Genomic DNA, 57,671 nt, shown 5'->3' on the forward strand with positions numbered 1-57,671 from the left:
TATGTAGAGTGTAATGGCTTGGTAATTTTTAATCCTGTAACCCCGGTTTCTTCTTCTACTTCTCGTAAAGCCGTTTCTTCGATAGACTCTTTTGGCTCGGCCTTTCCTTTAGGTAAATCCCATTTATCATTTCGGTATATAAATAAAATATTTCCATCTTTATTATATACTTTTCCGCCTCCAGCAACAACATTAGGCAACTTTTTCAGAAACTTTTTAAGCAGTTTATCTGGGTTTTTATGAATTAACCTCACCTCTTTTAAAGACGTATTATTCAAATCTTTAATAACTTTACCAATATGTACAGTATCTAGTAAATAATTCTTAAAATACGTTTCCTTTTCTACCTCTGTGGTTAAAACAATAGGCTTATCGTTGACAAAAATTTTATACATATTAAAAAATATCCTGTATTAATTGAGGTAAAAGTATCAATTTTTAAAGCAAACCTAATAACTTTAAAAAAATAATTTTAATCCTAACTAACTATTACATTAATTTAAATTTATGTGTAGTTTTGTAACTATGATTTTTAACAAACATACCGCTCGAAAAACTGCTGAAGTTTTATTGCAGGTAAATGCAATAAAACTTAGCCCTAGTGCTCCTTTTACGTGGGCCTCTGGATGGAAATCTCCTATTTACTGCGATAATAGGATTATACTATCGTTCCCTCCTATTAGAAACTATATACGTGAAACTATGGCCAAACATATTGAAAAACAATATGGAAAACCCGATGTTATAGCTGGGGTTGCCACAGGTGCCATAGGCATTGGTATGCTGGTAGCAGAATATTTAGGCGTACCTTTTATTTATGTAAGACCAGAAGCTAAAAGCCATGGTAGACAAAACCAAATAGAAGGCTTTGCTCAAAAAGGTCAGAATGTAGTTGTGGTTGAAGATTTAATTAGCACAGGAAAAAGCAGTCTAAATGCTGTTAAAGCGTTAAGAGAAGCACAACTGAATGTAAAAGGTATGATTGCCATTTTTTCTTACGGATTTAGTGTTGCCACAGAGAATTTTAAAAAGGAAAATGTTTCGCTACAAACCTTAAGTAATTACGAAAGTTTAATTGAACAAGCTGTAGAAACGAATTATATCTCGCAGTCTGAAGTAAAAACTTTAACAGATTGGAATGCTAACCCGAGTGAATGGAACGCTATTTGATTGGGTTATAATAAACACAATAAATCATGAATTTAGAATCTCCAAAAGTAAGTATAGGTAAATCACCTCAAGAGGTCTTCGATTTTCTTTCGGACATAAAAAATTTCGAAAAACTAATGCCAGATAATATAAGTAAGTTCGAAATTTTAGGTGACGACAAATTTCTTTTTGCTTTAAGTGGTATGCCAGAAATAGTCTTAAAAAAGAAAGAAGTGGTTCCACCTAATAAAATCGTTCTTGGCGCTGCAGGAGGAAAAATAGATTTCTCTTTAATAGGTCATATTAATGAAACGGAATCTGGAGAAAGCGACGTAAAACTTCAGTTTGAAGGCGATTTTAATCCTATGATGGCCATGATGATAAAAGGCCCTATTTCGAAATTTATCGAAACCTTAGTTACAAAAATGCCAGAATCGGTTTAATAAAGTAAGGTAACTTCTTTAAGTTCGAATTCCTTTATAATTTGGTCTTCTAAAAGCACTTTCAAGTTACCAAAATCTGTTACACCAATTATAAAACCCGCAAACATATGACCTTCAGCATCTAGAAATGTTGAAGGTTTATTTTTTTTAAACAAGGCACTTTCGTACTCACTTTTAATTTTATCGTATTGTTCACGTTCTAGCCAAGCAAAACATTCTTTTAACTCCATAAGAATATGGTGCAACACTTCATCTAAATGAAAAATTCGCCCCATTTTATTTACAATAGAAGACGCACGCGGAAGCCCGTTAAAATTTGTCTGGTTTACATTCACTCCTATACCTAAAATACTGTCTCGCAGTCCACCCTGTTTTACTATATTCTCAATTAAAACACCACAGATTTTTTTGTTTGCTGACAAAATGTCGTTAGGCCATTTTATTTGAACTTTTGGCAACATCAGTTTTTTCAGGGCTTTAAAAATGGCAATGGCGGTAACCATACTTATATAAAATTGCTTTTCTATTGGAACAAAAGTCACGTGTTTAAATACACTAAACATAAGGTTTTTAGCAGGTTCAGACTCCCAAACGGTTCCTATTTGGCCTCTGCCCATAGTTTGCTCTTTGGCAACAACCACTGTATAATCCTCCAATAATTCGCAAGTACTTAATTGTTTTAAAAAAGTATTTGTAGAATCGATGGCATCAAGTTTGATTATACGCATTTATATTATTTATATTAGCAGGATGAAAACTTCTGTAATTTTTAAAGTATAAAGAACTAAAAAATAATAACTTTGTACAAATTAAATCGAATTAATGGTTAAAGAAAACACAAATGCAGACCTGCTAATTTCTACTATACTAAGTGGAATTGAAGATGTTAAAGGGAAGGAAATAAATATTTTAGATTTACGTGAAATAGAAAATACGGTTTGCGACTATTTTATAGTGTGTGAAGGAAGTTCTAACACGCAAGTAAATGCCATAGTAAACGCTATTCAGAAAAAAGTTAGTAAAGAACTAAAAGATAAACCTTGGCATATTGAAGGGCAAGACAATGCCGAATGGGTATTAATGGACTACGTAAATGTTGTGGTTCATGTTTTTCAAAAGCACATCCGCGAATACTACGACATTGAGAGCCTTTGGGGCGACGCAAAAACAACTATAATTGAAACGAATTATTAGAATTTAATGGCAAACGAGAAGAAAACTCCCAATAAGAAACCAAAATTAAATCCGTATTGGATTTATGGAGCAATAATTTTAATTTTTATTGCAATGCAAGTTTTTAATAGCACAAGTCTACAAGATGCTAGCACTACAACGCCTTCAGAGTTTATGAATTATCTGAAAGCTGGTGATGTTGCCAGTGTAGAAATTGTAAATAAAAGAGAAGCCGAAGTCTTTTTAACAGATGAAGCTTTACAAAAAGAAGAGCATAAAAAATCGAAACCCTCTACCCTATTGCCAACGGCAACTAAATTACCAAACTACAGCTTTGAATTTGGTGATTTACAGAATTTCGAAAATCAATTAAGCTCTACTATTAAAGACTTAAATTTAAAAACTACTATAAATTATAAAACCGAACAAAACCTTTGGGGAGATTTCCTTATTGGCTTACTTCCATTTATACTATTAATAGGAGTGTGGATTTTCATTATGCGAAGAATGTCTGGAGGCGGCGGAGGCGGCGCTGGCGGACAAATTTTCAACATAGGAAAATCGAAAGCAAAGTTATTCGACCAAAATACCGATGTAAAAACATCATTTAAAGATGTAGCTGGTTTAGAAGGCGCAAAAGAAGAAATACAAGAAATTGTAGACTTCCTTAAAAACCCAGAAAAGTATACCTCTTTAGGTGGTAAAATCCCTAAAGGAGCCCTATTAGTAGGACCTCCAGGAACAGGTAAAACCTTATTAGCTAAAGCCGTTGCTGGTGAAGCTAAAGTTCCTTTTTTCTCTTTATCTGGTTCAGATTTCGTTGAAATGTTTGTGGGTGTAGGTGCTTCTCGTGTAAGAGATTTATTTAAACAAGCAAAAGAAAAGTCGCCAGCAATTATCTTTATTGATGAAATTGATGCGATTGGTCGTGCAAGAGGGAAAAGTAATTTCTCAGGATCTAACGATGAAAGAGAAAACACCTTAAACCAATTATTAACAGAAATGGATGGTTTTGGTACAAATACAAATGTAATTGTATTAGCCGCAACCAACAGAGCAGATGTTTTAGATAGCGCCTTAATGCGTGCTGGACGTTTTGACAGACAAATTTTTGTTGATTTACCAGACATTAGAGAACGTAAAGAAATTTTTGAAGTTCATTTAAGACCTATCAAAAAAGCCGAGAACTTAGATACCGATTTCTTAGCTAAACAAACTCCTGGATTCTCTGGTGCAGATATTGCAAATGTATGTAACGAAGCCGCTTTAATCGCTGCAAGGCAAGGTAAAAAAGCTGTAGATAAGCAAGATTTCCTTGATGCTGTAGACCGTATTGTTGGTGGATTAGAAAAGAAAAATAAAATTATTACCCCTAGCGAAAAGAAAGCTATTGCATTCCACGAAGCTGGTCATGCTACAGTTAGCTGGATGTTAGAGCACGCTGCTCCATTGGTAAAAGTTACTATTGTACCTCGTGGTCGCTCTTTAGGTGCTGCATGGTATTTACCAGAAGAACGCTTAATTGTTAGACCAGAACAAATGCTAGACGAAATGTGTGCTGCTTTAGGAGGTCGTGCTGCAGAACATGTTATTTTCAATAAAATATCTACTGGAGCTTTAAGTGACTTAGAAAAAGTAACAAAACAAGCAAGAGCAATGGTTACTGTTTATGGATTAAGTGATAAGGTTGGTAATTTAACCTATTACGATTCATCTAGCCAAAACGAATATGGATTTACAAAACCATATAGTGAAAAAACGGCAGAACTAATAGATTCTGAAATTTCAGAAATCATTGAAATTCAATATCAAAGAGCTATAAAACTTCTTGAAGAGAACAAAGACAAGCTTACCGAGTTAGCTGAAGTTCTTTTAGAGAAAGAAGTTATCTTTAAAGACAATCTAGAAAAGATTTTTGGTAAACGTCCGTTCGATCCAGAATTAAAACCACTTTTAGATAAATAATTTATTAAGTTGTTTATACTTAATAGCAGGAAAAATCTTAAATTAACCGTTGGGTTAATTTAAGATTTTTTATCTTTGGACAAACCCGATATAATACAGATTAATAGCGCGTGTCTTAATGAGTCTATTTAGAAAACTTTTTGGTTCCAAATCCAATAAATCAGAAGAAGAAATACAATCTGAGGACAGAGGTAAATATATGCCAGAAGTCAACTTACCTATTGACGAGAAGTTCACTATAAACTTTAAAGCCAATGGTGGTAAATTTTTGTATTGCGAGAATACCGACGAAGTATTCCAAACACTAGATTTTATAATAGAAGAGAATAGCTGGGAAGACAAAAAAATCCTAATTCTTGATAACGAATTAAAAAAGCGTTTCGCTTCTTCCAGTTTAAACATGGCTATGCCAAACGATACAGATGCCACATACTTTCTTACCAGTTGTGAAAATTTAATTGCAGACGATGGTTCTTTACTAATTACATCCAATCAAATTGCAGAAAAAAAACTTATAGATTTACCTAGTAATTTTATAGTCTTCGCCACTACAAGTCAAATTGTTGGAAGTATAGGCGAAGGACTTCGCGGTATAAAATCTAAAAACACACAAAGAATACCAACAAATATTACAACTATAAAACATTTTAAATCTGTTGAGGAAAAAAACTTCATGACTTACGGTAGTAATTCAAAAAACCTATATTTGCTGCTCTTAGAAGACCTCTAACATGAAAGAAATTGTTACCAGAGCATTTTTTGGTTTAATATACGTTGTATTACTCATTGGATCCCTTTTCAATGAACATGCATTAACCATTTTATTTTTTATTTTCGGAATAATTAGCATTGCTGAATTCAAAAAACTAATAGAGTTTAGAGCATTTTTACCGTATATAATTTTTATTCTTATCTATTTTGGATTTGGATATTGGCATATGTTATCTCCTAAATTACAAGGATTTAATGAAGCTACACAAATACTTCTTACACTTTCCATATTTGTAAACCTATTTTTAATTAAAGATTTATTCTCTAGAAAGGGTATTCCTTTATTTAAATTTAAACGCTTTTTATTAACCACCTTTTACCTATCTAGTGCATTTGTATTCTTCATGTTAATTGCACGATTCGATAATAAATACCACCCAGGTATTTTATTAGGTTCTTTTATTTTGGTTTGGGTTAACGATACATTTGCGTTTTTAGTAGGTAAAAATTTTGGTAGACAAAAGTTATTCGAAAAAATTTCGCCTAAAAAAACCGTTGAAGGTTTTATTGGAGGCTTATTTTTTTCGTGTATAGCTAGCTATTTTATTGCTACCTTTACGCACACATTAAACTTTTCTCAATGGCTTATTATGGCAATCATAATAAGTGTATTTGGAACGTTAGGAGATTTGGTTGAGTCTAAATTTAAACGTCAGGTTAATGCAAAAGATAGCGGAGTAATTATGCCTGGACATGGAGGTCTATTAGATCGTTTAGACAGTATTATATTCGCATCACCATTTATTTATTTGTTTTTAAGAATATTAGATTATGTTTCATAAAGAAGGTTTTAAAATTATTTTAATCACTTTTGTATTAGTAATTATTTCGTTTTTAGTTATTGATAATTACGTATCTATTTTATGGTTACGTTACCTTTTATTCTTTGTGCTTTTCGGATTTTTAATCCTGATATTACAATTCTTTAGAAATCCAAAACGTAAAGGTCTTCTTAATGACAGCCAGGTGCTATCTCCTGTAGATGGAAAGGTTGTAGTAATTGAAGAAGTTTTCGAAAAAGAATATTTTCAAGAGAAACGCCTACAAGTAAGCGTATTTATGTCGCCTATAAATGTACACGTAACCCGCTACCCTATTGGAGGTGAAGTGGTGTTTAGTAAATACCATCCTGGAAAGTTTTTAGTAGCATGGCACCCAAAAGCTAGTGAAGAAAACGAGCGCACAACTGTGGTTGTAGAAAACAAAACCTTTGGTAAAGTGTTACACCGACAAATAGCAGGAGCTTTAGCAAAACGTATCGTAAATTATGCTAAAGTTGGAGATACTGCTGTCCAAGCAGCAGATTCAGGTTTTATAAAATTTGGTTCAAGAGTCGATTTATTTTTACCTTTAGGAACCAAAATTAACGTCTCTCTTAATGAGAAGGTTAAAGGTGGTGAAAGTATTATAGCAGAATTATAATGACTTCTGAAGAATTAGATATTAATTTTAAAGATGCTGTAGAGCGTATAAATAATTTGCCGGGACCTTTTCCTGCAGATTTTCTTCTGCGCCTGTATGCTTACTACAAAAAAGCTACCAATGATTATGGGAGGCCAAGCAGTGGCAAACCTATTATTAATGCATTTAAAACAAATGCGCTATTTCAAGTTAAAGATATTTCTCAAGACGAGGCAAAACGCATTTACATCGATCTTGTAAACAATTATTTTTTATACAGAAAGTAGTTGTTGAAACTACCTCCTGTATAAAAATTTTTTAATTAAGATTCTCCTTTTATTCTAAAACGAATTCTAATGGCTGTCCTGTTGCACCATTTGGGAAACTAATACCTAACAAGCCAGAAATGGTTGGCGCGATATCTATAATTTCTGTTTTTTGCAAAGTACTTCCGTGTTTAATACCCTTTCCGAAAAATAGTAACGGTACATGGGTATCGTAATTTAAACCAGAACCATGGGTTGAACCTGTTTTGCTATAAGAAATTACCGCAGGATTGTACTCGAAAAGCACATCTCCAGAACGTTTTAAATTATAACCATTTTTAAACAAACTCTCTATGCCGTTTGTAAATGCTCCTTTTGCGATAGTTGAAGCTGTATAGGCGTAATAAATATTATCTAAAGTTATTAGTTCGTTGGCAATGGCTTGTTGTACATCTTCTAAATTAAGCCCTAAAACTTTTATTTTTTCACGATCTAAAAAGATTTGGTTGTTACTTATGTTTTCAATTAAATCTGAAGAACCAAATGTTTTTGTTGTAAAATCATTTAAGTTCGATTTAAATCCCTTCTTTTCAAAATAACCAGCAGGAACATTGTGCTCATGCAAATACGCAGGCACTTCAACAGCACCATGATCTGCTGTTAAAAAGACCGTGTACTCCCCTTTACCAACAGTTTTATCTAACATGTCGAAGAAACGTTCTAAGTCCTTATCTAATCTAATATAAGTATCTTCTACTTCTTTAGAACTTACCCCAAAATTATGACCAACATAATCTGTTGAAGAGAAACTTACAGTTAAAACATCGGTAATGTCGTCCTGCCCTAAATCCTCACCCTTAACAGCTGCCATTGCAAAATCTGCTACTATACTGTTTCCGTAAGGTGTCGATTTAATAATATCGAAACCACCATTCTCCTTACTTAGTTTCTTTAAATCGTAAGGGAAAGTAGCAGTTTCTTTACCTTTAAAACCACCTTCGAAGGCATTTAAATCGTCACCACTTTCAGTATACGTCTTAATATTATAAAGCGTATTCCAATCTTTTAAATACGATTTAGCAGTTTTAGAATCGTTAAACTTTTCTACCCATTTTGGTAATTTTTCTTGATAGTAAGTACTAGAAATAAAAACACCTTCGTCTTTTCCATGAAACCAATACGCGGCATTAGCTGTATGTCCCGCCGGTAAAATTGCACCACGGTCTTTTACAGAAACACCAATAGTTTTCCCCTGCATTTGTGTAAATAATCTATTTTCATCGGCAAAAGATGTGGTCATCATACGGTGTGGTGACATTTTTCCTGCTTTATCTGCAGTCCCTACAGAAGCTACGGTAGAATCTCCTGCACAATACACACTTGTTTTACTTTCCTTATCGTACCAATTATTACCAATAATACCATGATTCATAGGAGACGTTCCTGTATAAACAGAAGCATGTCCCGGTGCTGTATACGTAGGTATGTAATTAAAATGATTATTTTTACAATTAAAACCTTCATTCATCATACGTTTAAAGCCTCCTTCACCGTATTTATTATAAAATCGCGTTAAATAATCGTAGCGCATTTGGTCTACTACAATTCCAACCACTAACTTTGGTTTTACATAAATTTGAGACGCTTCATTGTCTTGTATTTTTTGGGCAAAACTTGACATACATAACAAGCTAGACACAAAAAATAATATTGATTTTTTCATAAATGATAAATTATATATAGAAATGCAAAAATAAGGTTTTTAAAATCTTTCTTAATTTAAATAATCATTAAATAAGTTCTAGTAATTTTTTACTTTAGCAATTACAAAATATTCTATGAGTTATCTGCACAGTATTGGCGCTTACGTCTTGATGATTATTGAGATTTTCAAAAAACCCACCAAATGGTCGGTTATGAAAAAACTCATCTTAAAAGATATAGACGATTTAATTATTGGTTCTTTAGGAATCGTTGCGTTTATTTCCTTTTTTGTTGGGGGTGTTGTTACCATTCAAACCGCCTTAAACATGGATAATCCATTAGTGCCAAAATCTTTAATTGGTTTTGCGACACGGCAATCGGTAATTTTAGAATTTGCGCCTACTTTCATCTCGGTAATTATGGCTGGTAAAGTAGGGTCCTTTATTACATCTAGTATCGGAACTATGCGGGTAACCGAGCAAATTGATGCCTTAGAAGTTATGGGTATTAATTCGCTTAACTATTTGGTGTTCCCAAAACTGGTAGCGCTTATGCTTTATCCGTTTCTTATTTCTATTTCTATGTTTTTAGGAATTATTGGAGGATTGGCCGCTTGTGCTTTTGGAGATTTTGCTACCATTAACGATTATATTGTAGGTTTACAAGACGAATTCATACCTTACCATATTGTGTATGCTTTTATAAAAACTATTGGTTTTGCTTTCCTTTTGGCGACCATACCATCCTTTCATGGGTATTATATGAAAGGTGGCGCCTTAGATGTTGGTAAAGCGAGTACGGTATCTTTTGTATGGACTAGTGTTGCCATTATTACATTGAATTTCATTCTAACCCAAATCCTTTTAAGCTAATGATTGAAGTTAAAGATTTACACAAATCCTTTGGAGATGCTCATATTTTAAAAGGTATTAGTACGACTTTTGAAAAAGGAAAGACCAATCTTATTATAGGCCAAAGTGGTTCTGGGAAGACCGTTTTCTTAAAATGTTTGTTAGGCTTATTCGATTATGAAGAGGGCAGTATCTCTTACGAAGGGAGAATTTTTTCACAATTGTCTGAAGATCAAAAACGGAATTTAAGATCTGAAATTGGAATGGTTTTTCAAGGCAGTGCCTTATTCGATTCTATGACTATTGCAGAAAACGTGATGTTCCCTTTACGTATGTTTACAAAGCAAAGTAAAAGTGAAATGAGCGACCGTGTAGACTTTGTATTAAAACGTGTTAATCTTGAGGACGCTCATAATAAATTACCTTCTGAAGCTTCTGGAGGAATGCAAAAACGTGTGGCTATAGCACGTGCTATAGTAAATAAACCTAAGTATTTATTTTGCGACGAACCAAACTCTGGTTTAGATCCTAAAACTGCAATTGTTATCGATAATCTTATTCAAGAAATCACTGACGAATACGATATCACGACGGTAATAAATACTCACGATATGAATTCTGTAATGGAAATAGGTGAAAAAATTGTGTTTTTAAAGGATGGTTTAAAAGCTTGGGAAGGCTCTAACCAAACCATTTTTAAAACCGACAACGAAGTTGTAACCGACTTTGTATATTCTTCAGAATTGTTTAAAAAGGTGCGTAAAATGTATATCGAAGAAAACCTTTAGTGTTTAATTCGTTTAACTGTTAAGGTATCCAAATCTAATTTCAATTTCAACCAGCGTTCTAATTTATCTTGCTCTTTCTCAATAACATCTTCATTTAATTTTTTGTCCTTTTTCCAACGTACTGCGAATACAGGAAGGGTATCAATCTTATCGAAATTCGAGGTTATGACAGTAGAATAACTAAACATGTCTAGGTTTTCGTAATTAATATGAACCTCCTTCATTACTTCTTGAAATGGAATAGTTCTATCTTCTAGATATTGTAACTGACTCACTTTTTTCTCTAAGAACACGATTTTCTGACTTTGTGAAAGTAAATCTAAAGAATCGCGATATCGCAATTGCTCCATATATTTTACATTATCTAAGTTAGATCTGTTCTGATTAAAATTAAAATGAGCATTTCTAAGCGCTGGATAATCTGCTAATCTTGCTTTTAGAAGCTCTATCGTTTCCGTTGGTATATAACCTAAACCATAGGTGTTAAATTCGATACTAGAGCCTTCTTTCCCATTAGAATATTTATAAACCACATTTTTCTTTACGTATTCATACTGTGGTAAACCCTTAAGTTCACGATCTAAGTACAATTGGGCTTCTCTTTTAAAGTTACTTTCTTTTAAAACATCTATAAATGTCCAAATTGCAGGAATCATAGCTACAACGGCTAGAACGGACGCAAATTGAGAAATACGTTTTCTTTTCTGAGAATTCACGTATTTAATCATTGGGAACCTTAAAATTTTAAGCGCAATAAAAGTGGCCAATGCAATAAATATGGTGTTAATCATGAACAGGTAAAATGCACCCGAAGCATAACCAATTCCTTTAGAAAAATCATCGAAAGCCACAGCCAAACCATAACCTACTGTACATAACGGAGGCATTAAAGCTGTTGCAATAGCAACCCCAAAAATAACAGAAGCGATAGTACCCTTTTTAGTTCTCGCAATAATTAATGCGGCACCACCAAAAAATGCAATTAAAACATCTCTAATATCAGGTTTCGTACGTGCTAAAAGCTCTAAAGACTCCTCTTGTAATGGGAAAAATTTATAGAATAGGAAGGCTGTTAATACACTTAAGAAAATCATAACTCCAAAGTTAATTATGGATTTTCTCAGCGTGTCAATATCATTAATGGCAACCGATAGACCAATACCTAGAATAGGTCCCATTAACGGCGAAATTAACATGGCACCAATAACAACAGCAGTAGAATTAGCGTTTAATCCGACAGAAGCCACAAAGATAGAACAAATCAAAATCCAAGCTGTAGCACCTTTAAAAGGAATATCTCCCTTAATGGCATCAATAGTGGCTTGCTGATCTGTATCTTGTCTAAAATCTAAAAGCTCTGATAAGAAATTTTTAATATTCCCAAGTAAACCAATAGCATCTTTTTTAATGGCTTGCTTAGAATCTTTTACAGCGGCATCTTGTGCGGCCTCTTTTTCTTTATCGGCTTCCTCTTCAGAAAAGTTAAACTTATTCTCGCTCATATATTAACAGTAGTTTTCACCAAACTCATCTTTAACCGTATTACGAACCTCCTTAATTCCTTGTTCTTTTTCTTTAGGATAGATTAGTAAAACGTCGTCTTTATCAATTATAATATAGTCATTTAAACCTTCTATAACAACAATTTTATCATTTTGGGTTCTAATCATATTACCACTTGCATCCTGAACTAAAGTTCTTGCATTTACTACGGCGTTATTATTAGAATCTTTATCTAATTTATCGTATAAACTTCCCCAGGTACCAAGATCGTTCCAATCGAATTGTGCCGATAATACATACACATTTTTCGATGGTTCCATAATGGCATAATCCACAGAAATATTTTCCGCTTTTATATAATTTTCATTTATAAATTCGGTTTCAGTATCTGTATTATAAGCCGACATTCCGTTTTTAAATAATTGAAATAATGTTGGCTGATTGATTTCAAATGCTTTTAAAACACTTTCAACACTCCACATAAAAATACCTGCATTCCAAACAAAATTCCCTTGTTTTATAAACGATTTAGCCGTATCGTAATCTGGTTTTTCTCTGAATTGTTTAACGGGTTTTACCACATTTTCCGTTTCTGTATCAAATTCAATATATCCATATCCTGTATTTGGAAAGGTTGGTTCGATACCTAAAGTCATTAAAGCATCATTTTCCTTACAAAAATCGAAAGCGGTTAACACATTTCTTGAAAAAGCATCTTCATCTTCAATCCAATGGTCGCTGGGTGCTACCAACATGAGCGCATCTGGATTTTCTTTCTGAATTTTTAAAGCGGCATACAAAATACAAGGTCCTGTATTTTTCATTGCTGGCTCTAGAACCACTTGTTGTTGTGTTACCTCTGGTAGTTGTTCTAGAACAAGATCGTTATAAGCTTCATTGGTTAAAATATAAATGTTTTCTTTCGGAATAAAACGAGATAAACGTTGAAACGTCTTTTGAATTAACGTGTCTCCGGTGCCTAACATATCATGAAATTGTTTAGGAAAACTATTCATACTTACTGGCCAAAATCTAGACCCTACTCCTCCTGCCATAATAATGGCGTAATTATTCTTGTTCATTTATTTTTTCTTAAATAACTTCTATTTCTACGTTCGGGTTAAACAAATATATTTTACCCGTTTTAATCTCTATACATTCAAAACGCTTTACACGTCTATTTCCCTTTTTAAATTGCCTCCCATTATGGATTTTAAAAACACTTCCTTCTGGAACCTCAAAAATATATGTTTTATTTGAATTTTCATCAAATTGTTTTAAGGCTAATGCTAAGATGTGGTCGGTATCGCTTGTCGCTTTAGGATTTCTAAAATGTCTTGCTAATAAAGGTAATAACTCTTCAGGAAATACTTGGGGATTTAAAAACGGCAACATTAAATATTGAAAAGTTTGCTTCCATTCCTTCCCGTGTGGTTTTATCATTCTACCATAAGCCTGAAAAGCCTCGAAATGTGCAATTTCGTGAATTAAAGTAATTAAAAACCGATATGGATTTAAATTGGAATTTACTGTTATTAAATGTCTGCCGTTAGTCAACTTCCTATAATCGCCATGTCTTGTTTTGCGTTCTTTTTTAACTACAAAATCGAGCTTATCGTTAGCCAATAGTTCCATTACTTTAGGAACTGCATATTGAGGAATATAGCGTTGAAGTGTATTCTGCATTGTGCTACAAATGTACGCGAAAGTAAATTAATTTCAACATTATTATACCTTTAAGCTTTATGAAAACAAGCTTGAGATTAATCTCTAATTAAAGGCATTGTAGAACAGCGTAATAAGCCCTCTTGTTTAGATATTTCGGCATAAGGCACTTCTTCTACAGTAAAACCACAAGCTCTTAACCAGGTGTTTAATCTTGTGAAATTTTGTTCAGAAATCACCACATTTTCAGCAATAGAAAACACATTACTATTCATATTGTACATTTCATCTCTTGTAATATGAAATAAGTTTTCTTCTCCAAACAAATTAACTAAATACTGATAATCGGACGCTTCTTTAAAACCGTCTCTAAAAATAATCCCCTTGTTTTTCCCTACCGGTTGAAAACAACAATCTAAATGCAATGCATTATCTCGAGGATCTGTTTTCGATTTTACCAAATCGAATTCTTTTACAGTTTTATTAGGGAAAAGATTTTTTATAAAATTTACGCCCTCCATATTCGTTCTAGCCGTAATATGATTTGGATAATCGCTCCCTTTATAGGTTCCGATAAAAATATGATCGTTCCACAACATGACATCGCCCCCTTCAATATGAACTTCCTCTGGCGGTTTAATAATGTTTTCGGGTTTAATTAATTGGATAACGTGTTGTATAGCTTCTACTTCTTGTTCTCTATCCGGAAGAATATTAGCTTTTATTAATTTATCGTCGATTACAAAGGCTATATCACGAGCAAAAATCTGGTTGTAATGTTCTATTACTTTAGGCCGAAAAACTGTAACATTATACTTTTCAAAAACCTTAGCTACGGCTTCCATTTCTTTCACCATATCTTCCTCGATAGGATAGGTGCCTGCTTTTATATGTTCGATAGATTTTGGGTCGTAAGCATCTTCAATAGCAGGAACAGCTCCATTACTAATTGCTGTTCCTAACACTACTGCACGTAGTCTAGACGTTTCGTTTGAGACATTTAATGATAACATAAATATGAAATAAAAATGTCATTTTGAAAATTTTAAAACAATAAAATGCTTTAGAATCATCCAAAATGACATTAGATTTTTAATATATAAAACTTCTTAACGTTTATCTACGTCTACAAAAGGTCTTAAAGTTTCCCCAATGTATAACTGACGAGGACGTCCGATTGGTTCTTTTCTTAAACGCATTTCTCTCCATTGTGCAATCCATCCTGGTAAACGACCAATTGCAAACATTACAGTAAACATTTCTGTTGGAATATTCATGGCTCTATAAATAATTCCTGAGTAAAAGTCTACGTTTGGATATAATTTTCTATCTACAAAGTATGGATCTTCTAGAGCTTCTTTTTCTAAACCTTTAGCAATATCTAAGATAGGATCTTCTATACCTAAAGCATTTAATACTTCGTCTGCAGCTTTCTTAATTATTTTAGCACGAGGATCGAAGTTTTTATACACTCTGTGTCCGAATCCCATTAATCTAAATGGATCATTTTTATCTTTAGCCTTAGCCATATACTTTTTAGTGTCTCCACCATCAGCTTCTATAGCTTGAAGCATTTCTAATACCGCTTGGTTAGCACCTCCATGAAGTGGTCCCCATAGTGCAGAAATACCAGCAGAAATTGATGCAAATAACCCTGCATGTGAAGATCCTACGATACGTACTGTTGATGTTGAACAATTTTGTTCGTGGTCTGCATGTAAGATTAATAATTTATCTAAAGCATCTACTAAAACTTGGTTTTGCTCATAGGCACGGTTAGGTTTAGAGAACATCATTTTAAGGATATTTTCAACATATCCTAAAGATTCATCTCCATAATCAAGAGGTAAACCTTGCTTTTTACGCATAGTCCAAGCAACTAAAACAGGCATTTTACCTAAAATCTTAACAATGGCTCTATACATTTCCGCTTCAGAATTTACATTTACCGAAGTTGGATTAAATGCTGTTAAGGCACTTGTTAAAGATGAGATAATTCCCATCGGGTGTGCCGATTTAGGGAATGCTTCTAAAATTTTCTTTATATCCTCATCTACTGCAGATTCAGCTTTAATATCAGCGTGGAATTTATCATTTTGTTCTTTCGTAGGTAATTCTCCAAAAATTAGAAGATAAGCAACTTCTAGGAAGTCTACTTTTTCAGCAATTTCTTCTATTGAATATCCTCGATATCTTAAAATTCCTTTTTCTCCATCTAAAAATGTTATTGCACTTTCGCAAGAACCTGTGTTTTTAAATCCTGGGTCTATTGTTATTACACCTTCTGTAGCCGTTCTTAGTGTACTTATATCTATTGCAACTTCATTTTCGGTTCCTGTAACTAAAGGAAATTCATATTTTTTCCCATCGATTTCAATTGTGGCTGTATTTGACATATTAATTTACTTGTGTTATTCTAATTTTATTGGTTCCGGCTAAAATACGAAATCTATCACGATTTATTAATATAATAAATGAACCATTTAAATAAAGATTAGATAAAAATTCGCATAAAAAAAAGCGATTATTTCAAAAAATAATCGCTTTCCAAATATGTTTAAAGATTTACTAGAATTTAAACGCTTTTCCTTGAGGATAATAAGCTACTTCTCCTAATTCTTCTTCGATACGTAATAACTGATTGTATTTCGCCATACGGTCACTTCTAGAAGCTGAACCTGTTTTAATTTGACCACAGTTTAACGCCACGGCTAAATCTGCAATAGTATTATCTTCAGTTTCACCAGACCGGTGAGACATTACTGATGTATACCCCGCATTCTTAGCCATATTTACAGCTGCTATTGTTTCTGTTAAAGAACCAATTTGGTTTACTTTAATAAGGATAGAGTTAGCGATACCTTCGTCAATCCCACGAGATAAACGTTCTACGTTTGTAACAAATAAATCATCTCCTACCAATTGTACTTTATCACCAATTTTGTCTGTAAGTAGTTTCCATCCTTCCCAGTCATTTTCATCCATTCCATCTTCAATTGAGATAATTGGATATTTAGCTGATAATTCTGCTAAGTATTCTGCTTGCTCTTCACTAGTTCTGATTTTTCCAGCTGAACCTTCAAATTTAGTATAATCGTATTTACCATCTACATAAAATTCTGCAGCAGCACAATCTAAAGCAATCATAACTTCGTCACCGAAAGAATATCCAGCCTTTTCAACAGCTACTTTAATAGAATCTAAAGCATCTTCTGTTCCGCCTTCTAAAGTTGGTGCAAAACCTCCTTCATCACCTACAGCAGTGCTTAAACCTCTATCGTGTAATACTTTTTTAAGGTTATGGAAAATTTCTGTTCCCATTTGCATAGCGTGTGTAAAGTTTTTGGCTTTTACAGGCATAATCATAAATTCTTGGAATGCAATAGGCGCATCACTATGAGAACCACCATTAATAATGTTCATCATAGGAACTGGCAACGTGTTAGCAGATACACCACCTACATAACGGTATAACGGAACACCTAATTCGAAAGCGGCAGCTTTAGCAACTGCTAAAGACACACCTAAAATAGCATTTGCTCCTAATTTAGATTTATTTGGAGTCCCATCTAAATCAATCATTATTTGATCAATCTGATTTTGTTCGAAAACAGACATACCTAATAATTCTTCAGCAATAATAGTATTTACATTCTCTACAGCTTTAGAAACACCTTTGCCCATGTATGCTTTACCACCATCTCTTAATTCTACTGCTTCATGTTCACCGGTTGATGCTCCTGAAGGAACAGCCGCTCGTCCAAACGCGCCATTTTCTGTAACTACATCTACTTCTACTGTTGGATTTCCACGAGAATCTAAAATTTGTCTTGCATGAATATTAATAATTATGCTCATCGTATTGTTATTTAAAAGGTTATTTTATTGTTTTTAAAGCACTAATTTACGAAAATGTTAAACTAAATTTTAACAAAAAATGTTATATTTATGCTATATTATTACTACAATGATTTCGTAACAAAAAAACCTCAAATAAAGCAAGCTTTAATTGAGGTTTTTTAGACGTGAACTCTTAATTATTTCTTAATATTTTCGATGAATTGATCGAACAAATATTCAGCATCGTTTGGTCCAGGACTCGCTTCTGGATGATATTGTACAGAAAAACAGTTTTTATTTTTCATTCGTAATCCTGCAACCGTATTGTCGTTTAAGTGAACATGTGTAACTTCAAGATCTGGATGTACTTCTACCTCTTCACGATTTACAGCAAAACCATGATTTTGAGATGTAATTTCTCCCTTTCCAGTGATTAAGTTTTTAACAGGGTGATTAATACCACGATGTCCATTATGCATTTTATAAGTAGACACCCCATTTGCTAAAGCGATTACTTGGTGCCCTAAACAAATACCGAATACTGGTAAATCTCTTTTAATAATTTCTTTTGCTACGTTTTGAGCAGATATTAATGGCTCTGGATCTCCAGGACCATTAGATAAGAAATACCCATCTGGATTAAAAGCACTTAAATCCTCGAAAGTAGAATCGAAAGGAAATACTTTTATATATGCCCCGCGTTTAGCAAGGTTACGTAAAATATTCTTTTTTATACCTAAATCTAAGGCGGCGATTTTAATGGATGCATTTTCGTCTCCAACAAAATATGGTTCTTTGGTAGAAACACTAGAAGCCAACTCTAGACCATTCATATCTGGAATGTCCTTTAATTGTTCTTTTAAGCCTTCAATATTGTCTACATCTGTAGAAATTAATGCATTCATGGCTCCATTATCTCTAATGTAACTAACAAGAGCTCGAGTATCTACATCGGAAACCGCTAATAAATTGTTATCATTTAAAAACGATTCTAAACTTGCATCTGCCGAATCCCGAGAAAACTCATAACTAAAGTTCTTACAAATTAAACCTGATATTTTAATACTATCAGATTCTACTTCAGATTTTTCTGTACCATAGTTTCCTATATGTGCATTGGTAGCAACCATTAATTGCCCAAAATATGAAGGGTCTGTAAATATTTCTTGGTACCCTGTCATACCCGTATTAAAACAAACTTCTCCAAACGCAGTTCCTTCTCTATTACCTACAACTTTACCATGAAAAATGGTACCATCCGCTAATAATACAACTGCCTTATTTCTTTTTGATATTTCATTTTTAAAATGCGTTACAAAATTGATGTAGTTATTAATAACTTGTAAAATGTAGAGTTTCTATAAAATGTGATCAATTTATAAATTAAATAGAATCAATCGTTATAAACTTTGAACAGAAACTAAACTTCACAAAAATATATTTAGTTTTTTAAAATAATTTCGTGCAAATATAAAAAAAAAGGCCACCCTTAATTAGGGTAGCCTCTTTTTATTTATAATATGCGTATAACATTTATTCTTCTTCGTTAGAAGCTTTAGTGTCATCAACTTTTGGAGCAGCTGGAGCAGCAGCTTTCGAGCCACCTCTTCTACTTCTACGAGTTGTTTTCTTTTCAGCTTTACCAGCATTATAGATTTCGTTGTAATCAACTAATTCTATCATTGCCATATCAGCGTTATCTCCTAAACGATTACCAAGTTTAATAATACGAGTGTATCCTCCTGGTCTATCACCTACTTTAGTAGCAACTTCTCTGAATAATTCAGTTACAGCTTCTTTTTGTCTTAATTTACTAAATACAATACGTCTGTTGTGTGTTGTATCTGCTTTAGACTTAGTTACTAAAGGCTCTACAAATTGTTTTAAAGCTTTCGCTTTAGCAACTGTAGTATTAATACGTTTGTGTTCTATTAAAGAACAAGCCATATTAGCAAGCATTGCCTTTCTATGCGCTGTTTGCCTACCTAAGTGGTTTACTTTTTTTCCGTGTCTCATGACATTTGTGTTATCATCTTGCTACTAAACTCGAGATCGAGGAGCAAAATATGATTAATTAATCTTTATCTAATTTGTATTTTGATAAATCCATTCCGAAATTTAAACCCTTTACGTTTACAAGCTCTTCAAGCTCTGTTAAAGATTTTTTACCGAAGTTACGGAACTTCATTAAATCATTTTTGTTGAATGATACTAAGTCACCTAATGTATCCACTTCTGCAGCTTTTAAACAATTAAGCGCACGAACCGAAAGATCCATATCAACTAATTTTGTTTTAAGCAACTGTCTCATATGAAGAGATTCTTCATCGTAAGTTTCAGTTTGTGCAATCTCATCTGCTTCTAATGTAATACGCTCATCAGAGAATAACATGAAGTGGTGGATTAATGTTTTTGCTGCTTCAGTTAAAGCATCTTGAGGCGTAATAGAACCGTCTGACTGAATTTCGAAAATTAACTTTTCGTAATCTGTTTTTTGTTCTACACGGTAGTTCTCAATGCTATACTTTACATTTTTTATTGGTGTATAAATAGAATCTGTAAAAATAGTTCCTATTGGAGCAGTAGCTTTTTTATTTTCTTCTGCAGGCACATATCCTCTACCTTTTTCAATAGAAATTTCCATGTTTACACTTACTTTAGGATCTAAGTTACAGATTACTAAATCTGAATTTAAAACTTGGAAACCTGAAATAAATTTTTGGAAATCTCCTGCTGTGATTTGATTTTGTCCAGAAACAGAAATAGAAACAGATTCGTTATCTACATCTTCAATTTGTCTTTTAAAACGAACTTGTTTTAAATTTAAAATAATTTCTGTAACATCTTCTACAACACCAGGTATTGTTGAGAATTCATGATCTACACCTTCAATTCTAACCGATGTAATTGCGAAACCTTCTAAAGAAGAAAGTAAAACTCTTCTTAAAGCGTTTCCAACTGTTAAACCATAACCAGGTTCTAGAGGTCTGAATTCGAATTTACCTTCGAAATCAGTAGAATCGATCATGATTACTTTATCGGGCTTCTGAAAATTAAATACTGCCATATTTTTCTTCGTTTTAATTGTTATTTAGTTGCGCGGTTAATAAGTTTGAAGAAATACAAATTAACCCTTTGGCTAAATACCAATGTGTTTATTTATTATTTAGAATATAATTCGACGATGAACTGCTCGTTGATGTTTTCTGGAATTTGAATTCTAGCAGGTACAGATACATAAGTTCCTTGCTTAGTTTCAGAATTCCAAGTAATCCATTCGTATACTTGACTTGAATTTGATAAAGATCTATCAATAGCTTCAAGTGATTTAGATTTTTCTCTAACAGCTACTACATCTCCAGCTTTTAATTGGTAAGAAGGAATGTTTACAATTTCTCCGTTAACCGTAATGTGTCTGTGAGAAACTAATTGTCTAGCACCACTTCTAGAAGGAGATAATCCCATTCTAAATACCACATTGTCTAATCTAGACTCACATAATTGTAATAACACCTCACCAGTAATACCTTGTGCAGCTGTTGCTTTTTTGAATAAACCTCTAAATTGACGCTCTAATATACCGTAAGTATATTTCGCTTTTTGCTTCTCCATTAATTGGATTGCGTATTCAGATTTTTTTCCACGACGCTTGTTCGCTCCGTGTTGACCTGGAGGGTAATTTCTTTTCTCGAAAGATTTATCATCTCCAAAAATAGCTTCACCAAATTTACGAGCTATTTTAGTTTTAGGACCAGTATATCTTGCCATTTCTAATTGTTTTTAAGAGTGATTATGAATTAAGGTCTTAATCTTATCCTTCGATAATCGTTAATCTCTTGTTTATACTTGTTAAATTATTTTTTTAAGACTGCAAATTTACACATAAAAAAATTAATACCAACTGTATATGAAGCTGATATTAATTTTTTTTATATTTAAACGTAAATTATACTCTTCTACGTTTTGGAGGACGACATCCATTATGTGGTAATGGAGTAACATCGATAATTTCCGTTACTTCAATTCCTGCATTATGAATAGAACGGATAGCAGATTCTCTACCATTTCCTGGACCTTTAACGTAAACCTTTACTTTCTTTAAACCAGCTTCTTGTGCAACCGCAGCAGCATCTTCAGCAGCTAATTGAGCAGCGTAAGGTGTGTTTTTCTTAGATCCTCTAAATCCCATTTTACCAGCAGAAGACCAAGAAATTACGTCTCCTTTTTTGTTGGTAAGTGAAATAATGATGTTGTTAAAAGAAGCAGTAACGTGAGCTTCTCCTACAGAGTCTACTATAACTTTACGTTTTTTAGTACTCTTTGTATTTGACTTTGCCATATTATTTTAGTTTCTAGTTGTTAGTTGTTAGTGATAGAATCCTAAACTTTTCAATTTCAAACAGATTCATCTAACGACTAAATACCAATGACTTTTAATTATTTAGTTGCCTTCTTTTTGTTAGCAACAGTTTTTCTTCTACCTTTTCTAGTTCTAGAGTTGTTTTTAGTACGTTGTCCTCTTAATGGAAGACCTGCTCTATGACGAATACCTCTATAACATCCAATATCCATTAATCGCTTAATGCTTAATTGTGTTTCAGAACGTAACTCACCTTCAATAGTATAAGTTGCAACAGCTTCACGAATATTTCCTATTTGATCGTCTGTCCAGTCTTGAACTTTAGTGTTTTCGTCAACTTTAGCAGCTGCTAAAATTTCTTTTGCTCTACTTGTACCTACTCCGTAGATATAAGTTAAAGAGACTACTCCTCTTTTCTGTTTTGGTATGTCTACACCTGCAATTCTTGCCATAACTACCCTTGTCTTTGTTTGAATCTAGGATTCTTTTTGTTAATTACGTAAAGTCTACCTTTTCTACGCACGATTTTACAATCTGCACTTCTTTTTTTAACTGATGCTCTTACTTTCATCGTATTAGTATCTATAAGTTATTCTAGCCTTAGTTAAATCGTAAGGACTCATTTCTAATTTTACTTTATCTCCTGGTAACAATTTAATGTAATGCATACGCATTTTACCAGATATGTGTGCAGTCACAATGTGACCATTCTCTAACTCAACACGAAACATAGCATTAGATAATGCTTCTATAATTGTTCCGTCTTGTTCTATTGCTGCTTGTTTTGCCATTGTATAATATATTAAGCTACTGCTTTTCTATTTTTACCAGTTTTCATCAAGCCATCATAGTGTCTATTCAACAAGTAAGAATTTACCTGTTGCATCGTATCAATTGCAACTCCCACTAAAATTAATAGTGAAGTACCTCCAAAAAATAAGGCCCATCCTGATTGTACGTTCATTAACTTTACAACAACTGCAGGAAACACAGCTATTAAGGCTAAGAAAATAGATCCTGGTAATGTTATTTGAGACATAATTTTATCTAAATATTCTGATGTTTCAGATCCTGGACGAATACCAGGAATAAATCCACCACTACGTTTTAAATCGTCTGCCATTTTGTTCGTAGGAACTGTAATTGCAGTATAGAAATACGTAAATATGATAATTAAAAATGCGAATAATAAATTATACCAAAATCCGAATATATCAGAAAATTGTGATTGTAACCATTGTCCAGCAGAAGTGTCTTTCATAAAGGCAGTTCCACCAATTAAACCTGGTACAAACATAATAGCTTGAGCAAAAATGATTGGCATTACTCCAGAAGCGTTAAGTTTTAAAGGGATGTATTGTCTAGATCCCATTATGTTTTTCTCGTATCCTCCAGAGGCAGTACGTCTTGCATATTGTACAGCAATTTTTCTTACTGCCATAATAAGCATGATTGAAGCAAAGATAATTACAAACCACAGCACCAATTCTATAAGTATTAACATTACGTTATTACCTTCTAAACGTGACGCCGCGTTTTGGAAGAACGATAATGGTAAACGTGCAATAATACCCACCATAATTAATAGTGAAATACCATTTCCAATACCTTTATCTGTAATCTTCTCTCCTAACCACATAGCAAAGATACAACCTGTAACTAAGATGATTATAGAAGACGAATAGAATAAACCTCCTTGTCCTAATAAGAACGCACTTTGAGGAATTCCTAAACTAGGTAAACTAGCTAAATATCCAGGTGCTTGCACCAAACATATTGCGATAGTTAACCAACGCGTGATTTGATTAATTTTCTTTTGCCCACTTGCACCCTCTTTTTGTAATTTTTGCAAGTAAGGAATTGCAATTCCCATTAACTGCACTACAATAGAAGCAGAAATGTAAGGCATAATACCTAAGGCGAATATAGATGCATTAGCAAAAGCTCCACCGGTAAATGCATTTAACAAACCTAATAATCCAGAATCTGTATTATCTTGTAAGGTTTCCAATTGTGCTGCATCAATACCTGGTAAAACTACTTGAGCACCAAATCGATAAACTAATAATAGACCAACTGTAAGGATGATTCTATTTCTTAACTCCTCAATTTTCCAAACATTCTTTAACGTTTCTATAAATTTCATGCGCTATTACGTGATTATAAAGTTACAGCTTCTCCTCCTGCAGCTTCAATAGCAGCTTTTGCTGAAGCAGTAAATTTATGAGCAGTTACTTTTAATTTTGCTTTTAGTTCTCCTCTACCTAAGATTTTAACTAGATCATTTTTTCCAGTTACACCTAAAGATAATAAAGTGTCTAAATCTACCGTGTCTTTAATTTTCTTATCATCAACCAATTGTTGTAAAGAATCTAGGTTTACACCTTGGTATTCTACACGGTTAATGTTAGTAAAACCAAATTTAGGAACACGACGTTGAAGTGGCATTTGCCCTCCTTCAAAACCAATCTTCTTAGAATAACCAGAACGAGACTTGGCTCCTTTGTGACCACGAGTTGCAGTACCACCTTTACCAGATCCTTGTCCACGACCTATTCTTTTCCTTGATTTTTAACTGAACCTTGTGCAGGTTTTAAATTACTTAAATCCATTTCTCAGTTTATTATTAAGCTTCTTCTACAGAAACTAAGTGTTCTACTTTAGCAACCATACCAAGAATATTTGGTGTGTTTTCATGCTCTACGACTTGCCCAATACGTTTAAGACCAAGAGCCTCTAAAGTTCTCTTTTGTCTTTGTGTACGTTTAATTGCGCTTTTAACTTTCGTTACTTTAATCTTTGCCATTTCTATCGCTATTAACCTTTAAAAACTTTTTCTAATGAAACGCCTCTATCTTTAGCAATTGAATCTGCACTTCTTAATTGTAATAATGCGTCAAAAGTTGCCTTAACAACGTTATGAGGGTTTGATGAACCTTGAGACTTAGATAATACATCATGTACACCTACTGCTTCTAAAACTGTTCTTACAGCTCCACCAGCAATAACCCCTGTACCAGGAGCTGCAGGAATAATGTTTACTCTTGCTCCACCAAATTTTCCTTTTTGTTCATGTGGTAATGTACGTTTTACGATAGGAATACGCACTAAATTTTTCTTTGCATCTTCTACTGCTTTAGCAATAGCACTTGCAACATCTTTAGACTTTCCTAAACCGTGACCTACTACACCTGCTTCATCACCAACCACTACGATTGCTGAAAAACCAAATGCTCTACCACCTTTAGTTACTTTTGTAACTCTCTGCACACCAACTAAACGATCTTTAAGATCTAATCCACTTGGTTTTACTAGCTCTGCGCTTTTGTATTTTTGATACATAATTTCTTAGAATTTAAGTCCTGCTTCTCTAGCTCCTTCAGCTAATGATTTTACTCTACCATGGTATAAATATCCACCTCTATCAAAAGAAATAGTTTCTACACCTGCTTTTAAAGCTTTCTCAGCTACAGACTTTCCTACTAAAGTAGCAACTTCTGTTTTCGTTCCTTTTGCAGCACTAATATCTTTATCTCTTGAAGATGCTGCACTGATAGTTTTACCAGTTACATCATCTACTATCTGAGCATAAATTTCTTTATTACTTCTAAAAACAGATAATCTTGGTCTAGCTTCTGTACCAGAAACTATTTTACGGACTCTGCTTTTAATTCTTAATCGTCTTTCGTTTTTTGTTAACGCCATAACTTATAAATTATTAAGCTGATTTACCTGCTTTTCTTCTAATTATTTCTCCTACAAACTTAATTCCTTTTCCTTTGTAAGGTTCAGGAATTCTAAAGCCTCTAATTTTTGCTGCTACTTGTCCAACAAGTTGCTTATCGTGAGACGTTAGTTTTACTATAGGGTTCTTACCTTTCTCTGAAACTGTTTCAACTTTTACTTCTGGAGCAACGTCTAAAACAATGTTATGAGAAAATCCTAATGCTAAATCTAGTTTTTGTCCTTGATTTGTAGCTCTATATCCAACACCAACTAATTCTAATTCTTTAGTCCAACCTTTACTTACACCTTGAATCATGTTATTGATTAATGCTCTGTAAAGTCCGTGTTTAGATTTTTCTTCTTTTTTATCTGAAGAACGCTCAACTATAACATTTCCATCTTCAACTTTTATTGATACCGCAGAAAACTCTTGAGTTAATTCTCCTAACTTTCCTTTTACTGTAACAATATTATCCTTAATATCAACTGTAATTCCTTCTGGAATTGCGACTGGATTATTACCTATTCTTGACATTTCTTATAGTCTTTAAATTAGTAAACGTAACATAATACTTCACCACCTACATTTTCTTGCTTGGCTTGTTTTCCTGTCATTACTCCGTGAGAAGTAGAAACAATGGCAATTCCAAGACCATTTAAAATTCTAGGTAGTTCGGTTGAACTAGCATACTTACGTAAACCTGGTTTACTGATTCTTTGAATCTTCTTAATTACAGGCTCTTTGGTTTCTTTATTGTACTTAAGGGCAATTTTAATTGTTCCTTGTACAGTAGAATCATCGAATTTGTAACTTAAAATATATCCTTGGTCGAATAATATTTTTGTGATTTCTTTTTTCAAATTAGATGCAGGTATCTCAACCACTCTGTGGTTAGCACGCACAGCATTTCTAATTCTTGTTAGATAATCCGCTATTGGATCTGTATACATATGTATTAATTTGCGGTTTTGGTTTTCAATCTTTAAATTGAACCTGAAACCAATTTATAATTATTTTTACCAGCTTGCTTTTCTTACACCTGGAATAAGACCGTTATTTGCCATTTCTCTGAATGTTACACGAGAAATACCAAATGTACGCATATACCCTTTTGGTCTACCTGTTAGTTTGCATCTGTTGTGCATACGTACAGGAGAAGCATTTTTTGGTAACTTTTGTAATGCTTCATAATCGCCAGCTTCTTTTAAAGCTTTACGTTTTTCTGCATATTTAGCTACAGTTTTTGCTCTTTTAACCTCACGGGCTTTCATTGATTCTTTAGCCATATCTTAGTTCTTTTGAAAAGGTAAACCTAGTTCTGTTAATAATGATTTTGCTTCCTTATCAGTAGCTGCCGAAGTTACAAAAGTTATATCCATTCCAGAAATTTTATTCACTTTATCAATGTCTATTTCTGGAAAAATAATTTGTTCTTCAATTCCAAGGTTATAATTACCTCTTCCGTCAAATCCAGTAGCTCTAATTCCTCCAAAATCTCTTACACGAGGTAAGGCTGAAGTTACTAAACGGTCTAAAAATTCGTACATTCTTTCTCCTCGTAACGTAACTTTTGCACCAATTGGCATCCCTTTACGTAATTTGAAAGATGCAACATCTTTTTTAGATATAGTTGCTATAGCTTTTTGTCCAGATATAGTTGTTAGTTCTTCTACTGCGTAGTCCACTAATTTTTTATCTGCAACGGCAGCTCCAACACCTTTAGATATTACTATCTTAGATAATTTTGGAACTTGCATAACATTCTTATATCCAAATTCTTCTGTAAGAGCAGCAATTACTTTGCCATTATACTCTTCTTTAAGTCTCGGTGAATATGCCATAACTATATTACTTCATTAGATTTTTTAGAAAATCTCACTTTCTTATCGCCTTCCATTTTATAACCCACTCTAGTAGTTTCCCCTTTAGCAGTTAATAATGATAAGTTAGATATTTGAATAGGAGCTTCTTTTTCTACGATTCCTCCTTGAGGGTTTTGTGCACTTGGCTTAGTATGTTTCTTCACCAAGTTAACACCCTCAACAATCGCTTTGTTCTTATCGGTTAATACTTTAAGTACTTTTCCTTCAGATCCTTTATGATCTCCAGTTATTACTCTTACAGTATCTCCAGATTTTATCTTAAGCTTTGTCATCTTATTAGTCATTAAAGCACTTCAGGTGCTAATGATACAATTTTCATGAATTGTTTATCACGAAGTTCTCTTGCAACAGGTCCGAAAACACGAGTTCCTCTCATCTCACCCGTTGGGTTCAATAAAACACAAGCGTTATCGTCGAATCTGATATAAGATCCGTCCGGACGTCTTACTTCTTTTACAGTACGTACAACAACTGCAGTAGATACAGCTCCTTTTTTAATGTTTCCATTAGGAGTTGCGTCTTTTACAGAAACAACGATTTTGTCTCCTACAGATGCGTATCTTCTTTTAGTACCACCTAGAACACGTATTGTTAATACTTCTTTTGCTCCAGTGTTATCTGCTACTTTTAATCTTGATTCTTGTTGTAACATAATTACTTCGCTCTTTCGATTATTTCAACTAGTCTCCAACATTTAGATTTACTCATAGGTCTTGTTTCCATGATCTTTACAGTATCTCCAATGTTACAATCGTTAGTTTCGTCGTGTGCAACGTATTTTTTCGTTTTCAACACGAACTTACCATACATAGGGTGTTTTACTTTTTTTACTTCGGCAACTACAATAGATTTCTCCATTTTGTTACTAGTAACAACTCCTACACGTTCTTTTCTTAAATTTCTTTTTTCCATCTTTCAGCAGAATTATTGTAATTCTCTTTTAGTTAATTCTGTCGCAATTCTTGCTACGTCACGTCTTACGTTACGTAATTGAATTGGATTTTCTAAAGGAGATATTGCATGTGCCATTTTCAGGTCTGAATAACTCTTTTTTGTCTCACCAAGTTTCTCTTGTAACTCAGCAGGAGATAATTCTTTAATTTCTGATTGTTTCATAACATCAAATAAATTATGCTTCGTAATCTCTAGCGATAACAAACTTAGTTTTTACTGGTAATTTTTGAGCGGCTAAACGCAATGCTTCTTTTGCAACGTCTAACGGTACTCCTCCTACTTCAAAAAGTAGTCTTCCAGGCTTCACAACGGCTGCCCAATATTCAACGGCACCTTTACCTTTACCCATACGTACTTCAAGAGGCTTTTTTGTGATAGGCTTATCTGGAAATATTTTAATCCAAAGTTGTCCTTCTCTCTTCATGTAACGTGTAGCGGCAATACGTGCTGCTTCTATTTGACGCGATGTTAAAAAATTCGAATCAAGCGATTTTATTCCAAAAGTTCCGTTTGAAAGTTGGTGCCCTCTTTGAGAGTTCCCTTTCATACGTCCCTTTTGCATCTTACGAAATTTTGTTCTTTTAGGCTGTAACATTTTTCTTTACTTTAAAAAATTACTTTCTACGACGAGATTTGTTAGCATTTGCTCCTCCTCGTGGTCCACCTTTTCCTTGCTTCTTAGACAATCCAACAAGCGGAGAAAGCTCTCTTTTACCATATACTTCACCTTTCATGATCCATACTTTAACACCTAATCTACCGTAAGTAGTATGTGCCTCAACTAAAGCATAATCAATATCGGCTCTGAATGTTGATAATGGAATACGTCCTTCTTTATAGTGCTCTGAACGAGCCATTTCTGCCCCGTTTAAACGACCACTAATCTGGATTTTAATTCCTTCAGCATTCATACGCATTGTAGCAGCGATAGCCATTTTAATTGCACGTCTGTAAGAGATTCTGTTCTCTATTTGACGAGCAATACTAGACCCTACTAAAAATGCATCAAGTTCTGGTCTTTTAATTTCAAATATGTTTATTTGAACTTCTTTACCAGTAATTTTCTTAAGTTCTTCTTTTAACTTGTCTACCTCTTGACCACCTTTTCCGATAATAATACCAGGTCTAGCAGTAGTGATAGTAACGGTTACAAGTTTAAGAGTTCTTTCGATAATTACTCTTGAAATACTAGCTTTAGATAGACGTGCATGAACGTATTTTCTGATCTTATCGTCTTCGGCAAGTTTATCACCATAATCGTTTCCTCCGTACCAGTTAGATTCCCATCCTCTGATAATTCCTAAGCGATTTCCGATTGGATTTGTTTTTTGTCCCATATCTCTATTAAGCTTGTATGTTATTGTTAGCTCCAACCACAATTGTTACGTGGTTAGAACGTTTTCTAATTCTGTGTGCACGACCTTGAGGAGCTGGACGTAATCTTTTTAACATAGATCCACCATCTACTCTAATCTCCTTAACTATTAATTCAGCATCTTCGATACTTGCGTCTTCGTTTTTAGATTGCCAGTTTGCAATTGCAGACAATAACAATTTCTCTAAACGATTTGAAGCTTCTTTTTGGCTAAATTTTAAAATATTAAGTGCCTTTTCTACCTTTTCACCTCTTACTAAATCGGCTACTAAGCGCATTTTTCTTGGTGACGTAGGACAGTTATTAAGCTTCGCAAAAGCAACTTGCTTTTTATCTTCCTTAATAGCGTCTGCCATTTGTTTTTTACGACTTCCCATAGCTTACTACTTTTTACCTTTGTTTTTAGCACCTGCATGACCTCTAAAAGATCTAGTTGGTGAAAATTCTCCTAATTTATGTCCTACCATGTTTTCAGTTACATATACAGGAACAAATTGACGTCCGTTATGTACTGCAATAGTTTGTCCAACGAAATCTGGAGTAATCATAGAGGCTCTAGACCAAGTCTTGATTACTGTTTTCTTTCCGCCCTCAACATTTTCTTGGACTCTCTTATCTAATTTATAATGAACGTAAGGTCCTTTTTTTAATGATCTTGCCATGTCTTATTTCTTTCTACGTTCTACAATATACTTATTACTCGCTTTTGTTTTAGAACGGGTTCTGAATCCTTTAGCAGGTAAACCTTTTCTTGAACGAGGATGTCCTCCAGAAGATTTTCCTTCACCACCTCCCATTGGGTGATCTACAGGGTTCATTACTACCGGTCTTGTACGAGGTCTTCTTCCTAACCATCTACTTCTACCTGCTTTACCAGATACTAGTAATTGATGATCTGAGTTAGACACAACACCTATTGTAGCCATACAGTTAACTAATACTAATCTAGTTTCTCCTGATGGAAGTTTAATTGTTGCAAATTTACCATCTCTTGCCATTAATTGAGCAAAAGCACCAGCACTACGCGCCATAACAGCACCTTGTCCCGGACGTAACTCTACACAAGAAATAATTGTTCCTAACGGAACTTGACTTAACGGCATACAATTTCCAATTTCTGGAGCTACACCTTCTTGCCCAGATACAACTGTTTGACCAACTTGTAATCCGTTTTGAGCAATGATATATGCTTTTTCTCCGTCTTGGTAATTTAATAATGCTATAAAAGCGGTTCTGTTTGGATCGTACTCGATTGATTTTACTTCGGCAGGAATTCCTGCTTTAGTTCTTTTAAAATCAATGATACGATACCTTCTTTTATGACCACCACCAATATAGCGCATGGTCATTTTTCCTTGACTGTTTCTACCACCTGATCTTTTGTTCGGAGCTAATAAACTTTTCTCCGGCTTATCAGTAGTAATGGCGTCAAATCCATTAACTACTCTAAATCGCTGACCTGGTGTGATCGGTTTTAATTTTCTTACTGACATTTTTGTCTAATTACATGTTACTGTATAAATCAATCACTTCACCTTCCGCCAGTTGTACAATTGCTTTTTTAACAGCATTTGTTTTACCATGTTGAATACCAGTTTTTGTAAACTTAGTACTTCTATCTGGACGGACATTTATTGTACGAACTTTTTCAACAGAAACACCATAAGCAGCTTCAACTGCTTTTTTAATTTCTACCTTGTTCGCCTTTGTATTAACCATAAAGCTAAAACAGTTGTTTAATTCACTGTTTGTAGTCGCTTTTTCTGTTATTATAGGTTTAATTAAGATACTCATCGCTTCTCTATTTACTTAAATTCGATTCAATTTCTTCTAAAGAACTCTCTAAAAGAACTACTTTATTTGCATTTAAAATCTTGTAAGTGCTTAATTCTGAACCTATTAACACTTCAGAGCTCTTTAAATTTCGTGATGACAAATATACATTATTATTTAATGCACCCAACACAAAAAGTGATTTTTTGTTTTCTAAGTCTAAAGCTTTCAATACACTAGTGAAATTTTTAGTCTTTGGTGTATCAAAATTAAAGTCTTCTAAAACAACAATTCCTTGTTCTGCTGCCTTAATTGTTAAGGCTGATTTACGTGCTAAACGCTTAAGGCTTTTGTTAAGTTTAAAACTGTAGTTTCTTGGTCTTGGTCCGAACATACGTCCACCCCCTTTAAAAACTCCAGACTTAATACTACCTGCTCTAGCCGTACCAGTTCCTTTTTGCTTCTTAATCTTACGTGTAGATCCAGAAATCTCAGCACGCTCTTTAGCTTTGTGAGTTCCTTGTCTTTGGTTTGCTAAATATTGTTTAACATCCAAATACACAGCATGATTGTTAGGCTCGATAGCGAAAACTGAATCAGAAAGGTCTACCTTTCTTCCAGTTTCTTTTCCATTTATATCTAAAACTGCTACTTTCATTACTTCTCAATGATTACATAAGCGTTTTTATGACCAGGAACACATCCTTTAACCACAAGTAGATTCTTTTCAGCAACTACTTTTAAAACTCTTAAATTTTCAACTTTTACTCTATCAGTTCCCATTCTTCCTGCCATCTTCATTCCTTTAAAAACTCTTGCAGGGTAAGAAGCTGCTCCAATAGAACCTGGTGCTCTTAAACGGTTGTGTTGACCGTGAGTTGCTTGTCCTACACCACCAAAACCGTGACGTTTAACAACCCCTTGAAAACCTTTACCTTTAGAAACTCCAGCAATATCTACGAATTCACCTTCTACAAAGTGCTCTACAGTGATTGCATCACCTAATTTGTACTCCTCATCAAAACCTTTAAATTCAACGATTTTGCGTTTTACAGAAGTTCCTGCTTTTTTAGCGTGACCTAGGTCAGCTTTAGTAGCACTTTTCTCTGTCGCGTCATCGAAACCAAGTTGAAGGGCTTTATAACCATCAACTTCTTCAGTTCTGACTTGGGTAACGATACATGGTCCAGCTTCAATTACTGTACATGGAATGTTTTTTCCATTTTCATCGAAGATGCTGGTCATACCGATTTTTTTTCCAATTAACCCAGACATAATTATTAATTTATTTATTAGTATTTATATATAAAAAAATTCAGGGTCAAAACACGTTCAACCCTGAATGTATTTTTACCGTTTTTCCCTCGCTCGCAGCTCAGGACATGTTTTTTTGAAACTTCTGTTTCTGTAAAACTTACTTGCGTAAGTGCTCTACTTATACTTTTATCTCAACTTCTACTCCACTTGGTAATTCAAGCTTCATTAAAGCGTCGATTGTTTTTGAAGAAGAACTATAGATATCAAGTAAACGCTTGTAAGAGCTTAATTGAAATTGTTCTCTAGACTTCTTGTTAACGTGAGGAGAACGTAATACAGTGAAAATTTTCTTGTGCGTTGGTAACGGAATTGGTCCTGTTACTACTGCACCTGTACTTTTTACAGTTTTTACAATCTTATCAGCAGACTTATCTACTAAGTTATGATCGTAAGATTTTAGTTTTATTCTGATTTTTTGACTCATATTCTTAGTTTTAAGCGTCTGTACCTTTAGCTGCTTTAATTACCTCTTCAGATATATTAGAAGGTGTTTCAGCATAATGTGAAAATTCCATAGTAGATGTAGCACGACCAGAAGATAATGTTCTTAATGTAGTTACATAACCAAACATTTCTGATAATGGCACAGTAGCTTTAACAGTTTTTGCACCTGCTCTGTCTCCCATGTCACTAACTTGACCTCTTCTTCTGTTTAAATCTCCAACAATGTCACCCATGTTTTCTTCAGGAGTAATTACCTCAAGTTTCATGATAGGCTCCATGATTACAGCTTTTGCTGCTTTTGCTGAATTTTTAAATCCTAATTTCGCTGCTAATTCGAATGATAATTGATCCGAATCCACATCGTGGTAAGAACCGTCTGTTAATGTTACTTTCATAGCATCAACTTCGTATCCTGCTAATGGACCATTTGCCATAGCCATTTTGAATCCTTTTTCAATTGAAGGGATAAATTCTTTAGGAACGTTACCACCTTTAATTTCAGAAACAAATTCTAAACCAACTTTACCTTCTTCTGCAGGCTCAAGTGTAAATACAATATCTGCGAATTTACCACGTCCACCAGATTGTTTCTTATAAACTTCTCTGTGTTCTGCACGTTGTGTAATAGCTTCTTTGTACTCTACTTGTGGCTGTCCTTGATTTACTTCAACCTTAAACTCACGTTTTAAACGGTCTACAATAATATCTAAGTGCAACTCACCCATTCCAGAAATAATAGTTTGTCCTGAAGCTTCGTCTGTTCTAGCTGTAAACGTAGGATCTTCTTCTGCTAATTTAGCTAAAGCCATACCTAATTTATCAACATCAGCCTTAGTTTTAGGCTCAACTGCGATACCAATTACTGGATCTGGAAAATCCATACTTTCTAATACAATTGGGTGTTTTTCATCACTCATTGTATCTCCAGTTTTAATATCTTTAAATCCAACTGCTGCTCCAATATCACCTGCTTCGATAAAATCGATAGCATTTTGCTTGTTAGAGTGCATTTGATAAATACGAGAAATACGTTCTTTTTTACCTGAACGGTTATTTAAGATGTAAGATCCTGCATCTAAACGCCCTGAATAAGCACGGAAGAATGCTAAACGTCCTACGAAAGGATCGGTAGCAATTTTAAATGCTAAAGCAGCAAACGGTTCGCTAACAGAAGGCTTACGTCTTTCTTCTTTATCTGTATCAGGGTTAGTTCCTATTACACTTTCTCTATCTAATGGAGAAGGTAAATAACGACATACAGCATCTAATAAGAATTGTACACCTTTATTTTTAAATGAAGAACCACAAATCATAGGAATGATAGCCATATCCATTACAGCAGCTCTAAGTGCAGCGTGCACTTCTTCTTCTGTAATAGAATCTTCATCTTCCATGAATTTTTCTAATAAGTTTTCATCGTAAGAAGCTACTTCTTCAATTAAAAGAGCACGGTATTTACGCGCTTCCTCTTTTAAATCTTCTGGAATGTCGATAACATCAAAAGTTGCCCCTTGAGTTTCATCATGCCATACAATAGCTCTGTTTTTCACTAAATCAACAATACCTTTAAAGTCACCTTCTTCACCAATGTTTAAAACGATTGGCACAGCATTAGACTTTAACATGTCTTTTACTTGTTGACATACCGCTAAGAAATTAGATCCTTGACGGTCCATTTTATTAACGAAACCAATACGTGGTACTTTATAGTTATCAGCAAGTCTCCAGTTAGTTTCAGATTGTGGCTCAACACCATCTACTGCACTAAATAAGAATACTAAACCATCTAATACACGTAAAGAACGGTTTACCTCTACTGTAAAGTCAACGTGACCCGGAGTATCGATAATATTAAAGTGATATCCATGAGTCTCTGGAGTTGGCTTAGCGTTCTCTAAAGGAAACTGCCATGTACAAGTTGTAGCTGCAGACGTAATAGTAATACCACGTTCTTGCTCTTGCTCCATCCAGTCCATTGTTGCAGCACCATCGTGTACTTCACCAATTTTATGAGATACTCCTGTATAATAAAGAATACGCTCTGTTGTTGTTGTTTTACCAGCATCAATATGAGCAGCAATTCCTATGTTTCTTGTATATTTTAAATCTCTTGCCATTTCTTAGAATCTAAAGTGTGAGAATGCTTTATTAGCTTCCGCCATTTTATGAGTATCTACTCTTTTCTTAACAGCCGCTCCTTCTTCTTTAGCCGCTGCTAAAATTTCTGAAGCTAAACGTTGTGCCATAGATTTTTCGTTTCTTTTACGTGAAAATGAAATTAACCATTTCATTGCCGTAGAAACTTTTCTGTCTGGACGAATTTGCATTGGAATTTGGAATGTTGCTCCACCTACTCTACGACTACGTACTTCTACGTGTGGCATAACATTAGATAAGGCATCTTTCCACAACTCTAAAGCTGTTTTTTCTTCGTCTGTTTTCTTTGAGTCTACGATATCAATTGCATCGTAAAACACTTTAAAAGCTACTGACTTCTTTCCGTCCCACATCATCATGTTAACAAAACGTGTTACTAACTGATCGTTAAATCGCGGATCTGGCAAAAGCGGTCTCTTTTTCGCTTGTCTTTTTCTCATGTCTTTTCTTTAAAAGATTTTAATTACTTCTTAGGGCGTTTTGCACCATACTTAGATCTACGTTGTGTTCTACCTGCAACACCTGCTGTGTCTAAGGCACCACGAACGATGTGATATCTAACTCCTGGTAAATCTTTTACCCTTCCACCTCTAACCAATACTATCGAGTGCTCTTGTAAATTGTGACCTTCACCAGGGATGTATGCATTCACTTCGTTACCGTTCGTTAATCTAACCCTTGCTACTTTACGCATTGCAGAGTTAGGTTTCTTAGGTGTAGTAGTGTAAACACGCGTACAAACCCCTCGTCTTTGAGGACACGAATCTAAAGCAGCCGATTTACTCTTCTTGGTTATTTTGGCTCTTCCTTTTCGTACTAATTGTGAAATTGTTGGCATATTTTTCTATAATATTTATAAAATACCTCTTCTTAGAGGGCTGCAAATGTAGGGATTTATTTTTATTTTTCAAACCCTAATCAATTAATTTTCAATCGGATTTCATTTTTATCTGTTCCAATACATTATTAGTTTAGTTTTTCCGTTAGATTTACAATTCTAAAAGCATACAACTTCGTGCGTAACACTTTCTTTCTTATTTGTTTATTTTTTGTCGCAACCGCTAATGTATTGTGCCAGAATCTTATTCTAAATATTGAAGCCAAAACAGAAACCGACAGCTTAACACTTGATTCTATTGGATACAAAAAACACCACAACGATTATATTTCTGCTCTAAACGCTATAGACACTTTAAGCGCCACCTTAAATAGAAATGGATTTTTTGCACATAACATAACACCGTTAACAAAAAATAACGACACCACTTACCACAGTGTAGTCCATTTAAATAAAAAATACACACACCTATATATAAGGTATAACACAAACGAAATCCAGGAAGACGTTTTAAAAAGTGAAAAATTAAACATTCAAGATCGTTACATCGTGCTTCCCATACACGAAACAGAACAAGCGCTTAAATCCTTAAATTCTAAATTAGCCAATCAAGGCCTCCCTTTCTCTACCTTAAAGTTAAATGACATAAAAATAGAACACGACAGCCTTAAAGCAGATTTAATTACTTCTACAAAAGAAACACCTCGAAACATAGACAACATTATAATTAAAGGTTACGAGAAATTTCCTGAAAAATATATTAAGCATTATGCCGACATAAAAAAAGGTGATCTTTTTAATATGAATGAAATCATCATAAAAACGAAACGGCTAAACAAACTCCCATTTGCCAATTTAATTAGGGACCCCGAAGTGCTCTTTACAAAAGATTCAACGACACTATATATATATGTAGAAAAACAGAAAAGTAATAATTTTGATGGGTATTTAGGTTTCACCACAAACGAAGACACCAACAAATTAGAATTTAGTGGTTACCTTAATATGTTACTCCGAAATAATTTAAATTTTGGCGAAGCTCTAAAAATCGTTTACCAAAGCGATGAAAACGATCAAAAAACATTTAATATAAATGTAGACGCACCATATATATTTAAATCGCCAATTGGAGCAAATATCGATTTAAACATTTTTAAAAAAGACTCAACCTTTACAACGGTGAACCAATCTTTAAAACTATACTATCAATTAAACACACAACATAAAATATATTTAGGTTATAATTCAACCAACTCTAACAACTTATTAAAAGAAAACATCCCAACAAACTTACAAGATTATAAAGCCAGTTTTGTACAGTCTAAATACAATTATATTAATTATAACGAAGACAATCTATTATTCCCAACAAAATCCTATGCCGATTTAACGTTTGGAATGGGTACCCGAACGTATTCTGAGACCAAAGAAAATCAAATTCAATTCGAGGCCCAATTTGCCCATATTTTCAATTTAAATGAAAGAAACAGCATTTATGCTAAAATTACAGCAAGCGGCATTTTATCTGACACCTATTTAGAAAATGAATTATTACGGTTTGGAGGTATCAATTCTATTCGCGGATTTGAAGAAAATAGTTTAACCGCAAACCTCTATGGTGTACTTAATTTAGAGTACAGATATCAACTAAGTTCGACGATTTTCGTACATTCCATTACAGATTTTTCCTACTTTGAAGATCCAATTTCTAGTCAAAAGGAAAAATTATTAGGATTAGGTGTTGGTTTTGCGATATTAACAAAGGCTGGCCTTTTAAAAATGAATTATGCTAATGGTAAAACCGAAAACCTCCCTTTTAGTATCAGTAATGCAAAAATACACTTAAGTATTACTTCATTTTTTTAAGACAATATTAATACTATATCGTTTGAAGAATGGCAATTACAAAAAAATTTAATGTTTAATTATTGGTAAGTTAACTTATTATTAGGATTTTTGCCGCAGACTAATTCAAATACATATTAAAATGAAATTAAAGTTTAGTGGAATACTAACGCTATTCCTAGTGTTTGTCGTGCAATTAACTTTCGCACAAGACAACAAAATTTCAGGGACAGTTTCCGATGAATCGGGCTTACCACTCCCTGGGGTAAACATTATTATTAAAGGTACCAGTACCGGTACACAAACAGATTTTGATGGAAATTATACACTTAATGCAAGTAAAGGTAGTACCCTATCTTTTTCTTTCATGGGTTATAAAACCATTGAAAAATTAGTAGGTAACGATATTACTATCGACGTAACTTTACTTGAAGATTTAGCAGAGCTAGACGAGGTATTAGTTGTTGGTTATGGTACATCTACATTACGTTCTTTTACAGGTTCTGCAAAACAAATTGAAGCAGAAGCTTTAGACCGTAAAACTGTATCTAACGTATCTCAAGCCTTAGCTGGGGAAGCTTCTGGTGTACGTGTAATTAACACTACTGGACAACCAGGTGAAGATGCTACTGTACGTATTAGAGGTTTTGGATCTGTAAATGGTAACAGAGACCCACTTTATGTATTAGATGGAGTTCCTTATTCTGGATCTATCAATGCTATTAACCCTACTGATATTGAATCTACTACAATCCTTAAAGATGCGGCTGCGACTGCAATTTACGGTTCTAGAGGTGCCAATGGTGTGATTGTGATTAACACCAGAAAAGGGGCTAGAAACAAAGATGAAATAGAATTAGATATTAGAACTGGACAAAACTTTAATGGTTTACCTCGTTATTCAACAATTTCTTCTCCAGAAGAATATATCGGAATTAGCTGGGAAGCTCTTAAAAACAGAGGAAATGCTATTAACGGTTCGGGAGGAGAAGCTTATGCTAACGAAAGATTATTTAGTAGTTCTGGTATTAACGCTGCTTACAACATGTGGAATGTTGACAACGGAGCAGAACTTATCGACCCTGCAACTGGACAAGTACGTGATGGTGTGACACGTAAATACAATCCAGAAAACTGGGAAGATTATGCTTTCCAAGCGTCTTTAAGAACTGAAGCTAACTTAAAAATTAGTGGTGGTACAGACAAAACAAGATACTTTACTTCTTTTGGTTACTTAAATGATAACGGATACTCTGTAAATTCAGATTATCTACGTTATTCTGTGCGTGCCAATATAGAGCATAAAGCTAAAGATTGGTTATCTGGAACCTTAAATATTGGATATACTAATTCTACTAGTAATAACGGTGGTCAAACATCTGACTCTGGTTCTATATTCTGGTTTGTAGATAACATTCCTTCTATTTACCCATTATATTTAAGAGATGCTAACGGTAACACCATGCCAGACCCTCATTACGGTGGTAATATTTACGATTACGGTGAAGGACGTGGATTTGGAGGTTTAACCAATGCCATTGCAGACGCGCACAACTCAATTTCTAGAAGTAAGATCCACAATTTAAATGGTAGTGCAAGTATTGATATTACATTCACTAAAGATTTAAAATTAATAAACAAGTTTGGTTGGAACTATTACAATAGTGACTATAACCAACAAGATGGACCATTTTATGGCCCAAGTGCAGGACAAAACGGTTCTATCTACAAAAACAGAACTGATATTTTTTCTTACAACCTATTAAATATGTTAACGTATACGAAAAAATTTGGTAGCCATAATATAGATGCACTTGCAGCACACGAAATTAACGATTGGAACAGACAATACTTATATGGTTCTAAAAACTATTTAACAGATCCAGGAAGTACAGATTGGAACGATGCTATTATTCAAACTCCAATGTCTTCTTACAACGAAGGGTACTCTTTAGAAAGTTTCTTTGGTCAGTTAAACTATAACTATAATCAAACGTATTTCTTAGCGGGTACAATTAGACGTGACGGATCTTCAAGATTTACAAACGGAAACAAATGGGGTACATTCTATTCATTTAGTGGTGCTTGGGCATTATCTAACGAAGACTTCATGAGAAACCAAAATGTGTTTAGTCACCTTAAATTAAAAGCGAGTTACGGTAAAATTGGTGATCAAGGTGGTGTAGGATTCTATCCTGGATTAGACATGTATTCGGTTGGTAACTTAGACGACAAACCAACATTAGTATTTGACACTAAAGGTAACCCAGATTTAACTTGGGAAACATCTAATCAATTCCAAACAGGTATTGAGTTTTCTTTAGGAAATTACTTAGATGCAGCTGTAGACTACTACATTAAAGATACAGAAAACTTAATTTTCGACAGACGTGTGGGTCCATCTTTAGGATATGCTATTATTAAAGTAAACGACGGATCTTTACGTAACTCTGGTCTTGAATTTGATCTTACTGCACACTTAGTTAAAACACAAGACTTCTACTTAGATTTAGGAATTAATGGTGAGATCGTTTCTAACGAATTAACAAGAATGCCTATTGACCCTGCTACAGGAGAACAAAAGAATTTAGATATTCAAGGCCGTTATGGTAGAGCCGTAGGACATTCTATTTACGACTTCTATATGCGTGAATGGGCTGGTGTAGATCCTGAAACTGGTCTTGGACAATGGAATCAGTATTTCTACGATGCCAATAACGACGGAATTGTAAACGACGGTGAAGGTATTTCCTCGTTAACAGATTACTTGGCACAATACCCAGATAGAGCTGGAAACATTTCTCAAACAACTACTACAACCTATGCAGATGCTACTCAAAAATTTGTTGACAAGAGTATCTTACCAGACGTTAGAGGAGCATTTAACTTAGCAACAGGTTATAAAGGTTTCCAACTTAATGTACAATTCTTATACGGATTAGGAGGTTATGCTTACGACGCTGTGTATGCAGGTTTAATGAGTAATGATCAAGCAGGTGGAAACAACTGGCATACAGACATTAGAGACAGATGGCAAAACCCAGGAGATATTACAGATGTTCCAAGACTTAGTAGTAATTATGATGCAAACGTATCGAGCACATCTACACGTTTCCTTACTAAAGCAGATTACTTAAGTTTAAACAACATCCGTTTAGCATATACAATCTCTCAAGATTATGTTGAGCGTATGGGAATGTCTCATTTTACAGTATCTTTATCTGGAGACAACTTAGGAATTTGGTCTAAAAGAGCTGGTTTTAACCCATCATCATCAGAAACAGGATTATCAGATACCTATACTTACTCTCCTTTAACTTCAGTAACTTTAGGTCTTAATATTCGATTCTAAAACACATTAAAACATGAAAAAATTTATATATATACTATTAGGATTAACACTAACAACTGTTGTAAGTTGTAGTGCTGATTTCTTAGAAAAAGATCCATCGGAGAATATGTCCGATGAAGAAATTGAGGAAATTGCTCCAGGTTACCCAGAATTATCTGAAGCCTTATTAAGAGGTATTTACGAGAACATGTATAAAACAGGTTCTGGTGGTACAGACTTAGATCACGATGATTTCGGTCAAAAAGGATACGATATTTATAGCGACCTTTTATCTGGAGATATGGTGCTTGGTGGACTAACTTATGGTTGGTACTCTAACGTATCTCAAATGCTTTCTCCTGTAGACTTTACAAATAACGATAACTACAAGCCTTGGAGATACTACTATAGAATTGTAAACGGAGCGAATTCTGTAATTGATGGATTTGGTGGGAATGATGCCGAATTAGAGCCTGTATCAGACGCTATTCATTCTTACTCTCAAGCGCGTGCAATGCGTGCTTACGCTTACTTTTATTTAGCACAATTATTTGCTGAATCTTACGATCCGTCTGAGTTAATTTTACCAATCTACACTTCTTTATCTCAACCAAATCAACCGTTAAGTTCTACTCAAGATGTGTACGATCTTATCGTTAAAGATTTAACCTATGCTATCGATGGTTTAGAAGGATTTAACAGAAGTTCTAAATCTTATGTAAACAAAACCGTTGCTCAAGCATTATTAGCATATACTTATGCTGCCATGGGAGAAAACGAAATGGCTAAACAATTAAGTCAAGATGCTATTTTAAGTTCTGGTGCTAATTTAGTTAGCAAAGAAGAAGCAACTGGTGGTTTTAACGATGTGAATACTAGCGGATGGATCTGGGGAACAGATATTACCTTAAATTCTGACCTTGATTTAGTATCTTGGTGGGGACAAGTAGATTTATTCACTTATAGCTATGCTTGGGCTGGAGATCCGAAAATTATCGGTGATGAGCTTTTAGCTGCTATTGACGATAATGACGTAAGAAAAGGACAATTCGTTAATGCCTATGGTGACGGTCAATATTACCCAATCAATAAATTTTACTCTCCAGACAGAGTAGTTGGTGGACAACGTAATATTACCACAGATTATTTATACATGCGTGTTGCAGAAATGTATTTATTAAACGCTGAAACGTCTGCTAAAACTGGAGACGATGCTACAGCTAGAGCAGCTTTAAAAGCCATTTTAGATTTACGTATGGACGATACCACTTATGTTGATGCTTTAAGTGGAGATGCGTTACTAGATGAAATCTTATTACAAACACGTATCGAGTTATGGGGAGAAGGAAAAAGTTATTTGTTAATGAAGCGTAACAACTCTGCAATTACTTTACCTAGTAACCATTTATCATTCCCAGGTTTAGTAATTCAATCTAATGATGATCGATTAACTTTTGATATTCCTCAATCAGAAATTCAAAACAACCCTAACATTAACTAATCTAAAACACTTAGATTTTTAATAAAGGTTACTTCATATTAAGCCCTGTGTAAAAAATTACACAGGGCTTTTTCTTTACCCCTTTTTTAGAATATTTAATAGCTATATCGCAAACTAACCAGATTTCAATCATATTCGACCACATTGCTACATTTTTACATTGATAAATTGATACATTGTTACATTAAACCATGATCAAGGTCCAAAAATTCTTCCAAAATCTAAGCTAATTGAATAAAAACAGAACACAAAAGAGAACTAGAAAATCATCAAAAAACCGCCTAAAAAAGCTCAATATAAATATTTAGAAATACTATGATTTTTATCATAAAATTTAAAAAATTAAGAAACTAGAAACTTTATAGTAAAAAAAAGTGACAAACACGTCAATTGCACCCATAACGGACTGAGAATTCCGCAACCAAAAGAACTACTACCCCTTGTAAAACTTACGGAATTAGAAAAAATACCTAATTATTTTCAACAACTAGAACTTTTTCAACAATTATTTGATTAATAATTAAAAAATAGCCCCAATCCCGAATTTTAAGTAAATTTTATTGTTTTATTAACTTAAAATTAAGAATTTGGCAGAAGACTAATTCAAATCAAATAAAAATGAAAACAAAGTTTAGTGGAATTCTAACGCTGTTTCTAGCGTTTTGTGTGCAATTGGCGTTCGCACAAGAAAAAACAATTTCAGGGACGGTTTCCGATGAATCGGGCTTGCCTTTACCTGGAGTTAACATTTTAGTTAAGGGTACTTCAAAAGGTGCTCAAACTAATTTTGACGGACATTACTCCCTTTCAACACCGGTAGGTAGTGTCCTTTCGTATTCTTTCATGGGATACAAAACCAAAGAAGTTACTGTTGGTCAAAACAATACCATTAACATGGTATTAGAAGAAGAATTAGCAGAACTAGACGAAGTAGTAGTTGTGGCTTATGGTAGCCAAACGAAACGATCTATTGTTGGAGCGGTAAGTTCAATTGATGCTTCGGTTATAGAAAAACAACAAACTGTATCTGTTACCTCTACCTTACAAGGTACTGTTTCTGGGGTAAACATTGTACAAGCCGGTGGACAACCAGGAGATAACCCTACTATTAGAATTAGAGGGGTTGGATCGATTAACGCATCTGCAGATCCTTTAATTATTGTAGACGGTGCGCCTTTTAACGGAAACCTTAACACCATAAGTGGAGACCAAGTAGAAAGCATGAGTGTTTTAAAAGATGCGTCTTCTACTGCTCTATACGGTTCTAGAGGTGCCAATGGGGTAATTGTAATTACTACTAAAAGAGGTAAGAAAAACATGCCAGTACAAGTAAGCTTTAATGCAAAAACTGGTATTGCTAACCAAGCGGTAGACTTCCACGAATTGATTTCTACAGATGATTTTACAAAATACACTTGGGAAGCTCTAAGAAACGAAGGTGTATACACTGACGGACTTAGCGCTCAAGACGCTGCGCAAAGTGCAACAAACAGTTTAGTATCTGTTTTAGGTTACGACCCTTACGGCAATGGAGCTCCTGTAGATGTTAACGGAAACTTAGTGACTACAGAAAAAATTTGGGATAACGATTGGAGCGACGAATTATTTAACAACAGCGCCCTTAGACAAGAATATTCTTTTAATGTTTCTGGAGGTGGCGATAAAACAAACTACTTCATGGGTGTAGATTACGTAGACCAAGAAGGAGCTATAAAAACATCTAACTTCTCTAGAGGTACAGTAAGAATGAATATCGATTCTCAAGTACTAGATTGGTTAACAACAGGGGTTAGTGTATTTTATTCTGCATCAGATCAAAACTACCCAACTCAATCGGGTACTTCATTCCAAAGTGCACAACAATGGTACTATAGTATGTCATCTTATTACCCACTTTACCAAAGAGATGGGAATGGAAATTTAATTTTAGACGGGAATGGACAAAAAATTTACGATTACGGAAATAATGGTAATCAAGCAGTAAACGGTGTAAGACCAGTATTTGGAGGAGAAAATGGTGTAGGTGCTCTATACAACTACGATGTTCGTTATAAAAGAGATTTAACTTCTGTTAACGGGTATGCCCAAATGGACTTCACAAATTACTTAAGCTTTAAATCGCAGTACTACTACGAAAAATATGTTTTCGACTCTTACGAATATGTAAGTAACGAATACGGATATGCAGCGAACGTAGGAGGTAGAGTATCTCAAGATAGAGATTTTGTTACTACAAGAAACTGGACAAACTCTTTAAACTTCAACAAATCTTTCGGAAATCATAACATCGGTGCTAATTTAATCGCTGAAACTTATAAAAGAGAAAACGACGATTTAACAGCACAAGGTGTTGGATTTTTACCTAATGTAAAAGTACTTAACGGTAGCACGACTCCAGAATATGTTGGTGGTGCTTTTACAGACGAAGGTTTAATGTCTTATTTAGCAAGAGCGTCTTATAACTATAGTGAAAAGTATTTTATTGAAGGATCTTTCCGTAGAGATGGATCGTCTAGATTTGCAGAAGATGTAAGATGGGGTAACTTCTACTCTGTTGGGGGATCTTGGTTAATTTCTGAAGAAAACTTCTTAAACAACAGCTCTATTATTAGTTTTTTAAAACTTAAAGGATCTTATGGAGAGTTAGGTAATAACAATATTTTAAATAGTGCTGGTACACCACTTTACTTCCCTTATTTATCTTTATTCGAGACAGGATGGAACCAGTTAGATAACACAGGAGTAATTTTAGGTAGTGTTGCAGACCCTAATTTAACTTGGGAAAAAACAGCATCTGCTAACATTGGTCTTGATTTCGGTTTCTTTAACGACAGAATCTCTGGTAGTTTAGAATTCTACAACAAAGCATCTAAAGACTTAATTTACAATCAACCACTTGCTATCTCAACAGGTAACGATGCCATCACGACTAACGTAGGTGCCATTAAAAACTATGGTTTTGAATTAGAAATAAAAACAAGAAACATTCAAAATACAAATTTCCAATGGAATACTGATTTCAACATTTCTAAAAACGAAATGGAAATTACAGAACTTACTCAAGAATCTTTCATTAACGGAACAAAACGTTGGGAAGTTGGTAGATCTACCTACGAGTTTTACATGCAAGAATGGGCAGGTGTAGATCCTGAAACTGGAATGGGACAATGGTATAAAGATGTACTTGATGCCGATGGAGAGCCTACAGGAGAAAAAGAAATTACAACACAATATAGCGAAGCGTCTAGAAACTACACTGGTGCTTCTTCTCTTCCTGATTTAGTTGGAGGTATGAATAACTACTTACGTTACAAAAACTTCGATTTAAGTTTCTTATTTAACTTTAGTGTAGGATCTTATATTTACGATAGTTCTTACGCAAATTTAATGGGAAGTATGGAAAGTGTTGGTAGAGCAGCTTCTAAAGATATTGCTAACAGATGGCAACAACCTGGCGATGTTACAGATGTACCAATGCTTACAACTGCCAACAACGACTTTAACTCTACATCTACTAGATTCTTATTTGAAAACGATTATTTAAGATTAAAAGCATTAAACTTTGGTTACAACTTCGACCAAAACACTGCTGAAAAATTAGGATTCACTCAATTAAGAGTGTACTTCCAAGGAGACAATTTATGGACACTACAAAGCCATAAAGGTTTAGACCCTGAGCAAAGTTTTGCAGGAACAACTAACAGTCGTACCTACAACCAAAGAATTATGTCATTAGGTGTTAACTTACAATTTTAAAAATTAAAGAAATGAAAAAACATATATCAAAACTTATCCTTGCAGTATTTTGTGCTACAGCACTTGTAAGTTGTACTGAAGATATTTTAACAGATCCGAAACCTACGGAATCTGTGACTGCCGAAGTAATTTTTAACTCAAGAGAAGGTGCTGAAGCCTTTATATCTGGTATCTTAAGACGTTTTAGAGCCCAATTTACAAGTACAGATGCTGCTGGTGTAAACTCTATTTTCTTTGCTAGAGCGATGAAAGGAAACGATGTTATACAAGCCAATAACTGGTTTGGATTCGATTATTCTAACGATAACAGAGAGCCTACTTATAGAAGAACTGTATTTAACTGGGAGTTCCCTTATTACATTATTAACCAAGCAAACACACTAGTAAATGGTGTTAACGAAAGTGGCGCAATTCCAGAGGAAGATAAAGTAGAATTAGTGGCACAAGGTAGAGCCATGAGAGCTTTTATGTACTTTCAATTAGCTATGGAGTACCAACACACTTATGCTTACGACCCATCGCTTCCTGCTCCTCCTATTTACCTTGAATTATCTTTAGAAGGTAAACCAATGTCTACACTTCAAGAAGTATACAACTTAATTATTGATGACTTAACGTACGCTGTAGATAATTTAGATGATTACAGATTAGGTAAATCTTATGTTAACCAAAATGTAGCGAATGCTATCTTAGCGCAAGTGTACCAAGTTACAGAAAACTGGGAAGGCGCAAGAGCAGCAGCAATTGCAGCTTACGGAGGCGACCCGCTTTCAGTTTTAGATGCTGCCGGATATGCAGGAGGTTTTAGCGACATTACCAATATAGAATGGATTTGGGCTGCACCACAGTCTACAGATCAGTCTAACTACTACTGGGGAGCACCTCACTCTATGGCAGACCACTATACCTTATCTTACCAAGCAACATTCTTCAACAACGATTTTGTGAATTTATTTTCAACTTCAGATGTAAGAAACTTGTTTGTAAACGGATATGGTGTTCCTGATGCTGACTACAGACATTACATCACAACTAAATTTACATTTAATTTCGATTCTGATTTCGCTTACATCAGAACGCCTGAAATGATTTTAATTGAAGCAGAAGCTAATTATCGTTTAGGCGATGAAGCTAAAGCACACGATTTACTTTACACAATCCAATCTAATAGAGATCCTAATGCTGTTAAGTCGTCTAATTCTGGAAGCGCTTTATTTGAAGAAATTTTAGTGGAAAGAAGAAAAGAATTATACGCTGAAAATGGTGTAGAGTGGTTTGATGCTAAACGATTACAAAGAGGAATTACTAGAACAGGAAACCACCGTATTAAAGAATCGGCTTCATTATCACCAAACGATAATAGATTTTTCTTGAAAATTCCTCAAGAAGAAATTGATGCCAACGTAAATATCGATGACAACGTAAACGCTGGTCGATAATAACGAATTATTAATTTAAAATTACAAAAGAGGCTACCTGAAAAGGCAGCCTCTTTTTTTTATTTACTATACAAATACAATATGTCCATTAAAAAACAATTTCTTAACGCCCTATCCTAGCCCAATAAATTATTACACTTCCAAAACCCAACATCCTATTAGATTTTAATCCACAAAACTTCATCTTAAATCGAACCTTACGCCTTGTCTTTGACGAAAACTAAATAATCATCATTTACAATAAATTAGAACCCGATATTGAGACATAAAAAACAATGACTTTTATCATGGTTTTATTCCCTCAAAACGCTATTTAACGTTTTGAGCCTTAAAAATGGACAAATGCGTCAGTTTTTAAAGTTAAAATTTTGAATTAATGAAAATAAAACGAAAATCCGCTTAAAGGAAATATGTTGAATTGAAAAAAACACCTAATTATTTTCAACAACTTGATTATTTATTCCCGAATTATTGATTTTTAATCAAAAAACAGGGAATTCATCAAACTTTAAGGATTTATTATTGTTTTATTAACTTATAATTATGATTTTAGCATCAGACTAATTCAAATAAAATAAACATGAAAACAAAGTTTAGTGGAATTCTAACGCTATTCCTAGCGTTGGTTGTGCAAATTACGTTTGCTCAAGAAAAAACAATTTCAGGAACCGTTTCAGATTCAAACGGGTTACCTCTCCCTGGAGTTAACATCATTGTAACGGGCACTTCAACAGGTACCCAAACAGATTTTGATGGAAATTACAGCATCTCAGCCTCTCAAGGTGCTACCTTATCATACTCTTTTATAGGGTATAAAACTCAAACTAAAACAGTAGGAGCTTCTAACACCATAAGTATTGTAATGGCAGAAGATTTGGCTCAACTAGATGAAGTAGTTGTAACTGCCTTAGGTATTTCTAGAGAGAAAAAACAATTAGGTTATGCGAGTCAAGAAGTAGACGGAGACGCCGTTTCTACAGTAAAAGCGCAAAACTTCGTAAACTCTTTATCTGGTAAAGTTGCCGGTTTAAATGTTAAGCCTTCAGGAACGATCGGGGGTTCTACAAACGTAGTAATCCGTGGTAACAGTTCTGTAGCAGGTAACAACCAAGCTTTATTTGTAATTGATGGTATTCCAATCGATAACGGAATCTCTAACACTTCAGATCAACAAGCAGGTCGTGGAGGATACGATTACGGTAACGCTGCATCTGACATTAACCCAGACGATATTGAGTCTATTAACGTATTAAAAGGTGCTGCTGCATCTGCATTATACGGGTCTAGAGCATCGAATGGTGTTATTATGATTACAACGAAAAAAGGAAAAAAAACAAAAGGGTATTGGAGTTACTATTAACTCTAGTATTACTGTTGGTGCTCCAGACAAAGAAACATTACCAACGTACCAAAAGAAATATGGTGCAGGTTACGGTCCTTACTACGCGAGTAGCGATGGATATTTCAACTTAGAGGATGTTAATGGTGACGGAATTTTAGACGAAACTGTACCTTTTGGAGAAGATGCATCTTATGGTGCTGCTTTCGACCCAAATAGATTAGTTTACCAATGGACGTCTATCTACCCAGAGTTAGACGGATACCAACAAGCAACGCCTTGGAAGTATGCAGATAACGATGCAAACTCTGTTTGGACAACATCTTCAACCTTAATTAACTCTGTTGATTTAACGGGAGGAAACGAAAAGGGTACATTCCGTTTAGGATATACAAACATGTTACAAGAAGGTAACTTACCAAACTCTGAGATTAAAAGAAACAACATTAACTTTAATGGATCTTTAAATCTTACAGATAAACTTACAGCCTCTACGAGTTTTAACTTTACGAAAACAGATGGTAAAGGACGTTACGGTACAGGATACGATTCTAAAAACCCTATGCAACAGTTTAGACAATGGTTCCAAACTAACGTAGATTTAGCACAACAAAGAGATGCTTACCTGTCTACAGGTAAAAACATTACTTGGAACTCTAATAGCTCTGCTAACACAGCACCACTTTACTCAGATAACTTTTACTGGACACGTTACGAAAACTACGAAACAGATACACGTAACAGATTTTGGGGTAATGTAGTTTTAGACTATGAAATTACAGATTGGTTAAGCGTTTTAGGTCGTTTCACTTACGATACTTATGCTGAATTACAAGAAGAAAGAGTTGCTGTAGGTTCTGTAGATGTATCTCAATACTCACGTTTCAACAGAAACGTAGCAGAATATAACTACGACTTAATGTTATCTTTCAACAAAGACTTAACAGACAAATTAAACCTTTCTGGTATTGCTGGTTTTAACTTAAGAAGAAACGAGCTAAACAGTATTTATGCTGAAACTAACGGTGGTTTAAGTTTACCAGGATTATATGCATTATCTAACAGTGTAAGTGCTATTGAGGCACCTACAGAAACTGAATATGTTAAAATGGTAGATGGTGAATACATCCAAGCAAGTTTAGGTTACGACAACTTCGCATTTGTTGAAGGTACATTTAGAACAGACCGTTCTTCTTCTTTACCTATAGACAATAACCGTTACGATTACTGGTCTGCAACAGGATCTTTAATTTTCTCTGAATTATTTCAAGCAGATTGGTTAACATTTGGTAAGTTAAGAGGTAACTACGGAATCGTTGGTAACGATACAGATGCTTACAACGTATTTGATACTTATGTAATTAACACGCCTTTTAATGGTGGTAGTGCAACAAACCCAAGCACAAAAGGAAATTTAGATTTACTTCCTGAAGAACAAACAAACTGGGAAGTTGGTTTAGAAATGCAGTTTTTCCAAAAACGTTTTGGTTTCGATGTAACATATTACGATGCACTTAACGAAAACCAAATTACAAGTGTACCTTTATCTAATTCAACCGGATATACTTCTAAAATATTTAATGCAGGAACAATATCTAATAAAGGTTGGGAAGTTACATTAAACATCGCTCCTGTTCGTACAGAAAACTTCCAATGGGACATGAATGTAAACTGGTCTAAAAACGAAAGTTTAGTAGTAGAGCTAATGGATGGTATAGACAATTTAGTTTTAGCTTCTTTACAAGGAGGAGTTAGTATAAATGCAACTCCAGGAGAACCTTACGGAACTATTAGAGGAACAGATTTAACCTACCATGATAACGGACAACCTATTGTAGGTGAAAACGGATACTATGTAACAACTAGTAGTAACAACAATGTAATTGGAGATGTGAACCCAGACTGGAAAGCAGGTTTATTCAACTCATTCACTTACAAAAACTTCAACTTTAGCTTCTTATTAGACATGCAAAAAGGTGGAGATGTATTCTCATTAGATACTTGGTATGGTTACGCTACAGGAATGTACGACTTTACAGCAGGTACTAACGAATTAGGAAACCCTGTAAGAAACACTTTAGCTAATGGTGGTGGGGTTATTTTACCAGGTGTTCAAGCAGACGGTTCAACAAATACTGTAAGAGCAAATGCAAGTACTTATGCTAACCCTTGGGGGTATGCTAGAGCTTCAAACTCTCAACACGTATACGATGCAGGTTACATTAAATTAAGAGAAGCTAGTTTAAGCTATAACTTTAATAGTGACCAATTAGATAGACTTCCTTTTACAGGATTAACATTCTCTTTAATAGGTAGAAACCTTTGGATTATCGATAAGAATGTACCGTTCTCTGACCCTGAAGCAGGATTAAGTTCTGGTAACGTTCAAGGATATCAATCTGGTGCTTATCCAGCAATTAGAGAAATTGGTGCAAGTGTAAAATTACAGTTCTAAAAAAAGAAAAACATGAAAAAAATATTTATAACAGCATTGTCTTGTATTGTTCTAGCATCTTGTATGTCTGACGAAAAATATGAAGACTATAATAAAGACCCAAAAAATCCTACTGAGGTAGAAGCAGGTTTCCTTTTTAACTCTGCTACAGTAAGTTTGTTTAACCAAATGACAAGTACAAACGTAAACACAAACGTGTTTAGATTACTTGGGCAATATTGGACAGAAACAACCTATATCGATGAAGCCAACTACGATTTAAATAACAGGAATATTCCTCAAAATCACTGGTCAGAATTATATAGAGACGTTTTATTAGACTTAAAAACAGCTAAAGAAAACACAATTGCTAATGAAAGTTTAACTGAAGAAGATAGAGAAACTCAATTGGCTCAAATAGATATCTTAGCAGTTTATACTTGGCAACAATTGGTTGATACTTTCGGAGACATTCCTTATTCTCAAGCTTTAGATATCGATTCTTATTTAACGCCTGAATACGATGATGCAGCTAGCATTTACGAAGATTTAATTACAAGATTAAATGCTTCAATACCAAACCTTACTGGAACTGGTTTTTCTGAAGACAACATTTACGGTGGAGATATCGCTGCATGGATGAAATTCGGTAACTCTTTAAAGTTAAGAATTGGAATGCGTATAGTTGATGCTCCAGGAATGGCTTCTTTAGCGCAAACAACTGTTGAAGGTGCAGTTGCATCGGGTGTATATACATCTAATGCAGACAATGCTACAATACAATATCAATCAGCAACTCCTAACACAAACCCATTATGGGTAGATTTAGTACAAAGCGGACGTTCAGATTTTGTTCCTGCTAATACAGTAGTAGATTTTATGAACGATTTAGAAGATCCTAGACGTGCTATCTATTTCGATAATAACTTAGGAGACGGTATCTACGATGGAGGTATCTACGGTGATAATAACAGTTTTGCTAGTTATACACATATTGGTCCAGTAATGCTTAACCCTGAATTTAGAGGCGTGTTATTAGATTATGCTGAAGTATCTTTCTTCTTAGCCGATGCTGCACAAAGAGGTTTTGCAGTAGGTGATTCTGCTGAAGAATTCTATAACAATGGTATCGCCGCTTCTTTTGAAGACTGGGGAGCGACTGGTGTTGATGCTTATTTAGCTAAGCCAGAAGTAGCTTACGATGCTGCAAACTGGAAAACATCTATTGGAAATCAATTCTGGTTAGCCATGTACAACAGAGGGTTTGAAGGATGGACTGTTTGGAGAACTTACGACACACCAATGTTTAACCTTCCTGCTGATACTGGAAACCCAGTACCAACACGTTATACATACCCAATTAACGAACAAAACTTAAACGAAACGAACTGGATTGCTGGATCTGCTGCTATCGGTGGAGACGAGCAAACAACCAAATTATTCTGGGATGTTAACTAAGTTTTAGTTTCTTTACATAACATTTTTTTTTGAAAAGCAGTCGACTAGCAAACCCAATTAGTCGGCTGTTTTTTTTTGGAATATAATTAGGAGCTTATCTAAAAAGTTGAATTCTCGTCAACCTGAACAGAATTCAGATTCTCACAGATATAGTTATCCATATGGTGAGATTTTGAAATAAATTTAAAATGATGAGATCTAAAACTGTTTAGACAGACTCTTCTTTTTGAAACAAAAATATCTCAACCTGACAAGCTTCTACTTTGAAACATTGCTATATGATTGCATTGACACATTGTTCCATTTCTAAATGAAACATTGTTACATTGCTACATTAATTCATAGTTACATTACCAAGGTGCTACAATGAGGCAAACCAGAATTCCTTGATACTGTAATGACATTTTAAAGTTCTCACCAACAGTTAAATCGATTTGTTAAAAATAGAGATCGGCTTAACGTAAACTTTTTAATAACCTATTCATATTTTATTGTACTTTTGACGCATGGAAAAAGAGACTCAAATTTTTGGAATTCGTGCTGTTATTGAAGCCATCCAAGCTGGAGAAAACATAGATAAAGTATTTGTTCAAAAAGGACTTAAAGGCGAATTATCTCATGAATTAGAAAGTGTTTTACGCAAACAACGTATAAACTTCTCTTACGTTCCTGTAGAAAAATTAAATAAATTAACTTCTAAAAACCATCAAGGGGTTGTTGCCCAAATTGCACCTATTACCTTTTGGGATATCGAAGAACTCGTAACCAAAGTTACAGAATCTGGCAAGACTCCCCTATTCCTGCTGTTAGATCAATTAAGTGATGTTAGGAATTTTGGAGCCATAATTCGTACTGCAGAATGTACAGGAGTAGATGGTATTATTATTCAGAAAAAAGGAGGTGCACCTGTAAACGGAGATACTATTAAAACTAGTGCTGGTGCCGTTTTTAAAATGCCTATTTGTAAAGTCGACCATATTAAAGATGCCTTGTTTTACATGCAAGCATCGGGTATAAAAGTTATTGCTGCCACAGAAAAGACAGAAGACCTATTATACGATGTGTCATTTACCGAACCTTGTGCCATTATTATGGGCTCGGAAGGTAAAGGTATTAATCCGTCTGTTTTAAAATTGGTAGATGCCAAAGCTAAATTACCTTTACTAGGCGAAATAGGATCTTTAAATGTATCGGTAGCTTGTGGTGCCTTTTTATACGAGGCTTTAAGACAACGCCGTTAATCAGCTTCTTTATTTTCTTTAAAAACATAGCGATACGGACTTGAATCATGTTCATGTCTGTCTTGTTCTGCTTCCTCCTCTACCTCTGGTTTATGTTCAATAAAATTACCATCGGCATCAAAATGCCTTAAAAAAGCATCGTCTTCTTCATTATAATCATCTTCTTCCCAAACATATTTTTTAGGTTTTGCAATTTGTCTTTTAAAAATAAAAGCAAAAAGCAGCCCTGTTATTAACCCTGCCAAATGCCCTTCCCAAGATATATTACCTTCCATGGGAATAACATACCAAATCATACTTCCGTAGAGAAAAACAACCAAAAGCGATAAGGCGATCAATCTGTAATACTTTGCAAAAACACCTTTAAAAAAAATAAAGCTTACCAAGACATAAATTAAACCACTAGCACCAATATGGTACGAAGGTCTAGCAATACACCACGTTAAAAAGCCAGAAACTAAAATTCCATACCCCAAAACCTTCCATGCTATAGGCCTATAAAAGTAGAAAAGCGCCACACTTAACACGAATAAAGGAATGGAATTTTGATACAGGTGAGAAATACTACCATGAATAAAAGGACTAAATATTATGCCTTGTAGCCCTTCCAAGGTTCTCGGGTAAATACCATACTTATTAAAGAAAATATTTGTTTCTATCTCAAACCAAAACACATACCAAATAATTAGAACAAAAGCCAGCGGATAGGCAAGCACTCCGTTCGAGAATTTAAAATGGTCGTGTTGGTTCATATATTAAATATTGTTTTTACAAGTGATAAAAGATAATCAAATTGTAAACCGTTTTTTTAAAATGGTTAAAATGTCAGTCGGTAAACTTTTGAATATAACTATTAGAACTAAAAAATACAGTAATTTTGTAATATGAACGCACCTTTAGCAGAACGATTACGTCCAGAAACCTTAGACGATTATATTAGTCAGGCACATCTTGTTGGTCCGCAAGGTCCTTTGCGAATACAGTTAAAACAAGGTTTAATTTCATCTATGATTTTTTGGGGACCTCCAGGAACGGGAAAAACCACGCTTGCCAATATTATTGCATCGCAATCCGGCAGACCGTTTTATACTCTTAGTGCAATAAATTCTGGTGTAAAAGATATTCGCGATGTCATTGATAAAGCCAAACAAAGTGGTGGCTTGTTTACTACCAAAAACCCCATTTTGTTTATCGATGAGATTCATAGGTTTAGTAAATCGCAACAAGATTCGTTATTACAAGCCGTAGAAAAAGGTTGGGTAACACTAATTGGTGCGACTACCGAAAACCCAAGTTTTGAAGTGATACCTGCCCTACTTTCGCGTTGCCAAGTCTATATTTTAAAAGCCTTTGACAAAACCGATTTAGAGCAGCTTTTACTCCGCGCCATTGAAAAAGATGACTTCCTGTCTAAAAAAAACATAAACCTTGAAGAAACGGCTGCGTTATTGCGTCTTTCTGGAGGTGACGGACGAAAACTTTTAAACCTATTTGAATTACTGGTCAACACTTTTGAAGGTGATGAGATTTTGATTACGGACGAGATTGTTTTAGAGAAAATTCAGAATAATACGGCACGTTACGATAAAACAGGCGAACAACATTACGATATTATTTCGGCGTTTATAAAATCGATTCGTGGAAGCGACCCCAATGCCGCAGTGTATTATTTAGCCCGTATGATAGAAGGTGGAGAAGACGTGAAATTTATTGCCCGTCGCCTATTAATTTTAGCTAGTGAAGATATAGGTAATGCTAACCCAACGGCGCTTGTTATTGCAAACAATACCTTTCAAGCTGTTTCTGCCATTGGCTACCCAGAATCTCGAATTACACTAAGTCAGTGCACCACGTATTTAGCTTGTTCGCCAAAAAGCAATTCGGCTTATGAAGCTATAGGTAAAGCCCAACAATTAGTAAGAGCTACCGGAGATTTATCGGTGCCACTACCACTAAGAAATGCCCCTACGAAATTAATGCAAGAATTAGGATATGGTGAAGATTATAAATATTCGCACAATTACGCCAATAATTTTGCAGAACAAGAATTCTTACCCGAAGAAATAAAAAACACCAAGCTGTATGAGCCTGGTGCTAATGCTAGAGAGCAATCCGATCGTAACTTTTTAAAACAACGCTGGAAAGCGAAATATGGGTATTAAATTGTAGTTGTTTGTTTTTGGTTATTATTTCTTGACTCTTGGCTCTAGATTCTTTATTCTTGGTTCTTGGCTCTTTATTCTTGATTCTGAATAAAAAATCCTTCATTCCATTAAAGTAATATCAAGATAACATTGCATTTAGCTCCTGAAACCAGTAGATTTCTTCACCCTGAACTAGTTTCAGAGGATCATCGACTAGCTCATCATCTTATGAGATGCTGAAACGAGTTCAGCATGACGCTTGAATCTAATACTTCCAAATTGCTACAATTTTACATTACCTTAAATGGTCATTGAGTGCTGTAATGAAGAGCATCGGAATTACAGTGTATCGAAATGACATTGTTAGATCGATTTTTCAATCTTGACTCTTGACTCTTGACTCTTGACTCTTGACTCTTGACTCTTGGCTCTTGGCTCTTGACTCTTGGCTCTTGGCTCTAGATTCTTTATTCTTGTTTCTTGACTCTTTATTCTTGTTTCTGAATAAAAAATCCTTCATTCCATTAAAGTAATATCAAAATAACATTGCATTTAGCTCCTGAAATCAGTAGATTTCTTCACCCTGAACTAGTTTCAGAGGATCATCGACTAAGCGCATCATCTTATGAGATGCTGAAACGAGTTCAGCATGACGTTTCAATCTAACATATCCAAATTATTACAATTTTACATGACTCTAATTGGTCATTGAGTGCTGTAATGAAGAGCATCGGAATTACAGTGTATCGAAATGACATTGTTAAATCGATTTTTTAATCTTGACTCTTGGCTCTAGATTCTTGCATCTATACTCTTCATTCTCGGCTCTTAATTCC

The 57,671-nt window shown here is 34.4% G+C and carries 62 protein-coding genes and 1 pseudogene (1 of these 63 running past the window's edge); 20 read left to right on the top strand and 43 right to left on the bottom strand.

What is annotated here, in order from left to right:
• Positions 1–395 carry the 5' portion of an NUDIX hydrolase gene (locus A9D35_RS07415; RefSeq protein WP_066221076.1) on the bottom strand. The gene continues 187 nt to the left of window position 1, outside the view, so 395 of the gene's 582 nt are visible here — the first part of the coding sequence; its start codon is at positions 393–395; its stop codon lies beyond the left edge, outside the window.
• A 130-nt stretch (positions 396–525) separates the two neighbouring features.
• Here A9D35_RS07415 and pyrE point away from each other — a divergent pair, with 130 nt between their 5' ends.
• Positions 526–1,170 (top strand): orotate phosphoribosyltransferase, encoded by a 645-nt coding sequence (gene pyrE, locus A9D35_RS07420; RefSeq protein ID WP_066221082.1) that lies wholly within the window; start codon positions 526–528, stop codon positions 1,168–1,170.
• Positions 1,171–1,196: 26 nt separating this feature from the next.
• Positions 1,197–1,592 (top strand): SRPBCC family protein, encoded by a 396-nt coding sequence (locus A9D35_RS07425; protein WP_066221086.1) that lies wholly within the window; start codon positions 1,197–1,199, stop codon positions 1,590–1,592.
• On the opposite strand, the gene A9D35_RS07430 is transcribed toward A9D35_RS07425, so the two are convergent.
• Positions 1,589–2,320 carry a biotin--[acetyl-CoA-carboxylase] ligase gene (locus A9D35_RS07430; RefSeq protein WP_066221089.1) on the bottom strand — a complete coding sequence of 244 codons (732 nt, stop codon included), beginning with the start codon at positions 2,318–2,320 and terminating at the stop codon, positions 1,589–1,591. The genes A9D35_RS07425 and A9D35_RS07430 overlap by 4 nt on opposite strands.
• A gap of 94 nt (positions 2,321–2,414) precedes the next feature.
• Between A9D35_RS07430 and rsfS the strand changes: the two genes are divergently transcribed.
• From rsfS to A9D35_RS07460, 6 genes are all read left to right on the top strand, one after another.
• Complete coding sequence (gene rsfS, locus A9D35_RS07435; protein WP_066221091.1) at positions 2,415–2,786, top strand: ribosome silencing factor; 372 nt, start codon at positions 2,415–2,417, stop codon at positions 2,784–2,786.
• A 6-nt stretch (positions 2,787–2,792) separates the two neighbouring features.
• Complete coding sequence (gene ftsH, locus A9D35_RS07440) at positions 2,793–4,730, top strand: ATP-dependent zinc metalloprotease FtsH (RefSeq protein ID WP_066221092.1); 1,938 nt, start codon at positions 2,793–2,795, stop codon at positions 4,728–4,730.
• 118 nt (positions 4,731–4,848) lie between these two features.
• Positions 4,849–5,460: an LUD domain-containing protein gene (locus A9D35_RS07445; protein ID WP_066221094.1), complete on the top strand. Its 612-nt coding sequence runs from the start codon at positions 4,849–4,851 to the stop codon at positions 5,458–5,460.
• A 1-nt stretch (position 5,461) separates the two neighbouring features.
• Entirely contained in the window at positions 5,462–6,283 is an 822-nt protein-coding gene (locus A9D35_RS07450) for a phosphatidate cytidylyltransferase (RefSeq protein WP_066221097.1), read from the top strand.
• On the top strand, positions 6,273–6,923 hold the full coding sequence (locus A9D35_RS07455; RefSeq protein WP_066221103.1) for a phosphatidylserine decarboxylase family protein: 651 nt from the start codon (positions 6,273–6,275) through the stop codon (positions 6,921–6,923). The genes A9D35_RS07450 and A9D35_RS07455 overlap by 11 nt, the downstream gene beginning before the upstream one ends.
• Positions 6,923–7,189: an acyl-CoA-binding protein gene (locus A9D35_RS07460; RefSeq protein ID WP_066221106.1), complete on the top strand. Its 267-nt coding sequence runs from the start codon at positions 6,923–6,925 to the stop codon at positions 7,187–7,189. The genes A9D35_RS07455 and A9D35_RS07460 overlap by 1 nt, the downstream gene beginning before the upstream one ends.
• Before the next feature lie 49 nt (positions 7,190–7,238).
• Here the strand turns inward: A9D35_RS07460 and pafA are convergent, their stop codons facing one another.
• On the bottom strand, positions 7,239–8,891 hold the full coding sequence (gene pafA, locus A9D35_RS07465) for an alkaline phosphatase PafA (protein ID WP_066221108.1): 1,653 nt from the start codon (positions 8,889–8,891) through the stop codon (positions 7,239–7,241).
• A 115-nt stretch (positions 8,892–9,006) separates the two neighbouring features.
• On the opposite strand from pafA, the gene A9D35_RS07470 reads away from it, so the two are divergent.
• Together A9D35_RS07470 and A9D35_RS07475 are read left to right on the top strand one after the other, a co-directional pair.
• Positions 9,007–9,744 carry an MlaE family ABC transporter permease gene (locus tag A9D35_RS07470; protein WP_066221113.1) on the top strand — a complete coding sequence of 246 codons (738 nt, stop codon included), beginning with the start codon at positions 9,007–9,009 and terminating at the stop codon, positions 9,742–9,744.
• Entirely contained in the window at positions 9,744–10,511 is a 768-nt protein-coding gene (locus tag A9D35_RS07475) for an ABC transporter ATP-binding protein (protein ID WP_066221115.1), read from the top strand. Before A9D35_RS07470 ends, A9D35_RS07475 begins: the two co-directional genes overlap by 1 nt.
• On the opposite strand, the gene A9D35_RS07480 is transcribed toward A9D35_RS07475, so the two are convergent.
• The 39 genes and pseudogenes from A9D35_RS07480 to rpsL form a co-directional block, all read right to left on the bottom strand.
• Entirely contained in the window at positions 10,508–12,013 is a 1,506-nt protein-coding gene (locus tag A9D35_RS07480) for a DUF389 domain-containing protein (RefSeq protein WP_066221117.1), read from the bottom strand. The two genes, A9D35_RS07475 and A9D35_RS07480, sit on opposite strands and share 4 nt — an antisense overlap.
• Positions 12,014–12,016: 3 nt before the next feature.
• The gene (locus A9D35_RS07485) at positions 12,017–13,096 is read right to left on the bottom strand and encodes a mannose-1-phosphate guanylyltransferase (protein WP_066221120.1); all 1,080 of its coding nucleotides are present in this window, start codon (positions 13,094–13,096) and stop codon (positions 12,017–12,019) included.
• Positions 13,097–13,106: 10 nt separating this feature from the next.
• Positions 13,107–13,700 carry a SprT-like domain-containing protein gene (locus A9D35_RS07490; protein ID WP_066221123.1) on the bottom strand — a complete coding sequence of 198 codons (594 nt, stop codon included), beginning with the start codon at positions 13,698–13,700 and terminating at the stop codon, positions 13,107–13,109.
• A 77-nt stretch (positions 13,701–13,777) separates the two neighbouring features.
• Positions 13,778–14,692: a dimethylarginine dimethylaminohydrolase family protein gene (locus A9D35_RS07495; protein ID WP_066221126.1), complete on the bottom strand. Its 915-nt coding sequence runs from the start codon at positions 14,690–14,692 to the stop codon at positions 13,778–13,780.
• Between the two features lie 96 nt (positions 14,693–14,788).
• Positions 14,789–16,075, bottom strand: coding sequence for a citrate synthase (locus A9D35_RS07500; protein WP_066221128.1), 1,287 nt, complete (start codon positions 16,073–16,075; stop codon positions 14,789–14,791).
• A 172-nt stretch (positions 16,076–16,247) separates the two neighbouring features.
• A complete protein-coding gene (gene eno / locus A9D35_RS07505) occupies positions 16,248–17,537 on the bottom strand; it encodes a phosphopyruvate hydratase (RefSeq protein WP_066221130.1) in 1,290 nt (429 codons plus the stop codon).
• Positions 17,538–17,716: 179 nt separating this feature from the next.
• Positions 17,717–18,868, bottom strand: a complete 1,152-nt coding sequence (gene carA, locus A9D35_RS07510) for a glutamine-hydrolyzing carbamoyl-phosphate synthase small subunit (RefSeq protein WP_439951253.1) — start codon at positions 18,866–18,868, stop codon at positions 17,717–17,719.
• A gap of 184 nt (positions 18,869–19,052) precedes the next feature.
• Positions 19,053–19,535 carry a 50S ribosomal protein L17 gene (rplQ, locus tag A9D35_RS07515; RefSeq protein WP_066221134.1) on the bottom strand — a complete coding sequence of 161 codons (483 nt, stop codon included), beginning with the start codon at positions 19,533–19,535 and terminating at the stop codon, positions 19,053–19,055.
• A gap of 58 nt (positions 19,536–19,593) precedes the next feature.
• Entirely contained in the window at positions 19,594–20,586 is a 993-nt protein-coding gene (locus A9D35_RS07520; protein WP_066221136.1) for a DNA-directed RNA polymerase subunit alpha, read from the bottom strand.
• Between the two features lie 95 nt (positions 20,587–20,681).
• Positions 20,682–21,287 (bottom strand): 30S ribosomal protein S4, encoded by a 606-nt coding sequence (gene rpsD, locus A9D35_RS07525; protein ID WP_066221138.1) that lies wholly within the window; start codon positions 21,285–21,287, stop codon positions 20,682–20,684.
• 178 nt (positions 21,288–21,465) lie between these two features.
• On the bottom strand, positions 21,466–21,858 hold the full coding sequence (gene rpsK, locus A9D35_RS07530; protein WP_027138514.1) for a 30S ribosomal protein S11: 393 nt from the start codon (positions 21,856–21,858) through the stop codon (positions 21,466–21,468).
• Positions 21,859–21,956: 98 nt separating this feature from the next.
• Positions 21,957–22,331, bottom strand: a complete 375-nt coding sequence (gene rpsM / locus A9D35_RS07535; RefSeq protein WP_066221140.1) for a 30S ribosomal protein S13 — start codon at positions 22,329–22,331, stop codon at positions 21,957–21,959.
• A gap of 2 nt (positions 22,332–22,333) precedes the next feature.
• On the bottom strand, positions 22,334–22,450 hold the full coding sequence (gene ykgO, locus A9D35_RS18355) for a type B 50S ribosomal protein L36 (protein WP_013305171.1): 117 nt from the start codon (positions 22,448–22,450) through the stop codon (positions 22,334–22,336).
• 4 nt (positions 22,451–22,454) lie between these two features.
• Positions 22,455–22,670: a translation initiation factor IF-1 gene (infA, locus tag A9D35_RS07540; RefSeq protein ID WP_007094967.1), complete on the bottom strand. Its 216-nt coding sequence runs from the start codon at positions 22,668–22,670 to the stop codon at positions 22,455–22,457.
• Positions 22,671–22,681: 11 nt separating this feature from the next.
• A complete protein-coding gene (gene secY / locus A9D35_RS07545; RefSeq protein WP_066221142.1) occupies positions 22,682–24,025 on the bottom strand; it encodes a preprotein translocase subunit SecY in 1,344 nt (447 codons plus the stop codon).
• Positions 24,026–24,039: 14 nt separating this feature from the next.
• Positions 24,040–24,491, bottom strand: a pseudogene (gene rplO / locus A9D35_RS07550) (50S ribosomal protein L15).
• Between the two features lie 14 nt (positions 24,492–24,505).
• Positions 24,506–24,685 carry a 50S ribosomal protein L30 gene (rpmD, locus tag A9D35_RS07555; RefSeq protein ID WP_066221147.1) on the bottom strand — a complete coding sequence of 60 codons (180 nt, stop codon included), beginning with the start codon at positions 24,683–24,685 and terminating at the stop codon, positions 24,506–24,508.
• 11 nt (positions 24,686–24,696) lie between these two features.
• A complete protein-coding gene (gene rpsE, locus A9D35_RS07560; RefSeq protein WP_066221150.1) occupies positions 24,697–25,221 on the bottom strand; it encodes a 30S ribosomal protein S5 in 525 nt (174 codons plus the stop codon).
• Positions 25,222–25,227: 6 nt separating this feature from the next.
• Positions 25,228–25,584: a 50S ribosomal protein L18 gene (gene rplR, locus A9D35_RS07565; RefSeq protein ID WP_066221153.1), complete on the bottom strand. Its 357-nt coding sequence runs from the start codon at positions 25,582–25,584 to the stop codon at positions 25,228–25,230.
• A gap of 13 nt (positions 25,585–25,597) precedes the next feature.
• Complete coding sequence (gene rplF / locus A9D35_RS07570; RefSeq protein ID WP_066221156.1) at positions 25,598–26,140, bottom strand: 50S ribosomal protein L6; 543 nt, start codon at positions 26,138–26,140, stop codon at positions 25,598–25,600.
• Positions 26,141–26,157: 17 nt separating this feature from the next.
• Complete coding sequence (gene rpsH, locus A9D35_RS07575; RefSeq protein ID WP_066221159.1) at positions 26,158–26,556, bottom strand: 30S ribosomal protein S8; 399 nt, start codon at positions 26,554–26,556, stop codon at positions 26,158–26,160.
• Between the two features lie 66 nt (positions 26,557–26,622).
• Positions 26,623–26,892 carry a 30S ribosomal protein S14 gene (rpsN, locus tag A9D35_RS07580; protein ID WP_038527313.1) on the bottom strand — a complete coding sequence of 90 codons (270 nt, stop codon included), beginning with the start codon at positions 26,890–26,892 and terminating at the stop codon, positions 26,623–26,625.
• A 3-nt stretch (positions 26,893–26,895) separates the two neighbouring features.
• Entirely contained in the window at positions 26,896–27,447 is a 552-nt protein-coding gene (gene rplE, locus A9D35_RS07585; protein ID WP_066221161.1) for a 50S ribosomal protein L5, read from the bottom strand.
• Between the two features lie 2 nt (positions 27,448–27,449).
• Positions 27,450–27,761 (bottom strand): 50S ribosomal protein L24, encoded by a 312-nt coding sequence (gene rplX, locus A9D35_RS07590; RefSeq protein WP_066225921.1) that lies wholly within the window; start codon positions 27,759–27,761, stop codon positions 27,450–27,452.
• Between the two features lie 11 nt (positions 27,762–27,772).
• Entirely contained in the window at positions 27,773–28,141 is a 369-nt protein-coding gene (gene rplN, locus A9D35_RS07595; protein WP_038527308.1) for a 50S ribosomal protein L14, read from the bottom strand.
• Between the two features lie 2 nt (positions 28,142–28,143).
• Complete coding sequence (gene rpsQ, locus A9D35_RS07600) at positions 28,144–28,401, bottom strand: 30S ribosomal protein S17 (RefSeq protein ID WP_066221163.1); 258 nt, start codon at positions 28,399–28,401, stop codon at positions 28,144–28,146.
• A gap of 12 nt (positions 28,402–28,413) precedes the next feature.
• Positions 28,414–28,605 carry a 50S ribosomal protein L29 gene (gene rpmC / locus A9D35_RS07605; protein WP_066225924.1) on the bottom strand — a complete coding sequence of 64 codons (192 nt, stop codon included), beginning with the start codon at positions 28,603–28,605 and terminating at the stop codon, positions 28,414–28,416.
• A 13-nt stretch (positions 28,606–28,618) separates the two neighbouring features.
• A complete protein-coding gene (gene rplP, locus A9D35_RS07610) occupies positions 28,619–29,038 on the bottom strand; it encodes a 50S ribosomal protein L16 (protein WP_066221167.1) in 420 nt (139 codons plus the stop codon).
• 19 nt (positions 29,039–29,057) lie between these two features.
• A complete protein-coding gene (gene rpsC / locus A9D35_RS07615; protein WP_066221170.1) occupies positions 29,058–29,780 on the bottom strand; it encodes a 30S ribosomal protein S3 in 723 nt (240 codons plus the stop codon).
• A 7-nt stretch (positions 29,781–29,787) separates the two neighbouring features.
• The gene (rplV, locus tag A9D35_RS07620; protein WP_066221173.1) at positions 29,788–30,195 is read right to left on the bottom strand and encodes a 50S ribosomal protein L22; all 408 of its coding nucleotides are present in this window, start codon (positions 30,193–30,195) and stop codon (positions 29,788–29,790) included.
• A 6-nt stretch (positions 30,196–30,201) separates the two neighbouring features.
• Positions 30,202–30,480: a 30S ribosomal protein S19 gene (rpsS, locus tag A9D35_RS07625; protein WP_057783963.1), complete on the bottom strand. Its 279-nt coding sequence runs from the start codon at positions 30,478–30,480 to the stop codon at positions 30,202–30,204.
• A gap of 3 nt (positions 30,481–30,483) precedes the next feature.
• Complete coding sequence (rplB, locus tag A9D35_RS07630) at positions 30,484–31,311, bottom strand: 50S ribosomal protein L2 (protein ID WP_066221175.1); 828 nt, start codon at positions 31,309–31,311, stop codon at positions 30,484–30,486.
• 10 nt (positions 31,312–31,321) lie between these two features.
• Positions 31,322–31,612 carry a 50S ribosomal protein L23 gene (gene rplW, locus A9D35_RS07635; protein ID WP_066221177.1) on the bottom strand — a complete coding sequence of 97 codons (291 nt, stop codon included), beginning with the start codon at positions 31,610–31,612 and terminating at the stop codon, positions 31,322–31,324.
• 7 nt (positions 31,613–31,619) lie between these two features.
• Positions 31,620–32,249 (bottom strand): 50S ribosomal protein L4, encoded by a 630-nt coding sequence (gene rplD / locus A9D35_RS07640; protein ID WP_066221180.1) that lies wholly within the window; start codon positions 32,247–32,249, stop codon positions 31,620–31,622.
• Positions 32,249–32,866: a 50S ribosomal protein L3 gene (gene rplC, locus A9D35_RS07645; RefSeq protein WP_066221183.1), complete on the bottom strand. Its 618-nt coding sequence runs from the start codon at positions 32,864–32,866 to the stop codon at positions 32,249–32,251. Before rplC ends, rplD begins: the two co-directional genes overlap by 1 nt.
• A gap of 160 nt (positions 32,867–33,026) precedes the next feature.
• Positions 33,027–33,332, bottom strand: coding sequence for a 30S ribosomal protein S10 (rpsJ, locus tag A9D35_RS07650; protein WP_007650482.1), 306 nt, complete (start codon positions 33,330–33,332; stop codon positions 33,027–33,029).
• 10 nt (positions 33,333–33,342) lie between these two features.
• Positions 33,343–35,469 carry an elongation factor G gene (fusA, locus tag A9D35_RS07655; RefSeq protein WP_066221187.1) on the bottom strand — a complete coding sequence of 709 codons (2,127 nt, stop codon included), beginning with the start codon at positions 35,467–35,469 and terminating at the stop codon, positions 33,343–33,345.
• Between the two features lie 3 nt (positions 35,470–35,472).
• The gene (rpsG, locus tag A9D35_RS07660) at positions 35,473–35,949 is read right to left on the bottom strand and encodes a 30S ribosomal protein S7 (RefSeq protein ID WP_066221189.1); all 477 of its coding nucleotides are present in this window, start codon (positions 35,947–35,949) and stop codon (positions 35,473–35,475) included.
• 23 nt (positions 35,950–35,972) lie between these two features.
• Positions 35,973–36,347, bottom strand: a complete 375-nt coding sequence (gene rpsL, locus A9D35_RS07665) for a 30S ribosomal protein S12 (RefSeq protein WP_057783973.1) — start codon at positions 36,345–36,347, stop codon at positions 35,973–35,975.
• Positions 36,348–36,524: 177 nt separating this feature from the next.
• Between rpsL and A9D35_RS07670 the strand changes: the two genes are divergently transcribed.
• From A9D35_RS07670 to rlmB, 9 genes are all read left to right on the top strand, one after another.
• On the top strand, positions 36,525–38,213 hold the full coding sequence (locus A9D35_RS07670; RefSeq protein WP_083191654.1) for a BamA/TamA family outer membrane protein: 1,689 nt from the start codon (positions 36,525–36,527) through the stop codon (positions 38,211–38,213).
• A gap of 121 nt (positions 38,214–38,334) precedes the next feature.
• Positions 38,335–41,544 carry a SusC/RagA family TonB-linked outer membrane protein gene (locus tag A9D35_RS07675; RefSeq protein ID WP_066221191.1) on the top strand — a complete coding sequence of 1,070 codons (3,210 nt, stop codon included), beginning with the start codon at positions 38,335–38,337 and terminating at the stop codon, positions 41,542–41,544.
• A 13-nt stretch (positions 41,545–41,557) separates the two neighbouring features.
• Positions 41,558–43,024 carry a RagB/SusD family nutrient uptake outer membrane protein gene (locus A9D35_RS07680; protein ID WP_066221193.1) on the top strand — a complete coding sequence of 489 codons (1,467 nt, stop codon included), beginning with the start codon at positions 41,558–41,560 and terminating at the stop codon, positions 43,022–43,024.
• A gap of 618 nt (positions 43,025–43,642) precedes the next feature.
• Positions 43,643–46,780: a SusC/RagA family TonB-linked outer membrane protein gene (locus A9D35_RS07685; RefSeq protein WP_066221196.1), complete on the top strand. Its 3,138-nt coding sequence runs from the start codon at positions 43,643–43,645 to the stop codon at positions 46,778–46,780.
• 11 nt (positions 46,781–46,791) lie between these two features.
• Complete coding sequence (locus A9D35_RS07690) at positions 46,792–48,219, top strand: RagB/SusD family nutrient uptake outer membrane protein (protein ID WP_066221198.1); 1,428 nt, start codon at positions 46,792–46,794, stop codon at positions 48,217–48,219.
• Between the two features lie 580 nt (positions 48,220–48,799).
• Positions 48,800–49,579, top strand: a complete 780-nt coding sequence (locus A9D35_RS19655) for a carboxypeptidase-like regulatory domain-containing protein (protein ID WP_369692155.1) — start codon at positions 48,800–48,802, stop codon at positions 49,577–49,579.
• Positions 49,580–49,955: 376 nt separating this feature from the next.
• The gene (locus tag A9D35_RS19660; protein ID WP_369692156.1) at positions 49,956–52,013 is read left to right on the top strand and encodes a SusC/RagA family TonB-linked outer membrane protein; all 2,058 of its coding nucleotides are present in this window, start codon (positions 49,956–49,958) and stop codon (positions 52,011–52,013) included.
• 12 nt (positions 52,014–52,025) lie between these two features.
• Complete coding sequence (locus tag A9D35_RS07700; protein ID WP_066221201.1) at positions 52,026–53,450, top strand: SusD/RagB family nutrient-binding outer membrane lipoprotein; 1,425 nt, start codon at positions 52,026–52,028, stop codon at positions 53,448–53,450.
• 506 nt (positions 53,451–53,956) lie between these two features.
• Positions 53,957–54,691: a 23S rRNA (guanosine(2251)-2'-O)-methyltransferase RlmB gene (rlmB, locus tag A9D35_RS07705; RefSeq protein ID WP_066221204.1), complete on the top strand. Its 735-nt coding sequence runs from the start codon at positions 53,957–53,959 to the stop codon at positions 54,689–54,691.
• Here the strand turns inward: rlmB and A9D35_RS07710 are convergent.
• Entirely contained in the window at positions 54,688–55,443 is a 756-nt protein-coding gene (locus tag A9D35_RS07710) for a rhomboid family intramembrane serine protease (protein WP_066221208.1), read from the bottom strand. The genes rlmB and A9D35_RS07710 overlap by 4 nt on opposite strands.
• Before the next feature lie 132 nt (positions 55,444–55,575).
• Between A9D35_RS07710 and A9D35_RS07715 the strand changes: the two genes are divergently transcribed.
• A complete protein-coding gene (locus tag A9D35_RS07715; RefSeq protein ID WP_066221211.1) occupies positions 55,576–56,853 on the top strand; it encodes a replication-associated recombination protein A in 1,278 nt (425 codons plus the stop codon).
• Positions 56,854–57,671 lie beyond the last annotated feature (818 nt).

This window comes from Formosa haliotis (assembly GCF_001685485.1).
GTDB classification, from domain to species: domain Bacteria; phylum Bacteroidota; class Bacteroidia; order Flavobacteriales; family Flavobacteriaceae; genus Formosa; species Formosa haliotis.

Bases quoted from the DNA above. Each gene is read 5' to 3' on its own strand.
- pyrE (WP_066221082.1), top strand. From the start codon at position 526: ATGATTTTTAACAAACATACCGCTCGAAAAACTGCTGAAGTTTTATTG.
- A9D35_RS07425 (WP_066221086.1), top strand. From the start codon at position 1,197: ATGAATTTAGAATCTCCAAAAGTAAGTATAGGTAAATCACCTCAAGAG.
- A9D35_RS07430 (WP_066221089.1), bottom strand. From the start codon at position 2,320: ATGCGTATAATCAAACTTGATGCCATCGATTCTACAAATACTTTTTTA.
- rsfS (WP_066221091.1), top strand. From the start codon at position 2,415: ATGGTTAAAGAAAACACAAATGCAGACCTGCTAATTTCTACTATACTA.
- ftsH (WP_066221092.1), top strand. From the start codon at position 2,793: ATGGCAAACGAGAAGAAAACTCCCAATAAGAAACCAAAATTAAATCCG.
- A9D35_RS07445 (WP_066221094.1), top strand. From the start codon at position 4,849: ATGAGTCTATTTAGAAAACTTTTTGGTTCCAAATCCAATAAATCAGAA.
- A9D35_RS07450 (WP_066221097.1), top strand. From the start codon at position 5,462: ATGAAAGAAATTGTTACCAGAGCATTTTTTGGTTTAATATACGTTGTA.
- A9D35_RS07455 (WP_066221103.1), top strand. From the start codon at position 6,273: ATGTTTCATAAAGAAGGTTTTAAAATTATTTTAATCACTTTTGTATTA.
- A9D35_RS07460 (WP_066221106.1), top strand. From the start codon at position 6,923: ATGACTTCTGAAGAATTAGATATTAATTTTAAAGATGCTGTAGAGCGT.
- pafA (WP_066221108.1), bottom strand. From the start codon at position 8,891: ATGAAAAAATCAATATTATTTTTTGTGTCTAGCTTGTTATGTATGTCA.
- A9D35_RS07470 (WP_066221113.1), top strand. From the start codon at position 9,007: ATGAGTTATCTGCACAGTATTGGCGCTTACGTCTTGATGATTATTGAG.
- A9D35_RS07475 (WP_066221115.1), top strand. From the start codon at position 9,744: ATGATTGAAGTTAAAGATTTACACAAATCCTTTGGAGATGCTCATATT.
- A9D35_RS07480 (WP_066221117.1), bottom strand. From the start codon at position 12,013: ATGAGCGAGAATAAGTTTAACTTTTCTGAAGAGGAAGCCGATAAAGAA.
- A9D35_RS07485 (WP_066221120.1), bottom strand. From the start codon at position 13,096: ATGAACAAGAATAATTACGCCATTATTATGGCAGGAGGAGTAGGGTCT.
- A9D35_RS07490 (WP_066221123.1), bottom strand. From the start codon at position 13,700: ATGCAGAATACACTTCAACGCTATATTCCTCAATATGCAGTTCCTAAA.
- A9D35_RS07495 (WP_066221126.1), bottom strand. From the start codon at position 14,692: ATGTTATCATTAAATGTCTCAAACGAAACGTCTAGACTACGTGCAGTA.
- A9D35_RS07500 (WP_066221128.1), bottom strand. From the start codon at position 16,075: ATGTCAAATACAGCCACAATTGAAATCGATGGGAAAAAATATGAATTT.
- eno (WP_066221130.1), bottom strand. From the start codon at position 17,537: ATGAGCATAATTATTAATATTCATGCAAGACAAATTTTAGATTCTCGT.
- rplQ (WP_066221134.1), bottom strand. From the start codon at position 19,535: ATGAGACACGGAAAAAAAGTAAACCACTTAGGTAGGCAAACAGCGCAT.
- A9D35_RS07520 (WP_066221136.1), bottom strand. From the start codon at position 20,586: ATGGCAGTATTTAATTTTCAGAAGCCCGATAAAGTAATCATGATCGAT.
- rpsD (WP_066221138.1), bottom strand. From the start codon at position 21,287: ATGGCAAGATATACTGGTCCTAAAACTAAAATAGCTCGTAAATTTGGT.
- rpsK (WP_027138514.1), bottom strand. From the start codon at position 21,858: ATGGCAAAGTCAAATACAAAGAGTACTAAAAAACGTAAAGTTATAGTA.
- rpsM (WP_066221140.1), bottom strand. From the start codon at position 22,331: ATGGCAAGAATTGCAGGTGTAGACATACCAAAACAGAAAAGAGGAGTA.
- ykgO (WP_013305171.1), bottom strand. From the start codon at position 22,450: ATGAAAGTAAGAGCATCAGTTAAAAAAAGAAGTGCAGATTGTAAAATC.
- infA (WP_007094967.1), bottom strand. From the start codon at position 22,670: ATGGCAAAACAAGCAGCAATAGAACAAGACGGAACAATTATAGAAGCA.
- secY (WP_066221142.1), bottom strand. From the start codon at position 24,025: ATGAAATTTATAGAAACGTTAAAGAATGTTTGGAAAATTGAGGAGTTA.
- rpmD (WP_066221147.1), bottom strand. From the start codon at position 24,685: ATGGCAAAGATTAAAGTAACGAAAGTTAAAAGCGCAATTAAACGTACA.
- rpsE (WP_066221150.1), bottom strand. From the start codon at position 25,221: ATGTATCAAAAATACAAAAGCGCAGAGCTAGTAAAACCAAGTGGATTA.
- rplR (WP_066221153.1), bottom strand. From the start codon at position 25,584: ATGGCGTTAACAAAAAACGAAAGACGATTAAGAATTAAAAGCAGAGTC.
- rplF (WP_066221156.1), bottom strand. From the start codon at position 26,140: ATGTCAAGAATAGGTAATAATCCAGTCGCAATTCCAGAAGGAATTACA.
- rpsH (WP_066221159.1), bottom strand. From the start codon at position 26,556: ATGTATACAGATCCAATAGCGGATTATCTAACAAGAATTAGAAATGCT.
- rpsN (WP_038527313.1), bottom strand. From the start codon at position 26,892: ATGGCTAAAGAATCAATGAAAGCCCGTGAGGTTAAAAGAGCAAAAACT.
- rplE (WP_066221161.1), bottom strand. From the start codon at position 27,447: ATGGCATATTCACCGAGACTTAAAGAAGAGTATAATGGCAAAGTAATT.
- rplX (WP_066225921.1), bottom strand. From the start codon at position 27,761: ATGACAAAGCTTAAGATAAAATCTGGAGATACTGTAAGAGTAATAACT.
- rplN (WP_038527308.1), bottom strand. From the start codon at position 28,141: ATGTTACAACAAGAATCAAGATTAAAAGTAGCAGATAACACTGGAGCA.
- rpsQ (WP_066221163.1), bottom strand. From the start codon at position 28,401: ATGGAAAAAAGAAATTTAAGAAAAGAACGTGTAGGAGTTGTTACTAGT.
- rpmC (WP_066225924.1), bottom strand. From the start codon at position 28,605: ATGAAACAATCAGAAATTAAAGAATTATCTCCTGCTGAGTTACAAGAG.
- rplP (WP_066221167.1), bottom strand. From the start codon at position 29,038: ATGTTACAGCCTAAAAGAACAAAATTTCGTAAGATGCAAAAGGGACGT.
- rpsC (WP_066221170.1), bottom strand. From the start codon at position 29,780: ATGGGACAAAAAACAAATCCAATCGGAAATCGCTTAGGAATTATCAGA.
- rplV (WP_066221173.1), bottom strand. From the start codon at position 30,195: ATGGGAAGTCGTAAAAAACAAATGGCAGACGCTATTAAGGAAGATAAA.
- rpsS (WP_057783963.1), bottom strand. From the start codon at position 30,480: ATGGCAAGATCATTAAAAAAAGGACCTTACGTTCATTATAAATTAGAT.
- rplB (WP_066221175.1), bottom strand. From the start codon at position 31,311: ATGTCAGTAAGAAAATTAAAACCGATCACACCAGGTCAGCGATTTAGA.
- rplW (WP_066221177.1), bottom strand. From the start codon at position 31,612: ATGAGTATCTTAATTAAACCTATAATAACAGAAAAAGCGACTACAAAC.
- rplD (WP_066221180.1), bottom strand. From the start codon at position 32,249: ATGAAAGTAGCAGTTTTAGATATAAATGGAAAAGAAACTGGAAGAAAG.
- rplC (WP_066221183.1), bottom strand. From the start codon at position 32,866: ATGTCTGGGTTAATTGGAAAAAAAATCGGTATGACCAGCATCTTCGAT.
- rpsJ (WP_007650482.1), bottom strand. From the start codon at position 33,332: ATGAGTCAAAAAATCAGAATAAAACTAAAATCTTACGATCATAACTTA.
- fusA (WP_066221187.1), bottom strand. From the start codon at position 35,469: ATGGCAAGAGATTTAAAATATACAAGAAACATAGGAATTGCTGCTCAT.
- rpsG (WP_066221189.1), bottom strand. From the start codon at position 35,949: ATGAGAAAAAGACAAGCGAAAAAGAGACCGCTTTTGCCAGATCCGCGA.
- rpsL (WP_057783973.1), bottom strand. From the start codon at position 36,347: ATGCCAACAATTTCACAATTAGTACGAAAAGGAAGAGCCAAAATAACC.
- A9D35_RS07675 (WP_066221191.1), top strand. From the start codon at position 38,335: ATGAAATTAAAGTTTAGTGGAATACTAACGCTATTCCTAGTGTTTGTC.
- A9D35_RS07680 (WP_066221193.1), top strand. From the start codon at position 41,558: ATGAAAAAATTTATATATATACTATTAGGATTAACACTAACAACTGTT.
- A9D35_RS07685 (WP_066221196.1), top strand. From the start codon at position 43,643: ATGAAAACAAAGTTTAGTGGAATTCTAACGCTGTTTCTAGCGTTTTGT.
- A9D35_RS07690 (WP_066221198.1), top strand. From the start codon at position 46,792: ATGAAAAAACATATATCAAAACTTATCCTTGCAGTATTTTGTGCTACA.
- A9D35_RS19655 (WP_369692155.1), top strand. From the start codon at position 48,800: ATGAAAACAAAGTTTAGTGGAATTCTAACGCTATTCCTAGCGTTGGTT.
- A9D35_RS19660 (WP_369692156.1), top strand. From the start codon at position 49,956: ATGTTACAAGAAGGTAACTTACCAAACTCTGAGATTAAAAGAAACAAC.
- A9D35_RS07700 (WP_066221201.1), top strand. From the start codon at position 52,026: ATGAAAAAAATATTTATAACAGCATTGTCTTGTATTGTTCTAGCATCT.
- rlmB (WP_066221204.1), top strand. From the start codon at position 53,957: ATGGAAAAAGAGACTCAAATTTTTGGAATTCGTGCTGTTATTGAAGCC.
- A9D35_RS07710 (WP_066221208.1), bottom strand. From the start codon at position 55,443: ATGAACCAACACGACCATTTTAAATTCTCGAACGGAGTGCTTGCCTAT.
- A9D35_RS07715 (WP_066221211.1), top strand. From the start codon at position 55,576: ATGAACGCACCTTTAGCAGAACGATTACGTCCAGAAACCTTAGACGAT.